The sequence below is a fragment of the Oculatella sp. FACHB-28 genome (assembly GCF_014696015.1).
Lineage (GTDB): Bacteria > Cyanobacteriota > Cyanobacteriia > Elainellales > Elainellaceae > JAAUTN01.
In genome coordinates this window covers 57,672-115,342 of the sequence record NZ_JACJPJ010000092.1, presented here as the reverse complement: position 1 = coordinate 115,342, position 57,671 = coordinate 57,672, and the positions used below count along the sequence as shown (strand labels likewise).

Annotated in this window: 46 protein-coding genes (2 of these 46 cut by a window edge); 21 read left to right on the top strand and 25 right to left on the bottom strand. The window is 48.5% G+C overall.

Annotation, left to right across the window (positions count from 1 at the left end; all coding sequences use genetic code 11):
- Nucleotides 1-464 carry the 5' portion of a hypothetical protein gene (locus tag H6F88_RS32820; RefSeq protein ID WP_199333784.1) on the bottom strand. Its footprint begins 463 nt before the window's first position, so the window shows 464 of its 927 coding nt (coding positions 1-464); its start codon is at nucleotides 462-464; its stop codon lies beyond the left edge, outside the window.
- A gap of 224 nt (nucleotides 465-688) precedes the next feature.
- On the opposite strand from H6F88_RS32820, the gene H6F88_RS24975 reads away from it, so the two are divergent.
- Nucleotides 689-1,132 (top strand): DUF4385 domain-containing protein, encoded by a 444-nt coding sequence (locus tag H6F88_RS24975; protein WP_190645508.1) that lies wholly within the window; start codon nucleotides 689-691, stop codon nucleotides 1,130-1,132.
- Between the two features lie 134 nt (nucleotides 1,133-1,266).
- Here H6F88_RS24975 and H6F88_RS24970 read toward each other — a convergent pair whose 3' ends face one another.
- The 6 genes from H6F88_RS24970 to hppD are packed head-to-tail and all read right to left on the bottom strand — an operon-like array spanning nucleotide 1,267 to nucleotide 8,660.
- Nucleotides 1,267-3,408 carry an AMP-binding protein gene (locus H6F88_RS24970; protein WP_190645507.1) on the bottom strand — a complete coding sequence of 714 codons (2,142 nt, stop codon included), beginning with the start codon at nucleotides 3,406-3,408 and terminating at the stop codon, nucleotides 1,267-1,269.
- A 2-nt stretch (nucleotides 3,409-3,410) separates the two neighbouring features.
- Complete coding sequence (locus H6F88_RS24965; RefSeq protein ID WP_190645505.1) at nucleotides 3,411-4,676, bottom strand: cysteine desulfurase-like protein; 1,266 nt, start codon at nucleotides 4,674-4,676, stop codon at nucleotides 3,411-3,413.
- Between the two features lie 40 nt (nucleotides 4,677-4,716).
- On the bottom strand, nucleotides 4,717-5,394 hold the full coding sequence (locus H6F88_RS24960; RefSeq protein ID WP_190645503.1) for a 2OG-Fe dioxygenase family protein: 678 nt from the start codon (nucleotides 5,392-5,394) through the stop codon (nucleotides 4,717-4,719).
- Nucleotides 5,395-5,442: 48 nt separating this feature from the next.
- Nucleotides 5,443-6,360 (bottom strand): hypothetical protein, encoded by a 918-nt coding sequence (locus H6F88_RS24955; protein WP_190645501.1) that lies wholly within the window; start codon nucleotides 6,358-6,360, stop codon nucleotides 5,443-5,445.
- 3 nt (nucleotides 6,361-6,363) lie between these two features.
- Nucleotides 6,364-7,536 (bottom strand): homogentisate 1,2-dioxygenase, encoded by a 1,173-nt coding sequence (locus H6F88_RS24950; protein ID WP_190645500.1) that lies wholly within the window; start codon nucleotides 7,534-7,536, stop codon nucleotides 6,364-6,366.
- Between the two features lie 32 nt (nucleotides 7,537-7,568).
- Nucleotides 7,569-8,660 carry a 4-hydroxyphenylpyruvate dioxygenase gene (hppD, locus tag H6F88_RS24945; RefSeq protein ID WP_190645498.1) on the bottom strand — a complete coding sequence of 364 codons (1,092 nt, stop codon included), beginning with the start codon at nucleotides 8,658-8,660 and terminating at the stop codon, nucleotides 7,569-7,571.
- A 621-nt stretch (nucleotides 8,661-9,281) separates the two neighbouring features.
- On the opposite strand from hppD, the gene H6F88_RS24940 reads away from it, so the two are divergent.
- Nucleotides 9,282-10,172, top strand: coding sequence for a hypothetical protein (locus tag H6F88_RS24940; protein WP_190645496.1), 891 nt, complete (start codon nucleotides 9,282-9,284; stop codon nucleotides 10,170-10,172).
- On the top strand, nucleotides 10,169-11,479 hold the full coding sequence (gene fahA / locus H6F88_RS24935) for a fumarylacetoacetase (RefSeq protein WP_190645495.1): 1,311 nt from the start codon (nucleotides 10,169-10,171) through the stop codon (nucleotides 11,477-11,479). Before H6F88_RS24940 ends, fahA begins: the two co-directional genes overlap by 4 nt.
- A gap of 44 nt (nucleotides 11,480-11,523) precedes the next feature.
- Here fahA and H6F88_RS24930 read toward each other — a convergent pair whose 3' ends face one another.
- Nucleotides 11,524-11,922 (bottom strand): tetratricopeptide repeat protein, encoded by a 399-nt coding sequence (locus H6F88_RS24930; protein WP_190645493.1) that lies wholly within the window; start codon nucleotides 11,920-11,922, stop codon nucleotides 11,524-11,526.
- Between the two features lie 520 nt (nucleotides 11,923-12,442).
- Nucleotides 12,443-16,285, bottom strand: a complete 3,843-nt coding sequence (locus H6F88_RS24925) for an AAA-like domain-containing protein (protein WP_190645491.1) — start codon at nucleotides 16,283-16,285, stop codon at nucleotides 12,443-12,445.
- 218 nt (nucleotides 16,286-16,503) lie between these two features.
- Here H6F88_RS24925 and H6F88_RS24920 point away from each other — a divergent pair, with 218 nt between their 5' ends.
- Nucleotides 16,504-18,300: an AAA-like domain-containing protein gene (locus H6F88_RS24920; RefSeq protein ID WP_190645489.1), complete on the top strand. Its 1,797-nt coding sequence runs from the start codon at nucleotides 16,504-16,506 to the stop codon at nucleotides 18,298-18,300.
- Between the two features lie 288 nt (nucleotides 18,301-18,588).
- Here H6F88_RS24920 and tnpA read toward each other — a convergent pair whose 3' ends face one another.
- The 3 genes from tnpA to H6F88_RS24905 all read right to left on the bottom strand — a co-directional run bounded on the left by tnpA (nucleotide 18,589) and on the right by H6F88_RS24905 (nucleotide 21,186).
- On the bottom strand, nucleotides 18,589-18,987 hold the full coding sequence (gene tnpA / locus H6F88_RS24915; protein ID WP_190645487.1) for an IS200/IS605 family transposase: 399 nt from the start codon (nucleotides 18,985-18,987) through the stop codon (nucleotides 18,589-18,591).
- 412 nt (nucleotides 18,988-19,399) lie between these two features.
- A complete protein-coding gene (locus H6F88_RS24910) occupies nucleotides 19,400-20,080 on the bottom strand; it encodes a response regulator transcription factor (protein WP_190645485.1) in 681 nt (226 codons plus the stop codon).
- A 5-nt stretch (nucleotides 20,081-20,085) separates the two neighbouring features.
- Entirely contained in the window at nucleotides 20,086-21,186 is a 1,101-nt protein-coding gene (locus H6F88_RS24905; RefSeq protein ID WP_190645483.1) for a response regulator, read from the bottom strand.
- A gap of 403 nt (nucleotides 21,187-21,589) precedes the next feature.
- Here H6F88_RS24905 and H6F88_RS24900 point away from each other — a divergent pair, with 403 nt between their 5' ends.
- Both H6F88_RS24900 and H6F88_RS24895 read left to right on the top strand, forming a co-directional pair.
- Entirely contained in the window at nucleotides 21,590-23,029 is a 1,440-nt protein-coding gene (locus H6F88_RS24900) for an ABC transporter substrate-binding protein (RefSeq protein WP_190645481.1), read from the top strand.
- A 58-nt stretch (nucleotides 23,030-23,087) separates the two neighbouring features.
- On the top strand, nucleotides 23,088-25,547 hold the full coding sequence (locus tag H6F88_RS24895) for a hybrid sensor histidine kinase/response regulator (RefSeq protein ID WP_190645479.1): 2,460 nt from the start codon (nucleotides 23,088-23,090) through the stop codon (nucleotides 25,545-25,547).
- A gap of 666 nt (nucleotides 25,548-26,213) precedes the next feature.
- Here H6F88_RS24895 and H6F88_RS24890 read toward each other — a convergent pair.
- The 3 genes from H6F88_RS24890 to H6F88_RS24880 all read right to left on the bottom strand — a co-directional run bounded on the left by H6F88_RS24890 (nucleotide 26,214) and on the right by H6F88_RS24880 (nucleotide 30,849).
- The gene (locus H6F88_RS24890; protein ID WP_190645478.1) at nucleotides 26,214-27,401 is read right to left on the bottom strand and encodes a calcium-binding protein; all 1,188 of its coding nucleotides are present in this window, start codon (nucleotides 27,399-27,401) and stop codon (nucleotides 26,214-26,216) included.
- 355 nt (nucleotides 27,402-27,756) lie between these two features.
- Nucleotides 27,757-30,615 (bottom strand): TIGR02921 family PEP-CTERM protein, encoded by a 2,859-nt coding sequence (locus tag H6F88_RS24885; protein WP_199318457.1) that lies wholly within the window; start codon nucleotides 30,613-30,615, stop codon nucleotides 27,757-27,759.
- A 45-nt stretch (nucleotides 30,616-30,660) separates the two neighbouring features.
- A complete protein-coding gene (locus tag H6F88_RS24880) occupies nucleotides 30,661-30,849 on the bottom strand; it encodes a hypothetical protein (protein ID WP_190645475.1) in 189 nt (62 codons plus the stop codon).
- 11 nt (nucleotides 30,850-30,860) lie between these two features.
- Here H6F88_RS24880 and H6F88_RS24875 point away from each other — a divergent pair, with 11 nt between their 5' ends.
- Nucleotides 30,861-31,970, top strand: a complete 1,110-nt coding sequence (locus H6F88_RS24875; RefSeq protein WP_190645473.1) for an S-(hydroxymethyl)glutathione dehydrogenase/class III alcohol dehydrogenase — start codon at nucleotides 30,861-30,863, stop codon at nucleotides 31,968-31,970.
- A gap of 220 nt (nucleotides 31,971-32,190) precedes the next feature.
- Here H6F88_RS24875 and H6F88_RS24870 read toward each other — a convergent pair whose 3' ends face one another.
- Genes H6F88_RS24870 through H6F88_RS24860 form a run of 3 tightly spaced genes read right to left on the bottom strand, consistent with a single transcriptional unit; the run spans nucleotide 32,191 to nucleotide 34,249 of the window.
- Nucleotides 32,191-32,718, bottom strand: a complete 528-nt coding sequence (locus H6F88_RS24870) for an adenylate kinase (RefSeq protein ID WP_190645471.1) — start codon at nucleotides 32,716-32,718, stop codon at nucleotides 32,191-32,193.
- A 45-nt stretch (nucleotides 32,719-32,763) separates the two neighbouring features.
- Nucleotides 32,764-33,219, bottom strand: a complete 456-nt coding sequence (locus H6F88_RS24865; protein ID WP_347277740.1) for a GNAT family N-acetyltransferase — start codon at nucleotides 33,217-33,219, stop codon at nucleotides 32,764-32,766.
- A gap of 49 nt (nucleotides 33,220-33,268) precedes the next feature.
- A complete protein-coding gene (locus H6F88_RS24860; protein ID WP_190645469.1) occupies nucleotides 33,269-34,249 on the bottom strand; it encodes an NAD(P)/FAD-dependent oxidoreductase in 981 nt (326 codons plus the stop codon).
- 413 nt (nucleotides 34,250-34,662) lie between these two features.
- Here H6F88_RS24860 and H6F88_RS24855 point away from each other — a divergent pair, with 413 nt between their 5' ends.
- The 3 genes from H6F88_RS24855 (at nucleotide 34,663) to H6F88_RS24845 (ending at nucleotide 37,195) form a co-directional block, all read left to right on the top strand.
- Nucleotides 34,663-34,905: a hypothetical protein gene (locus H6F88_RS24855; protein WP_190645467.1), complete on the top strand. Its 243-nt coding sequence runs from the start codon at nucleotides 34,663-34,665 to the stop codon at nucleotides 34,903-34,905.
- Between the two features lie 227 nt (nucleotides 34,906-35,132).
- Nucleotides 35,133-35,765, top strand: a complete 633-nt coding sequence (locus tag H6F88_RS24850; RefSeq protein WP_190645466.1) for a hypothetical protein — start codon at nucleotides 35,133-35,135, stop codon at nucleotides 35,763-35,765.
- A gap of 317 nt (nucleotides 35,766-36,082) precedes the next feature.
- Entirely contained in the window at nucleotides 36,083-37,195 is a 1,113-nt protein-coding gene (locus H6F88_RS24845; RefSeq protein ID WP_190645464.1) for an aminotransferase class I/II-fold pyridoxal phosphate-dependent enzyme, read from the top strand.
- Nucleotides 37,196-37,482: 287 nt separating this feature from the next.
- On the opposite strand, the gene H6F88_RS24840 is transcribed toward H6F88_RS24845, so the two are convergent.
- Nucleotides 37,483-38,436 (bottom strand): SGNH/GDSL hydrolase family protein, encoded by a 954-nt coding sequence (locus H6F88_RS24840; RefSeq protein WP_190645462.1) that lies wholly within the window; start codon nucleotides 38,434-38,436, stop codon nucleotides 37,483-37,485.
- Nucleotides 38,437-38,676: 240 nt separating this feature from the next.
- Here H6F88_RS24840 and H6F88_RS24835 point away from each other — a divergent pair, with 240 nt between their 5' ends.
- Together H6F88_RS24835 and H6F88_RS24830 are read left to right on the top strand one after the other, a co-directional pair.
- Nucleotides 38,677-38,817, top strand: a complete 141-nt coding sequence (locus H6F88_RS24835) for a hypothetical protein (RefSeq protein WP_190645460.1) — start codon at nucleotides 38,677-38,679, stop codon at nucleotides 38,815-38,817.
- Nucleotides 38,818-38,997: 180 nt separating this feature from the next.
- A complete protein-coding gene (locus tag H6F88_RS24830) occupies nucleotides 38,998-40,815 on the top strand; it encodes an ABC transporter ATP-binding protein (protein ID WP_190645458.1) in 1,818 nt (605 codons plus the stop codon).
- A gap of 244 nt (nucleotides 40,816-41,059) precedes the next feature.
- On the opposite strand, the gene H6F88_RS24825 is transcribed toward H6F88_RS24830, so the two are convergent.
- From H6F88_RS24825 to mrdA, 3 genes are all read right to left on the bottom strand, one after another.
- Nucleotides 41,060-42,019 carry a HEAT repeat domain-containing protein gene (locus H6F88_RS24825; RefSeq protein WP_190645457.1) on the bottom strand — a complete coding sequence of 320 codons (960 nt, stop codon included), beginning with the start codon at nucleotides 42,017-42,019 and terminating at the stop codon, nucleotides 41,060-41,062.
- Between the two features lie 32 nt (nucleotides 42,020-42,051).
- Nucleotides 42,052-42,978, bottom strand: a complete 927-nt coding sequence (gene thrB, locus H6F88_RS24820) for a homoserine kinase (RefSeq protein WP_190645454.1) — start codon at nucleotides 42,976-42,978, stop codon at nucleotides 42,052-42,054.
- A 93-nt stretch (nucleotides 42,979-43,071) separates the two neighbouring features.
- Nucleotides 43,072-44,889: a penicillin-binding protein 2 gene (gene mrdA / locus H6F88_RS24815; protein WP_190645453.1), complete on the bottom strand. Its 1,818-nt coding sequence runs from the start codon at nucleotides 44,887-44,889 to the stop codon at nucleotides 43,072-43,074.
- 364 nt (nucleotides 44,890-45,253) lie between these two features.
- Between mrdA and H6F88_RS24810 the strand changes: the two genes are divergently transcribed.
- The 5 genes from H6F88_RS24810 to H6F88_RS24790 all read left to right on the top strand — a co-directional run bounded on the left by H6F88_RS24810 (nucleotide 45,254) and on the right by H6F88_RS24790 (nucleotide 50,958).
- On the top strand, nucleotides 45,254-46,393 hold the full coding sequence (locus H6F88_RS24810) for an ABC transporter ATP-binding protein (RefSeq protein WP_190645451.1): 1,140 nt from the start codon (nucleotides 45,254-45,256) through the stop codon (nucleotides 46,391-46,393).
- A 95-nt stretch (nucleotides 46,394-46,488) separates the two neighbouring features.
- Nucleotides 46,489-47,640, top strand: coding sequence for a spermidine/putrescine ABC transporter substrate-binding protein (locus H6F88_RS24805; RefSeq protein ID WP_190645449.1), 1,152 nt, complete (start codon nucleotides 46,489-46,491; stop codon nucleotides 47,638-47,640).
- Between the two features lie 61 nt (nucleotides 47,641-47,701).
- Entirely contained in the window at nucleotides 47,702-48,619 is a 918-nt protein-coding gene (locus H6F88_RS24800) for an ABC transporter permease (protein WP_190645447.1), read from the top strand.
- A 128-nt stretch (nucleotides 48,620-48,747) separates the two neighbouring features.
- On the top strand, nucleotides 48,748-49,485 hold the full coding sequence (locus H6F88_RS24795; protein ID WP_190645528.1) for an ABC transporter permease: 738 nt from the start codon (nucleotides 48,748-48,750) through the stop codon (nucleotides 49,483-49,485).
- Between the two features lie 186 nt (nucleotides 49,486-49,671).
- Nucleotides 49,672-50,958: a phospholipase D-like domain-containing protein gene (locus H6F88_RS24790; RefSeq protein ID WP_190645445.1), complete on the top strand. Its 1,287-nt coding sequence runs from the start codon at nucleotides 49,672-49,674 to the stop codon at nucleotides 50,956-50,958.
- A gap of 54 nt (nucleotides 50,959-51,012) precedes the next feature.
- Here the strand turns inward: H6F88_RS24790 and H6F88_RS24785 are convergent, their stop codons facing one another.
- Both H6F88_RS24785 and H6F88_RS24780 read right to left on the bottom strand, forming a co-directional pair.
- The gene (locus H6F88_RS24785) at nucleotides 51,013-52,806 is read right to left on the bottom strand and encodes a glycosyltransferase family 39 protein (RefSeq protein ID WP_190645443.1); all 1,794 of its coding nucleotides are present in this window, start codon (nucleotides 52,804-52,806) and stop codon (nucleotides 51,013-51,015) included.
- Between the two features lie 82 nt (nucleotides 52,807-52,888).
- Nucleotides 52,889-53,506, bottom strand: a complete 618-nt coding sequence (locus H6F88_RS24780) for a hypothetical protein (RefSeq protein WP_190645442.1) — start codon at nucleotides 53,504-53,506, stop codon at nucleotides 52,889-52,891.
- A 361-nt stretch (nucleotides 53,507-53,867) separates the two neighbouring features.
- On the opposite strand from H6F88_RS24780, the gene H6F88_RS24775 reads away from it, so the two are divergent.
- Nucleotides 53,868-54,221 carry a DUF565 domain-containing protein gene (locus H6F88_RS24775; protein ID WP_190645440.1) on the top strand — a complete coding sequence of 118 codons (354 nt, stop codon included), beginning with the start codon at nucleotides 53,868-53,870 and terminating at the stop codon, nucleotides 54,219-54,221.
- Between the two features lie 97 nt (nucleotides 54,222-54,318).
- A complete protein-coding gene (locus H6F88_RS24770) occupies nucleotides 54,319-54,819 on the top strand; it encodes an orange carotenoid protein N-terminal domain-containing protein (protein WP_190645439.1) in 501 nt (166 codons plus the stop codon).
- A 173-nt stretch (nucleotides 54,820-54,992) separates the two neighbouring features.
- On the opposite strand, the gene H6F88_RS24765 is transcribed toward H6F88_RS24770, so the two are convergent.
- On the bottom strand, nucleotides 54,993-55,226 hold the full coding sequence (locus H6F88_RS24765) for a hypothetical protein (protein ID WP_190645437.1): 234 nt from the start codon (nucleotides 55,224-55,226) through the stop codon (nucleotides 54,993-54,995).
- A gap of 474 nt (nucleotides 55,227-55,700) precedes the next feature.
- On the opposite strand from H6F88_RS24765, the gene H6F88_RS24760 reads away from it, so the two are divergent.
- Nucleotides 55,701-56,570, top strand: coding sequence for an inositol monophosphatase family protein (locus H6F88_RS24760; protein WP_190645435.1), 870 nt, complete (start codon nucleotides 55,701-55,703; stop codon nucleotides 56,568-56,570).
- 248 nt (nucleotides 56,571-56,818) lie between these two features.
- Nucleotides 56,819-57,671, top strand: the 5' portion of a protein-coding gene (locus H6F88_RS24755) for a saccharopine dehydrogenase NADP-binding domain-containing protein (RefSeq protein ID WP_190645526.1). 254 nt of this gene lie beyond the right edge of the window; 853 of the gene's 1,107 nt are visible here — the first part of the coding sequence; the start codon lies at nucleotides 56,819-56,821; its stop codon lies off the right edge, out of view.

Genomic DNA, 57,671 nt, shown 5'->3' with positions numbered 1-57,671 from the left:
TAGTGAGTACACCAAACGGCAAATTTTCCTTTTCTGCCTGATATCAATAGTTGATTCTGGTTTTGCTGAGAAACGAGTGGAGTGTTGGAGGGGTTGTCTAACACCAGGAAAAGATAGTAAGGAAATCTGGTAAAGCAGAGTGGCGATCGCCTCAAATACTGATGTTCCCTTTGAGTGAGGCACTCTTTAAACTGTTGTTTGAGGTCGTGACGATACCGAGCTAAAGTATCTGCGGATAGGCGATCGCGTCGTCTATAAACAGCAAAAGCGCGCAACAACAGTCGTTTTATTTGAGGTGCAACCTGTTCATCCAGTTTTTCCTCTGCCCACAGCGCTATCTGCAGCGTGTTTTGCTGTCGCTTTGAGAGGGGATTTGCATTGAGCTGATGCTGTTGTGAAGCAGCAGGGTGTTTGGTGGAAACTAAGCATTGATTTAAACAGTGATGAGAAAGGTAGCCAATCATGCTGGATTCAAAACTCTACTAACTTTCTCTCAGGAGAAACGCTGTTTTTTGGGTGATAGCTTAAGTCCAAGACCTAAATACGGGTATGTTTAGCAAACGCGAGTCGATGTTCTAACTAGACTGGCGGTAACTATATCAGTAGGGCGATTTCATCAGCAATGAATTTGGTCAAAATAAGGAAACTGGATCAAGATTAGTTGTTTTGGGTTAGTGAACTTCTGTAGATGAAGGAATTTGATTACTCGCTCGATTTCAAGGCGATCGACTTTCGCCAGCATCCAGAACTGTACCGGATCGGTCGAGGCGAACAGGGCGTTTTGCTAGTTGAACCCTACAAGAGCGAGATTTTGCCCTACTGGAGATTCAAAACCCCAGATATTGCCCGTCAATCTGCTGACAAAATCTACAGCCTATTTCTCCAATACAAGGCGGAGGGCGATTTCGTTGGTATGGACATGGCACGAAAGTTTTTGCAGATGGGGTATACCAGAGCGCGTCGCTATGCCAACCACAAGTCAGGACGCAAGTATGCAGCAGGTTCCAAAACGGTTCTACCCCGTGAAGAAGATCCAATCAAAGCTGAATCTGCCAAGATTTTCTATGAAAAGTGGCAATTGGTGAAGGCAGATCCAGAGTATTTACGATTAGCTACATACCACCGCGACTAGTATGAACGCCCTTGACAGTTTTTGCGACACAACCGCCCAGCTTGCCAGTCGCGAAGGTGGTTTCATACAGCAACTGATGTAGCGGAAATGGATGACTGGGTTGCAGTAGCTGGTGCGTCCAGTGATGTTCTCACTTAGTGCTGCCGATCGCGCTCTAGCCCATCCCAAAAGACGGCGATCGTGTTATAACGCTCCCGCAACACCCGACGCAGGACTTTCTGGGAGGCGGTGCGAGGTAAGGACTCCACGATGACGAGATCGCGCACTTTAAACAACGGATTAAGCTGCTGGGCGATCGCCTGCTGGCACTGCGTCTGTAAGGCTGCTGACGTTAGCTCAGTCCCTAGTCGTACAACGGCATAGATAACCAGTTGGCTTGGTCCCCCTGCCGGAGGCGAGACCGCGATCGCTGCCGTTTCCTGAATCTCCTCTAGCTGATTGAGCACCCGTTCAATCTCAGCCGAACTGACCTTAATGCCGCTTAAGTTCATTGTGTCATCTACTCGACCACAGACGCGGTAGTAGCCGTTTTCAAAGCGTTCTAGATAATCACCGTGTCGCCGCAGGGGAGTTATGGATGCAGCAGCAGCAGCTGGTAAATTGCCCCTGGATGGGTCGTTCGGCAATCCCTTCCACCGGGGAGTGTCAGCAAAATATACGTGATGGTGGTCTTGGTTGAGCAGGGTTGTGGAAAGTCCTATCGCAGGGGGCACAATAAACGCTTCTCCTTTGTCAGTAGGTTGACCGTTTTCATCGAGCAGCACTACACCCAGACCCAAGGCGGGAGTGGTAAAGGTTGCTGGCGCACAGGGTTGAACCAGCGTCCCAGTGATGTAACCACCGCCAATTTCAGTGCCGCCGCAGTACTCGACAATGGGACGATAGCCAGCCAGCGACATTAAATACAGCATGTCCTGTGGATTTGCACATTCTCCAGTCGAGCTAAACGCTTTGATGGCGCTCCAGTCTAGTCCCTCCATGCAGTGAGTCGTTCTCCAGACATTGACCAAACTGGGGACAACTCCCAGCATCGTCACCCGCGCTGCTTGAATAAATTCGCCGTAGCCGCGAGTGGTGGGTGCACCATCGTACAGCGCGATCGTCGCTCGGTTAATCAAGCTGGCGTAGATCAGCCACGGTCCCATCATCCAGCCTAAACTGGTTGACCAAGCCACCACATCTCCTGGATACAGGTCGTGATGCAAATGACCATCCGCAGCACACTTAATTGGGGTGATTTGCGTCCAGGGAATCGCTTTCGGGTCGCCAGTTGTACCCGAGGAGAACAAAATATTGGTGGGGTCCATAGCCAATCTTGGCACCGCGTTAAAGGTGTCGTTCTCGCTGAGAAAATTGCGCCAGGTCAAATCTCCTGGGCGGACCACTACAGGATCAGCACATTCAGAAAGCACGATCGCCAGGGGCGCGTTGGCTGCTATCACTTTGTGGTAAAGCGGCAAGCACTTGCCCCCCCAGTACATCACATCTTGGGTAAAAATTGCCCTGGTGTGGGCGATTCGCAGCCGTGCGGCGATTTCTGCTGGTGCAAAGCTATCGGCGATCGACACGACGATACAACCTGCTTGGACAATGCCCAGGTAAATTGCCACGGACTCAGGCGTCATCGGCAGATCAATGGCAATCGCCTCCCCCGGTTGCACTCCCAAATCCACCAAACCATGAGCAACACGGTTGGCAAGGCAGTGTAACTCCTGATAAGTCCACATCCTCAGTGACTCACTGCGGGATTGCCGTTCTGAGCTAAAGATAATCGCTGGTGCAGTGGCAGAGGCTTGAAAACAGCTTTCGACAATATTGAGGCGAGCATCAACCAACCATTGCGGAGATTCCACACCCTGAGATAAATCGACAATCTGGCTGTAGGGCTGCTGTAGGCGAATGCCGAGCCGTTGCACCATCCGGTCCCAGAATTTAGCCCGGTTCTCAATAGACCAGGTGTGCAGTTGCGAGTAAGTCTTCAGTTGTAATGCCTGCATCAAGGCAACAATGTTGGTAGACTGAGCTTGCATTTGCGTCGGAAACCAAGCCGGGGGCATTCCCTGGGTTACATCCCAATCACAGAAAGCTGTTTTGTACAACAATTCGTGTAGGGAAAACGGGTGTTTGGGTGTTAGCAAATGCTGAGTCAGATCCTGCCAGCAGGCGATCGCAGGTAGCGTTGCGAGGGATTGGTTAATGTGGGGCAGGATTTCAGTAGCGGTCTCTGCTGTCACATCGCAGGCGATGATCTGCTCCAGAGAAAGTTGCTTTGCCATCGCTACCCCCTGTTAAGGTGAAAGTGTGACGTAGTAATCTCATTCAGAGCTTTCAGCAAACGATTCACTTCAGCCTCGGTGTTGTAGTGGACGAGTCCAATACGCACAAAGCCACCGCTTGCTTCAAGCTCTAGCCGTTGCGTCAGTCCTAACGCATAGAAGTTGCCATGCCAGACAAAAATTCCCCGATCGCCCAATTCTTTTGCAACCGCGTAGGGAGTCTGCCCCTTCAAACGCAGGGCAACGGTGGGAGTGCGCCAGCTAAAGCGACTCGGTTCCGTAATGCCGTAAATGGTCAGATCTGGAATTTGTAACAATCCCGGAATCAACAGTCGGGCTAACTTCCGTTCATAGTGCTGGATTGCTTCCATCGCTTGTATCAGGGCAGCCCGATTCCCCAACTGGGGTGAAATCCGATGACCGAGTTCGGTCAGATAATGCAATGTTGCAATCAGCCCTGCCATGCCTTCATGGTTCTGGGTGCCTGTCTCCCAGCGACCAGGAACATCGTCGGGGGTGGGTCGCACCTTATAAGGAAGAAGCCGCGCCAGATGTCTCCGTTTGCCGTATAGAATGCCAATGTGAGGACCAAAAAACTTATAGGCAGAACAAGTGAGAAAATCACAATCCAATGTCTGCACATCGATCGGTCCGTGGGGCACATAGTGAACCGCATCAACAAAAACTAAAGCTCCCACCGCATGGGCAACGCGCACCACGGTAGCTATATCATTGATAGTGCCGACGGCATTAGAGGCATAGCCGATCGCCACCACCCGTGTCCGCTCATTCACCATTTGTTCCAGACTATCCATGTCCAGCGTACAATCCTGGGAATTAATATCGACCACACGAAGGACTACGCCCTCTGCTGCCAAGGTAGACCAGGGTGTGACATTGGCATCATGATCCAGGCGGGTAACAATGATTTCATCTCCCGGTTGCAGCTCTCGTCCGATCGCCCGACTGATGGCAAAGGTCAGGGTTGTCATGTTCGCCCCAAACACGACTTCGTCTGCATCGCAACCCAGCAGACTTGCGACAGCCGAACGGGCAGAGGCAATCAGACCATCGGTCTGGGCACTGGTCAGAAAGGCTCCGTGGGCATTGGCGTTGGAATGCAACAGGTAGTCGCCCATTGCTGCGATCGACGTTCGTGGCACCTGAGTCCCACCGGGACCATCAAAGAAAACAATGGGTTGACCGTTGAGTTCCTGCTGAAGTGCCGGAAATTGCTCACGAATCCAGTCCAGATCGAGAGAAGTCATAACGATCTCCTAATATAGAATTGCCTCGTGCTGCCAACCATTAGTTTTTTCCAGGCATTAATCCAGGGCAGGTGAAAACAAAGACATCCCGAATGCCCTGTTTAATGGAGCTGGTTTTGATTTCAGAAGTGAAATGGAAAAATTGTCGATCGCTGAATACCAGCAGTTCATCCGGATTGAGAATTTTGTCAAAAATTGGCTGCTCCTGCCTGGATCGATAAAGATGAGTTTCTCCACCTTCAACACCTCTCCGTTGGACGCAGAAAATTCCCACCAGATCGACCCCATCCCGGTGAACTCCTTCAGGAGCTGGACTTCCCATGTGCTGGCTGGAACTGGTAATGCGAATCTGGTGAACGCCAATCTCGTTGGCTGTTGAGCAAAGTTTGCAGAATTCAAAGAACTCTAAAACCGTTTTTTGAAAATCCTCCAGCTCAATCAGGGCATCCACTAACTCTGGATACTCTCTGACAACATTACCCAGCAAGGAATTGTAATCTTTTGTCTGAAAAAAGAGTCTATGCGGTAAATGAACCAGACGATCGGCTTCAACTCTAAAGTGAGATAAACGCCGGAAACGATAACTGCCTTTCAGATAAGGATCAACAGGAAGATCATCAAAGAATGGCTTCAGTTTATCTATGTCAACAGTAGTCAGCGCTTCTAATGCATAACTGGTAAAAGAGTTAACATTCTGGTTCTTCAATGACAAAAGCATTCTTTCAGCCTCCTGGCTCAATGATTTCATTGCACTGACAGTTCAAAATCAGGCGTAAATGGCGTTTAGCCGATCGCGCTCTAGCCCATCCCAAAAGACGGCAATCGCATCCAAGATCTCCTGACCGCCCTGGATAAACTTGGTTCGAGCAAATCCTGGTTGGAAATAGACCGCTTCCAGTTCTTCCAGGGTGTGTCCGGCATGTTGGGCTTCTACACGGTTATGCCAGGTGAAGAATGCTAGTCGCAGTTGGGGATGACGCAGTTGTTTAATCTGCATCAAGCCATCTTCTAACTCTTGCCAGAAGCCTGCTGCCGCCCAATTTTCCACAGCAAAACTGGCACCCTCGGCAATATTGGCATCGTCGCTGCCGTAAAGGCGTTGCAGTTCATCACAGAAGTACAGTGTAGTGGCGCTCCCGTGCTTCCGTTGACCAATGTCCTCATAGTGCAGCCCCAGCCCCTCGGCTACGGCAGTCAGCCACTCAAAATGAGCCGCCCGGAAGCGACAGATGCCGCCATCCACCGTTCCTTCGGTGCTGACAAATTCCGGGTCGCCTCCTCGATCTTTTTCCTCGTCTGTTTGAGTTGTCTGGGTATTCGCTGTACCGCTCAACTTGCGATAAATTACGCCCAATTCATTCAGCAAAATCTCTCGACTGGCGCGAGACTGTTGCAGGGTGGGCGAGTTAATCACCTTCAACAGAGCCGCAACTAAAAATTGATTGGAAAAGACAGAAAACTGCTGGATGAAATACCGCAATTCCTCATCGGTCGCGTTGCCTGCTTGGAACCAGCGCGTGTAGGCATTGTCGGTGAGGATGCGGTGCTGAAAAATGACCCGATCGACCTGATTGAGAAAGTCTTGAAACTCATTCACCCGCGATCGGGTTAGCTCTCCGTTCTGTAACCGCGTTTGGATTCTGGGAGAGATCGTCAGTGAATGAGCATTAGGGGTAACGACCATAAATCAACTGCTCCTTCGATCAACTGTCCAACTGTAGGCATACTGCGAGTCCTCGAGGTCGATCGCCTGGCGGGTGAACTGCAACGGGCGAAACGTATCGATCATCACCGCCACTTCGTCCGTTCGCTCCTGACCAATTGAGGCTGCATACTTTCCGGGATGGGGACCATGAGGTAATCCGCTGGGATGCACCGTGAGAGACGATCGCTCTATGCCGTTGCGGGATAGAAAGTTCCCTTCCACGTAATACAGCACTTCATCTGAATCGACATTCGAGTGGTTGTAGGGAGCGGGAATTGCCAACGGATGATAATCCAAAAGCCGTGGCACAAACGAGCAGATCACAAATCCCGGTGCTTCAAAGGTTTGATGAACGGGTGGCGGCTGGTGAACCCGTCCAGTAATCGGTTCAAAGTCAGCAATGTTGAAGGCGTAAGGATAGAGATGACCATCCCAGCCCACCACGTCCATTGGATGATGGTGATAGGTGTAGGCTGTGATGCGATCGCGCGCTTTCACGCGGACTTCAAACTCACCCACCTCATCGCGAGGAACTAATGCTTCGGGTGGTCGCAAATCCCGCTCCCCGTAAGGTGAGTGTTCTAAAAACTGTCCCTCACGATTGAGGTAGCGGGTCGGTGGGGTAACGTGTCCCTGGGCTTCAATCACCAGCAGCCGTTGGAGAACACCCACATTGGGTAGGAGACGCCAAAACACACCTGTGGGAATCACCAAGTAATCCCCAGGACGATAGTGCAGTAAGCCGTATTGGCTCTCCAACACACCGCTGCCGTCATGGACAAACATCACCTCATCCCCATGGGCAAAGCGATACCAATAGGGCATGGGTTCTGTCGGTTGCGCCACCGAGATACAGACATCCGCATTTGCCAGCAGGGGAATGCGAGATGAAATTGCATCGCCTGTACTCATGCTTTGGGCAGTGCGTAAATGGCGAGGCTGTAAAGCGCCAGGCTGCTCAAATTCCAGGGCGATCGTTTGCACTAGCCGCACGGCATCTACCTGAGTAGGTGGGTGCAGATGATAGAGCAGCGATTGAATTCCCGTAAAGCCATGTATTCCCATCAGCTCTTCGTGGTACAACGAGCCATCCGGTTGACGGAATTGCGTATGGCGCTTCTTAGGAATCGTACCGAGACGGTAATAGTACGTCATGGTTTTGTACCGATTTGCTCAACTGCTGCCCCTCATAAATTGCCGCGCAACGCCTGTTCTCGCTCGATCGCCTCAAACAGTGATTTGAAATTGCCTTCGCCAAAGCTTTGCGCTCCGTGCCGTTCAATGATTTCAAAAAATAGGGTGGGCCGGTCTTCAACGGGTTGCGTAAATATTTGCAGAAGATACCCCTCCTGATCGCGATCGACCAGAATTCCTAGATCTGCCAGTTGGTCGATCGGTTCATTAATGTCGCCCACGCGGGTGGTTAAATTGTCGTAATACGTTGTGGGAATCCGAAGAAATTCAACACCAGCCTCTCGCAACTGAGTGACGGTTTGAATGATATTGGCAGTTGAGCAGGCAATGTGCTGCACTCCCGGTCCTTGATGGTATTCCAGGTATTCTGCAATTTGGGATTTTCGCTTGCCTGGAGCAGGCTCATTGATCGGTAGTTTGATTTTGCCAGAGCCGTCCTGCACCACTTTAGACATCAGCGCGGAGTATTCAGTCGAGATCGCTTTGTCGTCGAAATGCACCAGTAGCTCAAAGCCCATCGTGTCCGCAAAGAATTTAACCCAGCGCTCCATAGCACCGAGTTCAACATTGCCAACAACATGATCAATGGTTTGTAGTCCAGCTGTGTGGTTATGAGGCCGGGTGGGTTGCGGCTGAAATTCTGGGGCAAAAATGCCGTGATACTCGGTGCGATCGACAAACTTGATCAGCACATCGCCATAGGCACGGATAGCGGCGTAACGCAATAAGCCATGCTCATCCTCAGCAGTGGTAGGGGGAATAACGCCGACCGCCCCGTGTGCCGTCACGTGCTTATAAGCGGCGATCGCATCGGGTACCGCCAGGGCAATCACTGCCACATGATCACCATGTTTCAGCACGCTATGAGCCATCAGGTGGTCAGGACCGACTGCTGTACTGAAGACAAAGCGAATATCGCCTTGCTCCATTACATAAGAGGCAACTTTACGGCTACCGGTTTCTAACCCGCAATGAGCGGTATTGGTAAACCCAAATAATGTTTCATAAAACTTGGCGGCTTGCCACGCATTGCCTACATAAAACTCAAGGTGATCGAAGCCAAGGACAGGAAAAAAATCAGTCATGTGATTCCTCCCTCTATTAGGAAGAATTGATTATTTGTAGCGATTGAGGACAAATGTTAAAGAACAGATTACAGACATTGCACATAAAACTTGCGCGAGGCGATCGCGACTAATTTCAACAAAAAATACTCAACAAATTTCGATTCAAAAATTGTTAAGTCAATCACCGAGTTCAAAACACTAGAAAGCTTGCAAACTCTCTATCATTCTTTGAGGCGAGTGGCTTAACTTAAACTGAGAGTCCATAAGTAAATTATAGATTTATTGTCTAGGTTCGCCCAGTTGAAGTAACTAATTATTAAGGCTATCTTGACATCTATCACTAATAGAATAGCTATAATTCCTGTCTGTTTTATACGTCTACAGAAGCAAGTTTTTCAATTGGTTCAGTGCGACAAAAAGTTAATCACATTGTTAATAGAAATTTGATCAGAATGTCGAATTTCTGTTGCAAAACTGTACAAATTATTTGCAAACTTTTTTATCCAAAACGCCTAACCTCTCTAGCGCTAGATGGAGTTAAGCAAAAACTCGACTATGATTAGATTCTCATTGGTAGCAACACTCACTCTTCACTACTCTTTCCTGCTGCCTGATGTTTGAAAAGAGGAGATACATCGCGTGTTACTCTCCCTTAAACAACTGCTCTCGGCGGTCGTAGATTATGCTGGATTGTTTCCTCCTGCCCAGTTGAGTCTACCCGAAGCGCTAGCAACCTACGATCGCGCTTGGTCTTCTCCCCATCACTGGATGCTTGGTCACTTTGTGGTACCAGCCTCACGATTACCTGAACTAATTCAACTTTTGCCAGGCTTGCCTAGTCGGAGCAGTTCCTCTCAGCCCTGGACACTGAGCGTCATTCTTTCGTCAAACTGGGTAGCCGAACTTGAGCAGATTCACCAGCTCAGCCATGCCACTAGCCAAATTTTGATTCGCGCCTTGGAGGTTGCACCGTTACCACCAGACAAGATCCAGCAGGTTTACCAGCATTTACCGACAGAAGTAACCGCTTTCTTTGAAATTCCGTTTGGTGTGGATTTGGCACCTTACCTGAAAATTTTGCAGCAGCCCGGTACTGCTGCAAAACTGCGCACAGGCGGACTCACCCACGATGCCTTTCCTGACGGCAAACAGCTTGCTCAGCGAATACTATCTCTAGCCGAAGCTCAGATTCCCTTGAAAGCTACAGCGGGATTACATCATCCTTTGCGAGGTCAGTACTGCTTAACCTCTCAAGCTGACAGTGCCCCCGCCACCATGCATGGTTTTTTAAACGTACTGTTGCTGGCAGCTTTGGCTTATCAAGGCAGTATTAGTGGTGATGAAGCAGTGGCAATTTTGGAGGAGCGATCGCACCACTCGTTCCAGTTCACCGATACGACTATCCATTGGCGGAAACACTCCCTTACCTTGTCTGAAATTGAACGCTCCCGGCAGCAGTTCTTCCACTCGTTTGGTTCCTGTTCGATTCAGGAGCCGATTGCCGATCTTGATCATCTGGAACTCCTATGATTTGTGCTATTGATGCCACTCACGATCGAAACCTACGAAGCTGGGTTGAGTCAGCAAACACAGCCGACACGGAGTTCCCCATTCAAAATTTACCGTTTGGGGTATTTCAAAGATCGGGCAGCAGTGATGCACCGCGAATTGGGGTGGCGATCGGCGATCAGATTTTAGATTTGGCTGCATGTTGCACCCTTGGGCTATTGGCAGCCCTGCCTGAGTCTCTACAAGTCGCCTGTGCAGCGCCAACTTTAAATGCTCTGATGGCGATGGGGAAAACAGCCTCATTCCCGTTACGCCATCATCTAAGTCAATTACTGCGGACGGGTCAGGAACCATTAGCCGCTAGCCAAATCCTCATTCCCAGAACAGACGTGCAGATGCAGTTGCCTGCCACGATTGGGGACTACACAGATTTCTATGCCTCGATTTTTCACGCTACGAATGTTGGCAAGCTGTTTCGTCCTGACAATCCACTATTACCGAACTACCAACATGTGCCGATCGCTTACCACGGGCGAGCCTCGTCCATTGTACCCAGCGGTACTCCGATTCAGCGCCCCTCTGGTCAACAGAAACGCCCTGAGGATAAAGCTCCCAACTTTGGTCCCTCCCAAATGTTGGACTACGAGCTGGAAGTGGGATGCTTTGTCGGGATGGGGAATGTCTTAGGAGAAGCGATCGCCCTGACTCAAGCCGAAGACCATCTGTTTGGACTTTGTCTGGTGAATGACTGGTCAGCGCGAGATATTCAAGCCTGGGAGTATCAACCCCTTGGACCCTTTTTAGGTAAGAGCTTTGCCACAACGATTTCTCCCTGGGTAGTGACGATGGAGGCGCTTGCACCCTTTCGCGGCTCTGCCTTTACCAGAACCTCTGATGCCCCAGAAACCTTACCCTACCTCACAGACTCGGTCAATCAAGCGCAAGGTGGCATAGCTCTGACCTTGGAGGTGTTCCTGACTTCTGCTCAGATGCGTCAAGCAGGAATTGCCCCTTTGTGCCTGAGCCGTAGTCCGTTTCAACAGATGTATTGGACCGTGGCGCAAATGCTCACCCATCACACCAGCAACGGCTGCAATCTTCGTCCTGGAGATTTGTTAGCCAGTGGCACTGTTTCGGGCGCTGACGCTGGTACTCAGGGGTGCTTATTAGAAATCACCCAGCGCGGCAAGCAACTCCTGACGCTACCCACTGGTGAAGTGCGATCGTTCCTTCAAACGGGGGATGAAATAACATTTCGGGGGTATTGTGACCGGCAGGGTTATCCCCGAATCGGATTTGGTGAGTGCCGGGGACAGGTGATCAGTTAGCTTCATCGTTCATCATTATCCTCTGCCAAAAACAACTCACAAGTTTAAGCATAAACAAAAGGAATCAGCTTTTGTTTGAGCCAAACGTCGTCCCAAGCATGCAAATAAAGTGGATCAGGATGAAGCGCAATAGCACGATCGTAGGCTTCCAAAGCAGAACCTTGCGCCCCCATCTCTGCTAGCAAAAGTCCTCGGTTAAACCAAGCTTGATGGTAGGTCGGATTAAGTGCGATCGCCCTATCGTAACAACTGAGTGCCTCAGCTTGACGCTGCAACGCACTTAACGCATTAGCACGATAATTCCAGGTTTGACAGTTCTTGGGTTCAAGGCTTAAGGCACGATCAAATGCAGCGATCGCTGCTTGATATTGTTCCGCCCCACAAAGAGCACAACCCTGTGCTTGCCAGTCAGACGGAGAATAGATATCTTGTACAGAATTCATAGTTTATACCTTTGGTGACTCTCTGATGACTCTGCTTGGGACAATGCGGTTTGAGTGGGCGATCGCTGAATTGTACCTTCTCCGTATCCTAAGTCGTACTGGCCGAATTGCTCTGGATCATCTCTAGTGAATCCTTAGAGCGACTACAGCAACTATCCTCTTTGCCACGACTAACCCAATCCTCCTCACCTATCCTGGGAACGTTGCTCACTCTTCCTATTCTCGGCACTGCAAACAATTAATTTGGGTCTATAGTTTGAGCACTCTCTCTTGTTTTAGCGCGCTTGCTGATCAGTTGGCTCAACCATTAGACAGTTTTAGCCGAACAGCCCAGACTACTGTATAAACAGAGTGGAAGTGTCACACTTGTTAAGACGACAAACAAGATGTTACTCGACACAAGAATTATCGTGCTTATTCTTCAATTTCTCCGATTAAGTTGACAATACCTCGCTTAGTGGTGCAGAAAACTTTTTGAGGACTCATGAATGAAATGTTGCATAGCTTTACCACAGAGTATTTATTCGGGAGAGCAGTTCAGCCTACTACGCAATTCTGGATGCTGAGTGAAGTAGGGGCTTAGCCAGGAGCAACCTTGTTCTAGGAGAGTTGATAATTTTGGAATCTGCCACTGATACACCCTATTGCTATTGCCAACGCTGAAAATCGATTGTCCATCATCACTAAAGCTGACATTCTGAATGGACTGTGGCAGTGTGATGTCGCTCATCAATTGCCCGTCTACTGTCCATAGCCTCAATGTGTTGCCGGCAACAGTGATAAAGCTATAGCTATCGGGACTAAACATAACGCGGTAAATGGAGTCTGTATGTGCTGTAAAGTCATTTAATAAATGCCCTTGGCGATCCCAGAGTTTAATATTGCCGTTTATCCCAGTAACTGCAAAATACTCTCCATTTGGGCTAAATTCAATCGCGTAAGCTTCGGGTTGAGATTGATCCAGCGTTTTGACTAGCTTTCCTTGAGCAGTCCAAATTTTTACAGATCCGTCATAGCCTGTGGTAATCAAGTGTTGCTCATCGGGGCTAAACTGCATGGCGATAATGCTCGACTCGTGAGCTTTCACAGTTGCCAAAACGTCTCCACTTGCAGACCATAACCTCAGGTTTCCGTCCGTTTGACCTACTGCAAAATAATTGCCGTTGGGGCTAAGACTTGAAGTACTGATAGATGTTTGGGACGACAAGTGAGTTTGCAATAGTTGCTCTCCTTGACGATTCCAAAGGACAATCTGGTTGTTGTTGGCAATACCTGCGATATAGCTACCATCATGGCTGAGGGCAAGGGAACTAGTGTAGGGGAGGCTACCTGTTAACTCCTGAAGGAGTTGACCTTCTGAATTCCATAGGCGGATTAACCCCTCTTCTCCGGCGATCGCCACTACCTGACCATTCTGACTAAATTGAGCATGAGGATGAGATTGCCCAGATACATCTAGCGTTGCTACTTGCCGCCCTGCCATATCCCACAGCTGAGCCTTGCCTGCCGTATCGATACCAATCACGCGATTAGTTTGCTCGTTTAGATCTGCTATTGGCATCAAGCCAGACGTAGCCCCTTGTAGCGGATACTGGTTTGGGCTTTGCAGGTTCCATGTTTGAATCGTGCCAGCAGTTGAAAAGGTGAGCAGGCGATGCGAAGCAGTTCCCCCTTCGGGGTCATCGCCCTCTGGAGCAAACCAGGCATTGAGAATTCGACCTTGTCCTCGCACAATTGAAACGCTTGGCTGAGATGATTTGACTTGTTGCCGCAGGTAAATATTGCCAGAGTAATCGCTAAAGATGAGATGATCACCTTGCGGACTGACCTGCAAGTTTGGCTGCATTGGAGTGATTTGTGAATCAGGACGGACGTTAGGCACCTTTGGAGAGTGTTGTTCTCCAGTAGGTGTCCAATGGCTCACCTCACCATTGACGGTAATTACAACGATTTCATCGCTGGATATAAACTGAGCATCAGCAATTGATTTGTATAAACCATTGCCGTCATCCGGAAACCTAATCTCGCCAAGGCGATCGCCATCCAGCGTCCACACTTGAGCGATGCCATCCATGCCGACGGTAAGTAAATGCTGATTATTAGGACTCCAGTGCATCTTCTCGTGAGGAGAGGCTTTGAAACTGGCTAGAGTTTGACCGTCGCGTGACACAATTTTTACATTGCCTCGCTCGTCAATTGCCGCCAGATGTTGTCCATCCGGACTGAAGTGAACTGCATGAAGATTGCCCTCAAAGCCCTCCACTTTGAACTGGTAGCGTCCTTGAGATGACCAGATATCGATGGCTCCAACGCTAGCTACGGCTAGCCATTTACTATCGGAACTAAATGCTAGAGCCCACACTGAACGGTTTTCAGGCTGTTGAAATTCTTGCAGGCGATCGCCCTGTCGATTCCACAGTCGGATCTTGCCATCATATCCAGCAGTGGCAAACATTTGACCATCAGGGCTAAACTGCATTGCTAACTCACTTCCACCATGATTTCCTAAATCAGCAATCAAGGTTCCTTGAGTCGTCCACAGTTGGGCTTTAGGTGGTTTCCCAGTAGAGTCAGAAGCAGAAGCCGTTAGCACCAATTCTCCATCGGGGCTAAATTGGGCTGCACCTAGATCAGACGGAAAGCCTGTCACTCGATTTTGTTCATGAATCTGGTTTAGAACAGTGTGCAAAGCCAGAACGGGACTGGTCGCCGGATATTCAGATAGGGAATGATTGCCTTTCACCAGTTGATTAAGTTCTGCTCCTGCCTCCATTGCCGCCACCAAAGCATCCAGTTGAGAGGTCTCAAACTGTCGCAGAACGCTCATTCCCTGTTGCTCTAAACGTGTGCCTGTTAAAGCAATTTGCTGTTTTTGTAGGGCAATACTGGCAAATGTCCCTGCGATCGCGGCTCCTATCACAGAGACAGCCAGCACCAGTGAACCAATTTGAATTCGGCGCTTTGCCTTGTGGTTAGCGATCGTCAAAATTTGATTCGCTTTGGCGATCGCTTCCTTTTCCTGCTTTTCAATGTCCCAGCCAATTTGAACCTCTAACTTCTCTAGTTGAATGGTGCGATTTTCAGCGTCCTGACTTGCCGCCAAAAATTGGTAATCCTCATTGCTCAAGCTTTTGCCTGCCGACCAATTCAGCGCTTCTCGTAGCGATTGTCCTCGCAGTAAGCGAGAACTGTCTTCGCGGTTAGAAGCGATCCAGGCGGCGATCACATCGTTGTAAATCCGCAGATTACCCAACTGCTCACTCACCCAATCGGCATCAAACACCGTTTCATAAATCCGGTTAGCGACCCACACTTTGCCCTGGCGCTGCACCACCAAACCCGACAGTTTCAGCGCCATTTGCTCCGCCGAATCATCCGCCAGAATGGAGCGGTCGGGAGCCAACAAGATCTGTTGATAAAGCCCCAATAGTCGCCCTGCTCGTTGCTCATTGCGGAGGAGGCGATCGCGTATGGTTTTCAAATGTTCTGGATAGTCCTGCGCTTCCCAATTGGTGAGAAGATGAGTTTGAATCAGACGATCGACATCACTTTCTCGCTCTTTTACTAATAGCTGACACACCTTTTGAGTAAGGAATGGCTGTCCACCCGTCCAGCCCAGGATGGTACGCAACGCGGCTTGAGGATCATCAACAGCTTCTGTTAAACCATCTGCTAAGAGTTGTGCCTCATGCTCTGCAAACCCATATAAATCGATCGCTCGACCAATGTTGAAAGGAGTGCGTTTGGTATCGCTGATCAAATCACTAGGGGTAGCAACTCCCAACAAGGCAAACGTGAGACGACGATAGGCTGGATGATGGGCTCGTTTGTTGTAGCAGGCGCGGATCAGCACAAAGAAATCGTCTAGTGAGTCCCGAAAACTGAGAACACTGTCGATCTCATCAATAAAGATGACAATCGGTTGAGACTGCTTGAGTAAAATCTCTTCGAGCAGTTGGCTGAACCGCTGAACGGGTGAAAGGGAGCCGCGATCGCTCCACCAGGTCATAAACTCTCTGGAGCTAAACACGTTCAGGTTGCTCACGAGCTTATAGGCAACGCCGCCATACCACTGCTCTAGTGATACTTGATTGCCAATATCGGAAATGTCGATCGTGACACAAGCAATTCCCTCTGCCTGTAACCGATTCATCACCTGCACCTGAAGGCTCGATTTACCCATCTGGCGCGAATTCAACACATAGCAAAACTCTCCTGCCTTCAGCCCCTCATAAAGGTCAAGGTCAGCCTGCCGCTGAACATAGGTAGGAGCATTTTCAGGTAATGTGCCGCCCGCCTGATAGTAGGAAGCGATCGCTCCTTCAGAGAAACCGTTTTGTATCGCCTTGTTGTGTGCCGTCATAGTGTTGAGACGCTAAGTGAGAGAAATAGATTCTGGTGTAAACCTGTCTTCTCCTATGAAACTAGGGCAGTTGATGAGTTCAAGCAGGAGAACTTTGCGCTGCGATTGACTTGCTATCGACTTTATCGACATACTATCGGGTTTATCTCATTGGTCATAATTGAAATTGCCAGTACAAAATTCTGGATTGCCAGGTTCATTCCCCCTACCTCCTGCCCATGCCGCGATCGCTTAAACTCCGTCAATCCTGCATCTCCCACGTTAAGCTGTCTCTGTTGCGAAATGGCTTTCCCAGTCAACGACTGCTAGCAGATCAGCTTGAGATTGCTCAATCAACAGTTAGCCATTTCCTCAATGGTAAACCTGTCGATTTTGTCAATTTTGTAGAACTCTGTCAGACGTTGGGACAAGACTGGCGTGATCTGGCAGATTTAGGAACAGAACCGCAAGGAGAACAGCAGGAAGCGAACAGACAGGATGCTGTAACTGTTTTAATCAGTGGAGACGCGAGTTGTGCCGAGTTAATCACGCAGCTCCAGCAGGCTTTTACTCAGACACAGCATCGAGTAACGATCGCCCCAAGAGGGGAACAGCTTCGCTTTGCCCCCACCCCTCTTCTATCCGTCGAAAACGTTCAATCCTCCGACTATTGGCTGCTACTGTTAACAGAACAATCTGCTGTTAGTGAAGCAACGCTGGCAAACATTCAGCTTGCTCAGGAGTTACAGAAGACGCAACAGCCCACAATTTTACCAATCCTGATCGATTTACCCTGGATGCAGCAGTTGCCGTTTGACCTGTTGGGCTATTTGCAAGACAAACAGCCCTGGCAATGGCAGACAACCGATGCTTCCACACGATTAGCAGCAGCACTGTTGGAAGTTTGGGATCAGCGCCGCAAGTCACTTCCTGTTAACCCTGAATTTGCTATCTCCTGGACAAAGATTACAGATTCCAGTTCTCATGTGCCTGTTCCACCCTTACCCAGTGCGGCTCCTGAAATTCCTGGTGGGCAGATGGACCTTGCATCGCGGTTTTACATTGAGCGGTCACCCATTGAATCACTTTGTTATGAAGCGATCGCCCAACCGGGTGCATTAATTCGGATTAAAGCTCCCCGTCAGATGGGCAAAACCTCACTCATGGCTCGCATTCTGCATCAGGCAAAACAGCAAGGATCGCGAGTTGTACCGCTCAGCTTTCAGCTTGCCAATCAGCGTAGTCTCACCAACTCAGATACATTTCTCCAATGGTTTTGCGCCAGTGTGAGTTTAGAACTGGGGCTCCTCGATCCAGATCAACTCACCAAACATTGGCAACTTGCCGACCTGATTGGCAGCAACCAATGCTGCAAAGCTTACTTTGAACAGTATTTGCTGCCCAGCCTTTCGGCTCCCCTAACGTTGGGGCTGGATGAAGTCGATCGCGTATTTGCGAACCTTGAAATTGCTGATGATTTTTTTGGCTTGCTGCGTGCCCTGCATGAAGAAGCAAAACGGCGAGAGATCTGGAAAAACATTCGTTTGATCGTGGTACATTCCACCGAAGTTTACATCCCGCTAGATGTAAACAAATCTCCGTTTAATGTCGGACTACCGACTGAGTTACCGGAGTTCACACTGCCTCAGGTTGAGGAACTGGTGCAGCGACATGGTCTTTCCTGCCGCTCCAAAGATATTCAAGCTCTAACGGAGGTGATCGGGGGACATCCATTCCTGGTGCGATTGGCACTGTATGCGATCGTCCATCAATCTTTGAGTTTTGAGCAGCTACAAGATACATCTACGACAGACCGCATCTATGCAGACCATCTTCATCGCCACCTCAGCAATCTCGAACGCAACCCCGCTTTAATGCAAGCATTTCGGGAGGTTGTCCTACACGATAGAACCGTGCGGCTCCCCTCCGAACAAGCCTTCAAACTGGACAGTATGGGTCTTGTCAAATTAACAGGTAATGATGTGGTGGTTAGATATCAGCTCTATCGCGATTACTTCCATCGTTGCCTAAATTAGCACATTATCATAAGCTCTGCTTCAAGGCATACCCTAGAAGTGTTGGCTCTTTTTGTGTTGCTCCTTCAATGTCAGCTGCATATCTAACTCCACCAGAATGCTGAATTGCTGACTGTAAGCGGGTTGCATTTTGTTGATAGGACTTGTGACTTAACACTTGCTGAATGACTCCTCGCAATTTTTGGGCAGTCAGATACCCCCAGTAAAGCTGGTGGCTTGATGAGTGTGACCGCCTGGCGGGTGTCCTCGCTGAGGGCTTATCTGTTCAACCGTTAGAATTGCCCGCCTTCATCGGCAATCTTCTTGTTCGCGGATGCAGTGACGTAATGCTTCTAGTTCAAACCCAACCGTTGACACAGCGTATCCTCGTGCCCAGAAATTTTCACCATTGAAATTGCGTTGCTTGCCACTGAATTGACGCGCAATCGCATTCTTGCCTTTGAAAAACTCAACTACCGATGCTACTGCATACTTTGGTGGAATTTCAAGGCACATATGAACAGGGTCTGGCATCAGATGTCCCTCGATGATGCGACACTCCTTTTGCCGCGCTAGCTCATGAAAAATCGGACCGAGAAATTTACGAATCTCTCCGAATATCGTTGTAAGGCAATGTTCGGGTGTGAATACGATGTGATACTTGCAGTCCCACTCGGAATGGGAAAGGCTTTGATACAATTGCGACATGATATTCTCTCCTACGGTTTTGCTTCACCAAGCCACCGTGGGTGTTACTTTACTGCTGCAATGCTCAAAGCTGGTCGAGTCGCACTGGTCGAACCAGTGGCTTACTTCAAGAATTCAGTTAGTTGTTTATTCTTCACTAGTTTCTGCGACAGAGCCCTCTTACCCCACCACTGGCCTATTTTTGCGACACTCCCCTCAATCTGTAGATTAGCGTTACTTATTTGAAAAGCGCGCCAGTTTCAGGAGCATCTAAACCAGTCAGGAGAGTTTCATCGCCAACGCAATAACCTTAGAGTATTTGAATATAAACCCTGACCACATGGCATAAATGCCATTTTTCAACCGTGACATTTGTCATGTGCCCATAGGGGGCTATTGTTGTGAATAGATTATAGGACAGTGTGTGGAGAGCCTAGTTCTCAGAATCTTCAAGCCAGGTCAGGTGAGAATTGGCAAGAATCGCTGCTTGGGTGCGATCGCGTAAGTTCAATCGACCTAAGATGTGAGTGATGTGATTTCTAACGGTTCCTTCCGAGAGGTGAAGGGATTGAGCGATTTCTCGATTGCTAGAACCTACTGCAATCAGTCGCAAGATTTCTCGCTCTCTCGGGGTCAGCTCTGTCAGCCCTGGCGGTAGTTCTGGTTGCTCAGGCTCCTCTGTTAAAGGTGCCTGGGAGATTAAATTCTCCAAGATTCCGGGTCCAAATTGGGTGTAACCTTTGTAGATTGACCGAATTGCCTCTGCCAGCTCCTCTGAAGGCATATCTTTTAACAGGTATCCCTTTGCTCCAAATCTCAATGCCTCCGCGACATATCGAGTATCATCAAAGGTTGTCAACACCAAAATCTTTGTTCCTACAAACGTTTGACAAATCATTTGAGTCGCTGTTACCCCATCCATGATGGGCATTCGGATGTCCATCAGAACAACATCTGGCTGATCAGACGAAGCCCACAGGGTTTTCAACTGCTGAATGGCTTCCTGTCCATTACTGGCTTCTCCTACGATCCGAAGATCGGGCTTAGTCTCTAAAAGAGTCTTTAAGCCCCGTCGAACAATCTCTTGATCTTCTACAAGCAGTACTTTAATCATAAGTCTTAAGCAGTTGGGAAAAATGCACTAATGTGGCAGCCTCTGTTTAATTCACTGATGATCTCTAGGTGACCTCCTAGTGCCACGGTTCGCTCACGCATTCCTTGAAGCCCAAAGCCAGTTCTATTCTCCCTGACTCGAAACCCTTTGCCGTTGTCTTGAAGCGACAGCGACAAACCGGAAGCGTTGGTATGAATTTGGATTTGCACAGCGGTTGCCTCCGCGTGCTTACAAATGTTTGTCAGCCCTTCTTGCACAATGCGATATACAGCAGTATTAATTTGAATGGATAAGGGATGAGACAAGTTAATATGACATTCTGGTAAGACTCCAGTGGTGCGGTGAAATTCTTGAGTCAGGGTGGCGATCGCTGCCTCTAACAATTGTCCCTTAAGCGGGTCTGATCGCATATCAGATACTGATTGTCGCACTGCTTTGAGCGCTTCTGAACCTAGCTGTTTTGCCTCCTTAAGAAACGTGTAAGCCCTATCTGGAGCTTCTTGCCATAATGTTAGAGCTGTTTCCATCTGAATATTTAGCGCCACGAGTGCGTGCCCTAGTGAATCATGAATATCGCGGGCAATTCGGTTTCGCTCCTCTAGAGTTGCCATCTCTTTTATTCGCTGGTTCAAGGTTTGCTCGTGTTCTAGCGATCGCCGCAGATTTGCCTCTGTTTGCTGTAAGCAAATGTTTTGAGCTTGAAGCTGTGTTTGCAGTCTGCGGAGTGTAAGCTGGTTCTCGATTCGAGCAAGCACTTCTTCTACTTGAAATGGCTTTGTGACATAATCCACTGCCCCCAATGAAAAGGCCCTTACCTTATCCAAAGTTTCGTTCAAGGCGCTGATGAAAATAATTGGGATTTCTTGAGTGCTAGGGTTGTTCTTTAAGTGCTGACAAACCTCATATCCATCCATTCCTGGCATATAGATATCAAGCAAAACCAAATCAGGAGGCTGGGCTGATGCACCCATCAACGCGGTTGAGCCGTTTGTTACGCTCCGGACCTCGTACCCCTGCTCCAGAAGTAGGGTCGATAAAAAACGTAGATTATCTAGCGTATCATCGACGATGAGAAGATCTCCCTTAGAAGATGAAGTGTGGTTCATAGTCTGCGCCTACTTGTAGCTCATGAGGGATTGAGATAATTCAGCAGTAGAAATACTGGCTTGAATCTGTAATTTTCGTTACAAAATACAATACTTTTTGAAACAGGTGATATTTAAGATCAGTAATTTGTGAGACTATGCCTATTTCCAAAAACTCATCACCAGCTAATTTACATTCTTAGTGAACGCTGTGGCTGAGAATTAAAACAATTTAAACACTCGCTCTCACGTGTTTATTCTACAACTGTGATCGCGATCGCCATCCAACAGAGCTTTGCCTAATCAAGCAAATTTTTTATACCAAAACTTGATTACAACCCAACTCACTTAATTTACCTCTTTTTTCAAGCATTGTCGAATAGAAGAGATTATGCACATAGGGATAACATACACGTATAACAGTATGAATAGCCAAGCTGCTAGCGTTAGTAAGTTTCTGCGTAGAAAGACCAGTCGTCGGCTGAGGCGATTTTATCAATTCACGCTCATAGCATTGGTATTGAGTGTTATCATCGCTGCCTGCACTAACAGCGAACCAGGCGCTATAGTCACCGATCCGCCTGACCACAACGCAGCTCTAACAATCTGGTGGGATAAGGGCTTTAATCTAGAAGAAGATGAAGCCATTCAGCAGGTTGTGAACGATTGGAGTAAGCAACACAACGCGCCTGTTGAGCTTTCCTTTTACACAGCAGATGATTTGTCACAAAAAGCGCAGAGAGCACTGCAAGCGGGCAATCCACCAGACATTATGATGAGCAATAGTGCTGGCAAGGCCCTGATCCCTCGTCTTGCATGGCAAGGAGAACTGGCTGATGTTTCTGATGTCATTGAACCAGTCCAGCAGCTATATCCAGCTTCAGTTCTAGACTCTGTCGCTCTCTACAATAATACGAACCAAAAACGTAGTTATTACACAGTGCCGATTTCTCAGTCAAACATTTATATCTTTTACTGGCGAGATCTCATTCAACAAGCAGGCTTTCAGGAAAGCGATATTCCTCAAGACTGGGACACCTTTTGGGCATTCTGGCAGCAAGTGCAGGATAACCTCCAGAATCAGCCAAACCAAACTATTCATGGATTAGGTTTTTCCTACTCAGTTGCATCTGGTGATACTTACTCCATGTTTGAGCATATTTTAGAGGCACACGATGTGCAACTATTAACTCCTAATGGAGATCTTTTGATTGAAAACCCCCAAACACGTCAGGGTATCATTGATAGTTTGAGGTGGTATACACAATTTTATCAGCAAAGGTACGTTCCATTAGGGTCTGAAGATTGGAGAAATTCTGATAACAACACTAATTTGCTCAATCGTACTGTGGTAATGACCCCAAATGCATCGCTTTCAATTCCTGCTACTGTCCGTCAAGATACTGACACCTATCAAAACAAACTTGGCATCCTGGAATTTCCTAATAAACCCAGCGGGCAACCGATGCGGTACTTGGATGATATTAGGCAAGCTATAGTATTTGCAGATTCTGAAAATCAGAAAGCAGCGAAAGAATTTCTCTCATACTTAATTCAACCTGAGGCAATTGAGAACTATCTCAAAGCGGCGGGAGGGCGAAATTTACCCGTTATGACTTCTATTTTAGAAAATTCATTTTGGACAAACCCTGCTGATCCCCATCTCTCAACAGCAACCAAAATCCTACTTGAAAAACAATCTCGTCCATTCTATTCGATTTATCACCCTGCCTACAGTTTGGTTGTTCAAGAGAACGTTTGGGGTCAAGCTATTAATCGCATCGTGGTCGATCGTGTCTCTCCAGGGCAGGCTGCCGATGACGCAATTCAGCAAATCCAGCAGATTTTCGCTCAGTGGCAATGAGCCAAGGAAGAGGTTGAAGAATATTTTTCACATGCTTTAAAATTTTAGGAGAGCTGCGATGAGATTCTGGAACCAAAACATTACCAATAGAGTCTCTAGCTCCTTTTTACTGCTTTCTCTTGTAACGGTCGGTGTTGTTGGAGGAGTTGCTTTTACCAGAGCCAAAGAAGCATTAAAGCAAGCAACCTTTAACCAGCTTAATGTTACAGCCAACTCAAAAGAAGAAGAAATGTCTCGTTGGTTTGAGGACCAACAAAGGGATGTTTTGTTGATGACCCAGGTTCCCAATATTCAGGATGATCTAGGAATACTTCTTTCTGAGCGTTCTGACGCAAATTACACTGCAGCTCATGAGGAACTTTCAGACTACTTAACAAAATTCGTTCAGCTCAAACCTAGTCTATTAGAAGTCTCCATTTTGGATTCTAGCAATCGTATTGTTTTATCAACGAATAGAAGCCGTGAGGGTAGATATGAGGTTCTAGCTAGTGTTACTTATCTTGATCACGTTGAGCCAGGAAACACTTTTGATCCAATCTTTTATGTTTCATCAACTACAGGAAAACCATCTGTTACATTAGCAGCGCCATTGCGCGATGAATTAGGCACTCGTCGGGGGTTAATTTTGGCTCACCTAAATCTAGATCGAATTGATCAAATTGTGCGAGAACGTACTGGTTTAGGTAGAAGTGGTGAAACCTATTTGGTCGGCTCATTCAGCAGTGAGACGATGTTCATTTCTAGAGAACAGTCGCGATCGCAAACCGTTCTACCAGAAATCAGCAGCCACGGAATTGACGCAGCAATGCACGGGATTAGTGGCTCTGGGCTTTATTCAAACTATGCAGGTGTGTCTGTAATTGGAGTATATCGCTGGCTCAACGACCGTGACATTGCTCTGCTAGTGGAAATGGAGCAAAACGAGGCATTTGCTCCTGCTCGTCAGTTAGCAGGAACAATCATGTTGGTAGGATTAGCGTCAGCGGGAATTTTGGCGATCGGGGTTTATTGGCTGGCGCAACAGCTCCAAATTTCTCGCAAGCAGCTAGAAAATTATAGCCGTCAGTTAGAGCAAAAAGCTCAGGAAGCAGATACCGCGAACCATGCCAAAAGCCAGTTTCTTTCTAACATGAGTCATGAGTTTAGAACGCCACTCAACGTCATTCTAGGCTTTACTCAACTCATGGCTCGCAGTACCTCTCTCAATCCAAAGCAGCAAAACTATCTCAACACCATCAGCCGTAGCGGTGAACACCTGCTCAACTTGATTAATGATGTGTTAGAAATGTCTAAGATTGAGGCAGGCAGAGTTGTTTTAAGTGAGAGTAATTTTAACCTTTATGATCTGCTAAATTCGCTTCAGCAGATGTTTCACTTCAAAGCAGAGTCTAAAGGCTTACAGCTCGTTTTTGAACTGGACCCAGATCTACCTCAACATATTCGTACCGATGAGAGCAAACTGCGTCAGGTCCTAATGAATTTGCTGAGCAACGCAATTAAGTTTACCCAAACGGGACGTGTAATACTCCGGGTGAAACAAGTTGAAGAGCCAGAAAAAGATGTAGAGCATTCTCAGCGCTCAACTACTACATCTTTGCAGTTTGAGGTCGAAGACACTGGACCTGGCATCTCCCCTGAAGCAATAAAAATCCTCTTTGAGCCCTTTGTGCAGAGCGAGACGGGGCGCGATTCACAAGAAGGAACTGGACTTGGCTTATCTATTAGCCAGAAGTTTGTACGCCTGCTGGGAGGTAGAATTTCAGTCACCAGTCGCGTAGGTGCAGGATCAGCTTTTGGATTTGTAATTCAAGTTTGCCAGGTTGAACCGGAGCAAATTCAGATTCAAGTGCCCAATCGTCAAGTGATTGGCTTAGAAGCCGGACAGCTCAACTACCGCATCTTAGTAGTAGAAGACAACTTGAGTAATCGTCAGCTGCTTGTAGAGTTGTTAACCCCAATTGGTTTTGAGGTCAAAGAAGCAACTAATGGAGAGGAGGCGATCGCCTTATCCAAAAGCTGGTTACCTCATCTAATTTGGATGGATATGCGAATGCCAATTGTAAACGGGTACAAAGCAACCCAACAGATTAAAGCAGCAGGTACACCAGCACCAATAGTCATTGCGTTAACAGGCAGTGCATTTGAAGAAGAACGCATCGTTGCCTTATCCATTGGTTGCGATGATTTTGTTCGCAAACCCGTACGGGAGGAGATTATTTTTGAGAAGATGGCGCAATATTTGGATGTGCGCTATGTCTACGCTACCGAACTGCAAAATCAAACAGTACAACCTTATCTTCAGGCTCTCACTCCTTCAGATCTAACAGTAATGCCACCCGAGTGGATAGAGCAATTACATCAGGCTGCGACTAAAGTGAATGCAAAACAAGTCATTGCCCTGATACAACAAGTTCCTGCTAAGAATGCTAACTTAGCCACTCACTTAACCTATCTGGTCAACAACTTTAGGTTTGAAGAGATTATTAGTTTATGTTGTGTTGGACAAGCTAAAAGTTGAGAATCATCATACTGATTCCGATGAGCTACCTCAATCTTTGCCTGATAATTGCAGTCATCCTGAGTGTAGTAACGCTGTTTAAGCCACACTAAAGCGTCCTGTTTAGAGTGGAAGTGCCAATATATCTCCGTAGTTGGGTCGTACACTTCAAGGTATAAGTTGCGTTGGCGATCGCATTTACAAACAAGTTGAGACTCGTCATTTATGCCAACTGTATTGGCAAAAACTCTATAAAGACTTGAGCAAACTTGTAAGAAACGCTCGCCCTTTAAAGAGCGCCAGAATTTTGATGCTTTTGATCTGTAAGATCGTGAGTTTGGATTAGAGGAATTTGTGTTAGAAGAGATGGAATGGTGAAGCGACATGAAATTTTCCTTTGCTGCTTAGCCTAGAGAAGGCATGAAAGTTTGGTCTGTTGTGAAATTCTCAAGTTAGAACCCAGTGACACACTAGCTTGCCGTTGATAACGTGCCATTGGACCGTCAGACGAGATCGAGTAGGTTGAGGAGTTAATGAGTCACGGTTAGTGGTCGTTGCTTTTGTTAGTTCTATTAATGTGTGAGGTATGGGAAGTACCTAGGAAAAATTTTTGTGTAGGGTGTGTTTAACTTTCATAGAAGTGTTAGCTCCATGATTAAGGCTAATTCACACCCTACAAATCATCAATTAACCGAAGACAAAACTGAAGGAATTGCTGTCTAAGCTGAGAGTATTAGCGGCAACATTTTGCACTACGCCAATCAACTCATTTGTGACAAACTGGCTGTTGCTCTTAATGTAGATTCCAGTGCCAGAAATATTATTGAGTGAAACATTAGCGAGTAGATAGTCAGACTTAGAGCCTACTAACTGAATCTTGTCCTCTGCCGCCTTGAAATCAGTAATTAGCGCGTAATCTGTCTGTCCAGAGGTGTTGCGTTGTCCGTCGTCATAGAAGCGCACCATGTAAGGAAATTCGCCACTCTTTGCTGCACCTAGTGCGAAGTAATCAACTCCAGTTCCACCCGTAAGCCTGTCAGTTTCGCCCTTACCCGCGTTATCGAGCCAAGTTCCAACCAAGGTGTCATTTCCTGTTCCTCCTAACAGTCTGTCGTTGCCATCTCCGGCACTAAGGTAATCATTTCCTCCTGAACCGCTCAGCTTGTTGTGGCCCACACCGCTGTAGATCTGGTTGTTAAGGTCATTGCCTAAGCCGTTAACGTTACCCGCGCTGTCAAGAAATAATTGTTCAACACCACTGCTGAGACCGAAGCTAACGGTAGAGATTACCTTGTCGTAGCCATTGTCAGTGTCCAACTCATTAACTATATCTGCTGCATTGTCAACGTAATATGTATCACTGCCGTTGCTGCCAAACATCGCATCAGCACCGATGCCACCAAAGAGTCTGTCGTTGCCTGTGCCACCAAACAAAGTGTCAACGCCACCAGCACCACTGAGTGAGTCATCGCCCCTCCCTCCAAGCAGTTTGTTGTTGTTGCCGTTGCCCAAAATATAGTTGTTTAAAGCATTGCCTAGACCATTAGCAGCATTGCCAAGCAGTGTTAGATTCTCAACATTTGTTTTGCCGCCTGAGGAGAGGGAGAAAGAAACTGAGGATTTAACTGTATCAATGCCTTCATTGGCTGCTTCAAAAACTTGGTCGGTGGAGATATCAACAATGTAGGTGTCGTTGCCTTGACCACCTATCATTTTGTCAGCGCCTAAACCACCATTAAGCAGGTCGTTACCGCCAAATCCATTCAGCCAATCATTACCTGCAAATCCGAAGATTGAATCGTCGAAGTTGGTGCCGTTGAGTTTGTTTTTTTGGCTACCGTTATCATTGAATTGTGTACCCGTGATAATTGCCATTTGAGTGTTCCCAGATAAATTAGATTAAGCAAGAGAAATCACGTCATGCAGCAGCGAGCTTTGCTACTCGACTGAAGTAGTCAAAACTGATTTGGTTCAATCGCCAATTTGACAACCTTGAAGTGAAAACGATTTGCGATCGCCTCATCGCAAATCATTGATCTTCTCTTCGAGAAGCTGCTGAGCAATTGCGCTCTCTTGTGATGTTTCTAAGTTAATGGGTGAACAACTCCACTCACATCGAATAAATGTCACTTCCTTAGCGTGACATCTGTCATGCTGAAATCGTTTTTGCTCGAAAGCTGTTGGTTGTGTCGCAAAAAGGTTGTGTCGCAAAAACAGGTCAGTGGCGACGCTATGGTGAATTGTAGGAACGGGGTTGTCTGTGGGAGCGAGGTCTTTTTTTCGTAGATAGAAGTAGGACGATCGCCACCACTCCCATTCCAACTATGTTTCCAGGCTCAGGAACAGTCGCTACATTGAGTGGGTTATTGGGTTGAGTCAGTTCGTCTAACCCGTCCTCGACTTCGCGCTCAAAGCGATCGCTACTCACTTCTGCCTGGGCCAATAGTTCTCGCTGGCGATCGTTGACTAGTACCAGCATGGAGGAGTAAGGAGTGACAATCTCAGTACCTTTTGCCAGAGTGTGAATCGCATCCAGTTCGGCTAGCTGAGTCATGTCTTTTTCGCGACTCAATTTGAGAATGAGTTGTCGAGCCGCGAGTGGTGTGAAGTCGGCTTCTGTCGATGCACTGACTATAGGTTCAACTTCTGAAGTATCAGCTTGGGGTGATTCTACTCTCCAGATATAGCCGTCTGTAACGCTGGCAACGGAGTGTCCTAGTTTTTCCTCAGTTGCGATGCGCTGCATTACTTCTGCCACATTGGTTGCAACTCCGCCTCTGGTTTTTTGAATGGTTTCCAGGGTGGCATCATCGTAAGCAGGAGGTAATTCACCCAAATGGACAGCCCAAAGTGGGGAGGCGCTCGCCGGAAGTTCAGCCTCGTCAACCGTTAGCTCATAATTTCCCTCATCGGTGATTACCAGCACTGCATCATAAGCTGTCTCACCGTGCAACTGCCCAAACTGTTGCAGCATGGTGTGAATTGGTAGGTTGCCGTAGAAAGTAGTTTTGCTAGAGTCAAACTCACGAATATCATCCAGACGTTCCGGCTCGGCTCCAGCAGATGCGGTGAGATACAGATCCAGGTCGTTGTTGGCACTGTGTTGAGCTAGCCAGCGGAAGGTTTTGGTTAACTCGTTAGAATGAGTTGCCATGCTGCGAGAGCGGTCTAACACCAGTGCAAACCGTTTGGACTGGGGCAAAGCGGATGAACTGTGGCTCAGGGGTTCTGCCACAACCTGATAACCTCCTGGCAGCGTCACCTGATGAGTTTGAGGCGCGTGTTGTCGAGCGGGTAGCGATGTTTCTAGCCATTCTTCTGCTGGCAGTTGAGCAGCTCTGCCATTGCGACGACGTACGGTGTCTTCTGTCCAAAAGACATTGCGCTTTTCTGCCAGATGAGGCATCGGCCAGCCTTGCTCCTGTCGCATTGCCTGATAGGTCATCCACAGATGCAGTTCTCCCGGTTCACCATTCTGCTGCTGCATTGGAATGGGAAATACGCGCAGACGATATTGCCGTGGCCCAACTTGCTCTAGCAATGCCGGATCTTCTGCCACAAAGTTAGTGCTGCGGGCAACCTCTCCGGTGTAGACCTGTTGGGCAGCTCCACGCGGCGATACGACAAACGGAAAGCGAGTGGCTCGACTCATGCTGTCGCCCAGCCATACCCCCGTGAGAACAGCACTTTCGGGTAATGAGAAAGAGTAAAAGATCTCCTGATCCTGCCAGGTGGGGTTCTGATAACGCTCATACAGCTCAATCTCTGCCCAGTCTCCATGTTCATGCACATTCACTCGCTGCTGGGCTAGCCAGACAATCTGCTGGTTGATGTTGAGCAATCCTGCCTGAGTTTCGTCCCGGTTCGAGGTAGATTGCAGCGCGTTTTGAATTGCCTCCCGTTCTGCCTTTTGAATCGGGGCATCAAAAAATTCTGCATACAGGTTGGCGGCTCTATCTGCATCAGCACGCGAACCGTTATATAAGAATGGGGAAAGAATATGGTTGTGTAAATCCTGCCAAAATTGAGCTTTTTCTGGAGTCAGATTAAATACGTTGCGGTAAGTTTCGCTCAGGCTGTTGCTTTCTTCCCAGGGGCTAATGTAGCGGTAAGAGTTGAGATAAGCGTTGACCAGCCCTGTCCGAATCAGATCTGACTTAGCTAGAAGTTCTTGGCGATCGCCCTCCGTTGGAGCAGGCTGTGAAAGCAGCTTAAAGGCTTCGATCTGGGGCTGTTGTTGTAGAGCGGTGAAAATGAGTAACCAGGCAACTGCTACCCCTGCTGTCCCTGCTACGGCTTTGAGTTGTCCGTAGCGATCGCCAAACGCTGCTGCCACTCGCCACCAAGAGCGCAAGTAGAAATTTGTCATCACAAACGGCATGGCAAAAAACAGCGAACAGCTAAACCCGAATAGGAAGAGGAAAACGGGTACCCACCAGATTGTGCGTAGCGGACTGTGAGTGAGTGTATCCCGCAGGACGGGTATCCACTCAAGCTGGAAGAATTGGATAATCCATGTGAAGACTGCAAATAGGGATACACACAGAGCAGGCACCGCATAAAATGTCAGTAGTACTCCGGTGTACACTCCAACAATCAACATTAAGCTGTGGCTTGCTAGCTGTAGCCATGCCAAAGTGCGTTTGCGCGCCGCAAACCCACACAGCAACTCAACCGCAAATGCCCCAATGCAAAACAGCGCTGTACTCAAGATCTGTGAGCTTGCCGGAGTGAGTTCTCGGATCAGGAATAGGCGCAGCAAACATAGCGCCACCAGTGGCGCTTCGACCCCATAAAACAAACGCATCAGCAAAACAGGCTGTTTGCGTAATCGGAACCAACCCACCAGGGTGCAGACCGTCGGCACCAGGAGTAAACCCATCAAGCTTGCAACCAGCGTCGCGGGAATGGCCACACCTGCCCAAACGTCTTCAGAAAAGGCAAAGCCGATTTGCGGTAGAACGACTCCATAAGCTAGAAGCAAAAATGTACAGTTCCACAGCCAAAAGATGGAACCATAAGAGAAGTGAACTAGTTTTTTCATGGTGAAGCTGAGGTAAGGTTGTGGCTCCAGTTTGGAAGGGGTCATTTGCTATTTGCCTCTTGTGAGCAGCCCGTAATTGATGACTGATAATTAAATGACTATCCCTGATTGCGTTCCTAGTATTTCCTCAGTCGAGATCGGCTCGATTTTGGGAATAGTTTTGTAAAGTTTTGATAAATGCGATCGCAACTCCAGAAAGTAGCCAAGCTTAAGACTGAGGCAACCCGACAGCGGACGTGAGATAGTCATTAAGCTGTAAAAATCGGAATTGCTGATCATAGGAGCGCGTTATGGATGTCAAAGCCGCAGTTGCCCTCGCCGCAGGAGAGCCACTGAGCATTGAGACAGTTCAGCTTGAAGGGCCACAAGACGGGGAGGTGATGGTAGAAATCAAAGCGACCGGAGTTTGCCACACCGACGCTTATACCCTCTCTGGCTCTGACCCAGAAGGACTCTTTCCCGCTATCTTGGGGCACGAAGGCGCTGGAGTCGTCGTTGAAGTGGGAGCCGGAGTAAAATCTTTAAAACCTGGCGATCATGTCATTCCGCTTTACACGCCAGAGTGTCGTAACTGCGAGTACTGCCTGAGCCAAAAAACAAACCTGTGCCAAGCTATTCGTAGCACCCAAGGGCGTGGTCTAATGCCCGATGGAACCAGTCGCTTTTCTAAAGATGGCATGATGCTCCATCACTATATGGGTACGTCCACATTTGCCAACTATACTGTGCTACCTGAAATTGCCGTTGCCAAAATTCGCGAAGATGCTCCCTTTGACAAAGTGTGCTACATCGGCTGTGGAGTCACAACTGGAATTGGAGCCGTAGTTAACACCGCCAAAGTTGAACCCGGAGCGAATGTCGTTGTATTTGGACTGGGCGGCATTGGCTTGAATGTAATTCAAGGGGCGCGTCTGGTTGGGGCAAACATGATTGTGGGTGTTGACATCAACCCCAGCAAACGTGCTCTGGCAGAGAAGCTGGGCATGACTCACTTTGTCAATCCCAAAGAGGTAGAAGGAGATTTAGTTCCTTATCTGGTCGATTTGACAAAAGGTGGAGCGGACTACAGCTTTGAATGTATTGGTAATGTGAATGTGATGCGTCAGGCGTTGGAGTGCTGTCACAAAGGTTGGGGAGTGAGTGTGATCATTGGCGTTGCAGGAGCCGGACAAGAAATTAGCACTCGCCCTTTTCAACTGGTAACCGGACGAGTATGGAAAGGAAGTGCATTTGGTGGTGCAAGAGGACGTACTGATGTCCCTAAAATTGTGGACTGGTATATGGATGGCAAGATTAACATTGACGATCTGATTACTCAGGTGATGCCCCTTGAGCAAATCAACGAGGCATTTGACATCATGCACAAAGGAGAAGGAATTCGCACAGTTATCACTTTTTAGTGCTTAGCGTAAAGCATACAGCAATATTCCAGTGGGTAAGCCTTAGAGTAGGGGCGGTTCGCGAACCGCCCCTACAGGGATTTGTTGTTTATGCAAATGGAAATTGCTGTAAGTCTTCGTAGGGGTGGGTTTAGTAGACAAACCCTGATAGTAGCTGAGGTTCAACAGCAAAACCCACCCCTACAATATTGGGATTATCTAGTGTGGTTATCTAGCAGGGTTAAATATTAGCCCCATTCTCAATAGATTGGAAGAATTGAGCAATCTGCTCAGTAGATTGAATGTGATAAACACTTTTAGTGTTCTTTGCTTGCTCAACATACTGGCGATATTTGGGAGTCAAATATTTGTGGCATAACCAGAGCACACGGTAACTGTTCATCGAACTCTTTAAGATGGGGCTCTTATCAGGCCAGCCTGCGGGCGGATTAGAGTAACCTGTGACGAATCGTTTAGTGACCCACCAGCAATGTACGTAGAGGGGCAGATCTACAAAAATCAGACTATCTGCCTCATCAAGTCGCGGCCAAAGGGTTTCCAGAGAACCAAATCCGTCAATGATCCACTGATCGCTGGTCAAAATTTTCTGATGGATGGATTTGTATTCCTCATCTGGAACCTCAATGCCTCCTGGTTGATATTTAACCTTGTCCAGGATGTAGAGTGGCAGTCCAGTGATCTCTGATAGCTTTCTGCTTAGAGTTGATTTACCACCTCCAGCATTGCCAAACACTGCTACTTTTTTCATACTGATTCCTGTTTGAGACACTGATTCCTGTTTGAGATACAGAGCTTAGAGTTTTTTCGTCATAAACACACTATTGGGATCATCAATATATCCAGCAAAGGGCCCTCGGTACTCAAACCCATACCGTGTGTATAAGGCTCGTGCTGGGGCGAATTCTGCGAAAGATCCTGTTTCTAAATTGAGGCAATTATAACCGCGTCGTTCAGCTTCTTTGATCATGTGTTCTAGAATTTTTGCGGCAACTCCTTTGCGTCGATGAGCATTAGCGGTACGCATTGATTTGACCTCACCAGTTTTTGGATCTAGTTCTTTTAGTGCGCCGCATCCGAGCAGTTCATCACCTTCCCAGGCTGTCCAGAACGTGATGTCGGGCGATCGCAATGCCTCTAAATCGAGTGCATGGGCACTTTCGGGTGGGGTAATCTCATACATATTTTCGAGATGTTCCCGGAGAAGGTCAGCGATCTGTTGACCGGTCAGGTCATCTTCGCGAATTTCCAAGTCACTCATCTTTTTAGTTGGCTCTGTAGACATTATGGTAGGAAGCAGCTTAAGACAGCTTTGCCTGATGTTTGGCACCAGGAATTCGCCGCAAGTCTCGCCAGATTTGAGTAGCAGCCAATGCTCCATCTGCTGCCGCAACGACCACTTGATTTAAGCCGACTTTGAGATCACCGATCGCAAAGATTCGAGGATGGGAAGTACGCGCCATTTTATCCGTCACTAGATTCTCACCCTGCTTTTCTAGATTAAACTTCTCTAGATAGTCGGCATGGTACTTTGACCCCATTGAAATCAGTCCAGCCTCTAGTGGAATGGTCCTGCCGTCTTCCAGTTCAACTCCATTCATCTGATGGTCTTCACCCAGGAATTGCTTGATTGGAGTTTCGATCAGTTGATAGTCATGCTCCTGTAGTTTCTGTCGCAATTCGCCAACTTCAAACAGTCCTTGCGTAAACACGGTAATGTGTGGCGTAAACCAGCCCAAAGGAAACGCAACTTCTGCATTGCTGGCACTGTTAGCCAATACGCCCACTGTTTTGTCTACCATTTCGTAGCCATCGCAAATGAGGCAGACGTGCAGATTGTATCCAGCATAGTCATACACGTTTCGCATGGTGTCTAAATTAGGTAAGTAATCAATGATGCCGCTGGCGGCAATCAGGTACTTGGTGCGAAAGGTCTGATAGAGGCTGCCCTGCCGGCCAATTTTGACTTTGACGGCAAAGGTTTCGCCTTCATCTTCAATGTCTTCTACAAAACCATCGAGCATATCACCACCCACGGAGAGGTATTGCTCTTTGCCTTGCCGCAGCAGCGATCGCCCTGGTGAGTCTGGTGGCAATCCGAGATAGTTGTGCAGTTCTTGTATCCAAAAGGAGCGGGCTTTGCCTTTGTCGATGATCAAACTAGAAAGCAGGTAGCGTTGCAAATAAACGCCAGCCGATAAGCCACCTGCGCCACCCCCAACCACAATCACGTCATATACATGATCAATACGTTCTGAGAGATTCTGTTTGGTTAATTTCATAACACCTTCCAAGATGCGATCGCCTGTTCCTCATTCTCTCAAAAATTTCCGTAGCCTAACATCTTGACGAAGAGTCACCATCCCAGATATGCTCTCACGTTAAGGTTGTCAATTTTACTGGAGACAACCCGACCACACCCAAAGATCTAGCGCTACCCAAGGCTGTTGGCAGCAGCCCTGAGCAGCTAACCCCCAAACTGGTATCGGCAGTCTGGCGGCTAATGGTGGATTTTAACATTCCCTTAGCCACCCCGACTTGTCATGTCAAAAAAGCGTTGCGAATTCTCCAGGACACAAAAGTGAAAATAAACTCACTTTTAGTTCTTTCACTGGGTTTGTGCAACGTGTGAATTAGTGCGGGGTGGCTAGGTTTTTGGGGTTTCCTCGTAAACCCTAAATCGGAGTCACAACTCATGTCTCAATGCTTTTTGGAATCTTCCAACGTACCCACTGTTGAGAGAGAAGTCTCTGCACTTCAAAATGCTGATCGCGATCGCTTACGAATCCTGGTCATTGGCTCTCGTGATGGTGTGATTGAAACGATTCACGACCTGTATCGACGCGGCTTTGCTGAACCTAGCGCCTGGAGTCCGCTTTTACCTGCACCTAGTTCTGGTGAGGTAATGAGTATTTTGACGCGCGATCGGAGAAGGTAAGAGAAGAGAGGGGGGAGGGGACGATCGCTCCCTCCCCCTTTATCCATCCAACAACCTTCTTACTCCATGCCCACTCCGATTAAGCTTGAGCAGATCTACAACAAAGCTCTGTAGAATAAATTGTTAGCTGTCAACTATTACACTCACAACGATCGTCCGATTATAGAACTACCTGTGCTTTGAAGCTTTTTCTCTCAGCCCTCGCCCAAGTTCCATTAGAGGTTTTGATGAATACGACAAATCTATCGAAAAAATTGGGTAAACCACTTTACGTCCAAGTGGGTTTTGACGGGGTATGGGAGACTGCACTGCATCTGCCTATGTTCACCCCACTGCAGGCTGAGGATAAGGCTGCTTTATATGCCTACCAAGGAACCGATGTAGCATTTGAAGTGTTTTTCGAACACCCCTATGGTGAAGCCTTCGTAGGAATTCGACCTCAAATCAAGGCTTACGAACCTTTACCTGTGGAGCAGCTTGTGATAGCTCTTACCCATCATCCACAACTCGACCTGTTAGTGGTCGCCAAACTCTTTAGTGAATATTTAGGTATTGAACAACCGCTCTTTGTCGGTCTACCTGCACATATTGAAATGGGATTGGTCAATCTATGGAATTCCTTCGGACAAGTTATACTATGGCATGGAAAAGCCGATGCCTATCCCATTGAGCACCTAGCTAGCAATGACGCAAATCGCTACTTACAACTGCAGGAAAAGCCGATTGGAATCGAGTTTGCTTTCGCCCATCCGCACCATTGGTTAGCTGTGCCCGTCTCAAAGCAGACTCAGGATGGGCTACACCAGCTTGATTTAGAACGCTTGTCGCAAATTTTTGTAGCCTTTGCAGAGTATTCCTAAATAAGTTATTCAGGATCTACAGGAGGCATAAGATCCATCAAAGTATCTAGAGGCGATCGTTTAGGATACTAGTGAGAGCCGCTTAGTGGGCATAAGAAGTTGAGTTGGTGGGAGCAATCGGTAACGAGATACAGCTAACATGTCATAGCAGCAGATTGACGAAAGCTACCTGTGACTAGTTCCAGGTTATCTACAACCGCTGCGTTTTGCCGTTATCCCTCTCAACTTTTGATAAAAACAGCGGTTTATAAACTTTCTGTTACTATCCAGAGTGAAACTGATTTAGGTTATTGAGTCGTTGAGTCCCGTGAATCGTTATGAAATTACCTGCATTCAAGCTCGAACGATTCTTTGCTAAATACGAGTTCAAAGCACCCTATCTGCTTTCCTCTTCTGATTGTGAAGCAATGACAATCGAAGAGTTGTTGAGCTTAGAGCCAGGTGCAACACAGAAATTCCATCAGACTTGGCTTGGCTATACAGAAACACAAGGAAGCGTAGAACTACGGCAGGCGATCGCACAAACTTATCAAACAATTGGAATTGAAGAAATTTTGGTTCATGCAGGGGCAGAAGAAGCAATATTCATTTTTATGAATGTTGCTCTTGAACCGGGAGACCACATCATTGTCCACTTTCCTTGCTATCAGTCCCATAGCTCAATTGCTCAGTCTATTGGTTGTGAAGTGAGTGGGTGGATGAGTCATGAAACGGACAACTGGGAGCTAGATTTAGATTGGCTCAGAGAGGCAATTCAACCCAATACAAAGGCGATCGCAATTAATTGTCCTCATAATCCAACAGGCTACGTGATGAGCCGAGCCAAGCTAGAGGAATTGATTGCAATCTGTAGACAGCACAACATTCTTCTATTCTCTGATGAGGTCTACCGATTTTTGGAATATCGAGATGAGGATACTTTGCCAGCTGCTTGTGACCTATATGAAAATGCAATTTCTTTGGGGGTAATGTCAAAAACTTACGGGTTAGCTGGCTTGCGGATTGGGTGGATTGCAACTCACAATCAAGAGATTTATCAAGCGATGGCAGAGTTCAAGGACTTTACCTCAATCTGTAGCAGTGCTCCTAGTGAGTTTTTATCAACATTAGCACTTCGTAACCGAGACAAAATCATTCAGCGCAATCGAGCAATCATTGCAGCGAATATTGAAACATGCGATCGCTTCTTTGCGAGCCATGCCGATTTCTTTAATTGGACAGCACCCAAGGGAGGATCGACCGCCTTTCCAAGTTTGAAGCAGGCAGGGGATGTGGAAGAGTTTTGCGTTGATTTAGTTAATCAGCAAGGAGTTCTACTTTTACCCAGTACCTATTTTGATTATGGGAGGCAAAACTTTCGGATTGGATTAGGACGTAGAAATTTGCCAGAGTGCATTGAGAAATTAGATGATTACTTAGCGACAAACTAACTTGATATAAGTCCGCAGATAAAAGCGATCGCCAAAAATGGTAGAGGAGATTTGCTTGATGATACGCTCTATCAAGATGGCTCTTGCCCAAACCCTCATTCCTATTTTGGTTCTATGTTGACTATTGCAATGCCAAAGGTCTTGTAGGGTGCGTTCCTTAATGCAATTCTTGCTACTCCACCAATAGATTTCTGGGAACGCACCATGCTCATGCTTGAATTAAGCGATCGCAGTCTAACAACATGCCCATGCACGCCGACCACTAAGAGTTAATAAAAAACATTTACTCATTTTCCTGCTTGAATATCTTGCAGAACTTTGAGCAAGTTTTCACTCACGACTTGATTCCCTTGGGGGCTGAGGTGAATGTGATCGCGATAAAGTGCTTTGGGTGACTCTACATTGTTGAAAATGGGCAGAAAGTCCAGATAGAGAATTTGGGTTTCTTCGGTAAAGTCTTTTAACCGCTGACGGGCTTTAATTTCGTAATCGCGCGAGCCAGGAGTGCCAATTTCTCGGAGTAAAGGAGTCATGGCTAAAATCAGCCGTCCGTTAGATTGGCTAACCAGTTCGTTGATTTGCTGAATCGCTTCCAGGTTAAAGCCAACGCGATCGCCCCCTTCTGACATCACCTCATCCATTCCGGGGATGGGCTGCTGTTTAATCAGATAGCGGTTCACCAGTTCTGATAAGGCAAAGGGAGGTTTGTGGTCAGGGTAGTTGCGATCGCGCCCCACGGGGAGAGAAGTCGGAGCCGTACCAAACAAATCGTCTGTGTTGATTAGCAGTATCACAACCTGAGCTTCAAAGCTGCTAAACCGCCGCAGATAGGCTAACTCATTGCGCGGACTCCAGGAGTTTGCCGAAGCATTCAGGACTTCTAGCTGCTCAAATTCAGTCTGATTAAGAGAAGGCTGTAGCTGCTGCTGTAGCATGGCTGAAATCGTCTCATTTTGGTCTGTCCACCAGCCACCATTCGCGACAGAATCTCCTAACAATAGCAGGCGCAGGGTTGTTTGGGGTCGAGATGTTGTAACTTCGGGACTCCGCATCGAATACTGATTAATGGTGATTCGGTTGCCAAATCGACGCACTTTTTGGTTGGGTGCCAGCAAATAGCCAATTTGCTCATCAGCGATATAAATCAGCGGATTGCCAAAGCCAAACAAAATTCGCAAGCCCACTTCGGTGAGTAAAACCAGTCCGACGATCACCGCCACGACGATCAAAGCAACCTTCATCTAACTTCCTCATTCATAGTGCGTAGTTCTAGCTCAGCCCAAAGTTTTGCTTTACCAAACTTCAAGACAGATTTAAGCTTTTAGCCCTCAATTTGACCTCAGAAGCTCTAAGGTCTGGATAAAATCGAGGCAGATTCGGCTCTAGCAATTTTCTCAACCCTGTTCTTCAGTCCAATCTTTTTCAAGCCAGTCCATTCTGTCTTTAACCCTGAAAATTTCCAAGAGGAGGACACTGCATTTATGACAGATTTCAACCGGGGGATCATGAAATTCAAGGGAGCAGATAGCCCAGTGGCGATCGCCCTTTTTTCTACCCTGCTATTAGGTTCGATTGCTTTGCTGATTTTGTGGGCGTTGCAGTCTGCTTACGTGCTTAATTAAACCCACAAACCAATACTCCAAAATTTTTAGGCGGAGGTGCAGTCTAGCGGCACCTCCGCCTAAAAATTTTGGATTAATAAATTATTTGTAATACGTATATGCTACAATCTGTAATCTTGACGAATTTGGGGGCTACTCGACTGCTTCTACCGATTTGGGGTGGCAGTGAGGTTAAATATCATGGCAAAGTTTTCCGACATCCTCCGTTACTACAAACCGTATGCGGCGATCGCTGCCTTCAGCATCGCAGCCAGTAGCCTTTTTGAAATTATTGATCTGGTGGTGCCCTACGCGATTGGGCAAATTCTGAATGTGTTGTCTAATCAGCCTGTTGATGCGTTGCTTCAACGCAGCGTTGACGTGCTAGCAGGTTTGGCTAATCTACCGTCCAATCGAGGATTGGCGATCGCCGTCTTACTGGGTTTAATCTTTCTAACAACCGTTGTGCGTGCGCCAATTCAGCCCTGGATAGGGTCTTGGTTTCACTGGGACGTTGCTCTGCGTTCCCGTCGAGATCACGCCAAGCAGGTGTTACGCAAAATTCTCACCTTGCCGCTAGAGTTTTACGACGAAAACAACCCAGGACGAATTGCCGGACGAGTTGCCAGAGGGCTATCAAACCATACCTGGACTTATCCTGAAATTGCAGGACAGCTGATTCCCAAGCTGGCACGGGTGCTGGGTATTTTCATCATAATCTGGTTCATTGAATGGCGGATTGCGATCGCCTTTCTAATCTCGTTTATCTTCATTCTCACGCTCAGCCTGTACAAGCTAAAGCAACTGATTGCTCAAGAACGGGCGATCGAAAAACACGAGGAAAATACTGAGAGCCGTACCTCGGAAATCATTACCAACATCAAAACGGTCAAAGCTTTTGCCACCGAATCTCACGAGCTAAAGCGCCAAAGCACTCGGTTTAACCGTGAGTTTATGGTGATTGATTACCGGATTCATCGCGGCTACATCAAGCTTGGCATGATGCAGCGCACAATTGTGCAAATCTGTGTATTCCTGGTGCTGGCGTTCACTCTGATTGCGACGCTACGGGGGCAAATTTCCCTGGGTCATTTTGTCACCGTTCTGACGATTTCTAGCATGGCTTACTCTGAGCTAGACCCCATTGGTCAGCTCGCCGAGATTTTTGCTCGTCGCTATGCCTCAATGGTCAGCTTGCATGAGTTTATGCAACTGCCGACGGGGTCTGATGCTGCCAGTCTGGTGAAAGACCCTAATGCTGTGCAGCACTACCAGTTCACCGGAAAGGTTGATTTTTCCCATGTCACCTTTGGCTATGACCCAAATCGTCCGGTGCTGAAAGACATCAACCTGCTGATTGAGCCCTATCAAACGGTGGCGCTAGTCGGACGTTCCGGTTCCGGCAAGTCTACTTTGGTGAAAATGCTGTTCCGCTATTTTGAGCCACAGCAGGGTCAAATTTTGATCGACGGGCAAGACATTCGCAGGCTAGATGTGGCGGGCTATCGCAAACGACTGGCGATCGTTCACCAGGAAGTGGATGTGTTTAACGGCACGCTGCTCGATAACCTCACCTACGGCAACCCCAATGCTTCCTTTGAGGAAGTAGAGTTTGCCTGTCGGGTTGCGCGAGTAGACGAATTTATTCACTTGTTTCCCCAGCGCTATCACACCATTGTGGGCGAACGTGGGGTGCGACTTTCTGGCGGACAACGGCAGCGACTGGGAATTGCCCGTGCCTTGCTGATGAATCCCGATGTGTTGGTCTTTGACGAAGCGACTTCGAGCCTGGACTACGAATCGGAGCGATCGATTCAACTGGCAATGCGAAGCATTCTCGGTACTCGCACCACGATTATCATTGCTCACCGTCTCAGCACTGTGCGCGAGGCGGACAAGATTGTAGTCTTAGACAAGGGTGAAATTGTTGAAGTCGGCAATCATGACGAGCTATTGCAGCACGGCGGCATCTATCACCGTCTCCATGCTTTGCAAGAAACAGGTGAACTGCTGGTCTAAACTCATACGGAATCGTTTCGTAAAGAAGCACTATTGGGTGTACGGGCGAAGCATTCGGCAAAAGAATTGTGCTTCAGTTGCAAAGATTGTAACCGAAGGCTTCGCCCCTAGCGATACCGCTACTCTACAGGTGGATTTGGTATCAGGACAAATTTAGGACTTACCGAAATAGACTGTAAGCCCTCTGTGTGAATCGTTGCGCAGCTCAGCCACACAACGATTTATGCTTCTTACTCCGGAGGCGCTACCGAAATTCTCCTAAAATAATCTTTGCGGCTGCGCCTCGTGTTTCAGCAGCTTGAAGTACCCGTTGCCACAGTACCGTTTCAGATTGGTAAAGACTCAAGGCAGCTACAGCATCTTTTGCATCGGCACTTTTACCTTCTGCAACCAGTGACAGCAGAAATTCTAGCGGTTCGTCTTGCCGCAGCATGGCGATCGCCAACAGTCCTGTTTTCCGCAATTCTTTGTGTGTTGTCTGTAACCACCAGTGCTTAAGCTGCTCAAATGCTGCGTTACTGCGGGATTCGCCTAGTGCCAGAGCAGCCATCTCACAGGCTTGAGGATTGGCATCGTCTAGAAAACTGGCAACTAGCGGCAGAGAATCAGGAGAAAGATTGATCAGCGCTGTGAAACAATCCGAAAGCACCTGAGGTTCGTCGCCCAGCTTGACCCGCAAACGCAGCAGCGGAACTCCCTGTTTGCTGCCGCTGTAGGCGATCGCCCTGGCTGCTGCCGCCCGCGCCAGTGGAATGGGGTCAGCCAATAGGTCAGCCAGTTCGCTCATCACGTCAGGATAGTTCATTCGCACCAAGCCGAGGGCACACACTCCGCGCAGACTGGGTGCGGTGTCTTCTTGTCCACCCCAGACTGGCTCCATCTGCCGATGCCGGATGCCCCGCAAGAACAGGTCTGCTTCACTGCGCCCCATTTTATAAAGCGCTTCGGCAATCCTGAATTTGCCTGTGCAGCCGATGTCTCGCTCAATTGGTTTCTCCATCAGTCGGTCAAAGGCAGTGACCAGATCAGGCGTTAGCTCACTAATGGCAGCTTCCCCAATGAGCTTGGCGGCAGAGGCGATCGCCACTGAGTATTTGCTCTGAAGAATCTGCCGCAGCCCCTCCAGAGATGCTTCCGCAGTCGGGTCTTTCCGAAACTGATTGACCTGCTCAATCAGTTCTTCCAGCTTGCGTGATTTTGCCATTTTCAGAGGTCAGCTTTTTGAATTTTGGAACCTCAAAACCGTTCAACCCAGGCTCCTCGCTCGTCAAGTTTTAATTCCTTGACCTGAACGGTAATTCCTACTGATTTCCAGGTGGTGGCGATCGCCTCCTCTACTGCTTCTGCCTGACTCAAGTTAGTTAAAGCGAGTAGCGTTGGACCTGCTCCGCTGATCACTAACCCATAGGCACCTGCGGCGATCGCTGCCGTTTGAACTTGGTCAAAACCAGCAATCAGGGTTTGGCGATAGGGTTGGTGAATTCGGTCTTGCAGGGCAGTACGCAGCCAGTCTGGTTTTGCGGTTTCCAGTCCGCGCAGCAGCAAGCCCAGATGCGCCACGTTGAAAATCGCATCGGCTCGGCTGTAGCTGGTCGGCAAAACTCGACGGGCTTCACTCGTAGAAAGCTCAAAGTCAGGAATTGCCAGGACGGGAATAATGTCGCTGTGCCAGGGAATATCGCAAATCGTCCAGTTGCCATCTGCGTTTGAGGCAGATAGCCGACAGCCGCCCAGCAACGCCGGAACTACGTTGTCGGGATGCCCTTCCAGGGCGATCGCCAATTCCATCACCTTTTCCTGAGAAAGCGGAGTTCCTGCTAACTCGTTTGCACCCAGCAGCCCACCTACGATCGCAGTCGCAGAACTGCCCAGTCCTCTAGCGAGTGGCACACCCAGATCGATCTCGATTTGCACGGGTGGAACGGGTTGCTCCAAATGGTGATAGAGCTTGGCAAAGGCTTGATAAGCCAGGTTGCTGTTGTCGGTTTTGACTTGTTCAGCGTCTAAGCCAGTGACGGCGATCGCCAACTCACCTTGAGAAGTGGGGCTTAATCGGGAAAAGCGAAACTGGTTATACAGGCTCAACGCTGCCCCGATGCAGTCAAAGCCGGGACCAAGATTTGCGGTTGTAGCCGGAACAGTAACAGTAACAGAGTTGGTCATGGTGAAAACCTGATTTACTGTGACAGGCATCTTGCCTGCTTGCTTCGGACGGGCAAGATGCCCATCTCACAAAGGAGTGAAATTGCACAACGCCTAATCTGAGACAACGGATTCCTGGCTCGCTGCTCCGGTTGGCTGTGTCCCCTTGAAGTAGGCTTCTAAAACCTGACGCACCATTGGCGCAGCCAGGGAACCGCCACCGCCACCAGAATTTTCACCAAAGGCGACTACGACAATTTCAGGATTCGTTTCGGGTCCATACGCGCCAAACCAGGTGTGAGACTCACGGGGCGGATCTTCAGCAGTGCCGCTCTTTCCAGCAAGCGGAGGCAGTCCCGGCGCATTGACAGCTTTTCCGGTGCCACTGGTGACGACTTGCCGCAACCCTCGCTGCAAAATTCGTAGCGTTTCAGGCTGCAAGTTGAGCGACTGCCGCCACTGCCTTTCCGCCTCATTGTCTTTGAGCAAATGTGGTCTAACCAGATACCCGCCATTCGCTGGGACTGAAAACATCACTGCAACTTGCAGAGGTGAAGCCTGCAAATAGCCTTGCCCAATTGACATATTAATCGTGTCGCCCTGATACCAGGGTTCTTCCAGTTCTGACAGTTTCCATTCCTCGTCGGGCACCAAGCCAGCCGCTTCCTCGTCAGTAATTTCAATCCCAGTTTTGCGCCCAAAGCCATAGCGCTGAGTCCACTCGATCAGCGGCACTTCACCCATTCTCATCGCGGTTTGATAGAAGAAGGTATCGCTACTCCAAGCCATCGCCCCCGGAAAGCTGAGCGGGCCAAAGCCAGCCCGATTCCAGTCCCAAAACTCGATGCCGCCAGCTCGAATGAACGGATAGGTTGGCAAAACGGTGTCGGGTGAAAACTCTCCTGACTCGATCGCCGCTGTCGTGGTAACGATCTTGAAGGTGCTGGCAGGTGGATAGCCCTGCAACGCCCGATTTACAAACGGAAAGTCCATGCCCTGAAGCTGCTGCCACTGGGCATCAGTAATGTAAGTCGAGAAGAGGTTGGGGTCAAAGGCAGGACGGCTGACCATTGCCAGCACAGCGCCATTGCGAGGATCGATCGCCACGATCGCCCCTTTCCTTTCTCCCAGAGCAGTTTCAGCCGCCTGCTGCAAGTCTAAGTCCAGCGTCAACTGCACGTCTCGCCCAGCCATTGCAGGTTTTTCGCCCAGCACTCGTAGGACGCGGCCCATGCCGTCTACTTCTACCTGCTGCCCACCCCATTCGCCTCGTAGCCGTTGCTCAAAGGCTGACTCAACGCCCATCTGACCAATCACATCGCCTAGGCGGTAGCCTTCATCTTCATGCTCCGTGAGTTCGTCGTCGGTCATTTCCCCGGTATAGCCAATCACGTGCGCTGCCAGGTCACCATAGGGGTAGTTCCGTACGGCTTCAGCCTGCACCTGAACGCCCTTCAGTTCATGACTAAACTCGGCAAGTGCGGTTACCTGAGCCGGACTGATGCCCCGCGCAATTCGCACCAAAAACGGAGAGGTGTAGCCTGCCTGAGTTAAGCGAGACTGAATCTGGTCAGCCGGAATGTTTAAAACTTCTGAGAGGCGCTGTGAAATTCTGTTCCATTCAGCTTGTTGATTAGCGATCGGCCAGAGAAACACCGCATAGGACAGGCGACTACCCGCCAAAATTCTGCCTTCCCGGTCTAGAATTTTGCCGCGCTCTGGCTGCCTTGGAATCAGACGAATGCGGTTGTTGTCAGCAAGCTGGCGGTTGCGATCGCCCTGCACCAACTGCAAATAAGTTAAACGACTTCCGATGCCCCCTAGCAGCGTCAGAGTGACCAGCAGCATCACCACCAAAGACTGATACTGTTTCCCAACGCTGCGCGCATTGGGCTGCTGAGTCGTAGCAGACGGGTGTTTGGTTAGAGTCATCGGCACGACAAATTAAGCCTCGACGATTTCCATCTGAAAAAAACCTTTCCTAGTCTACCGCTACTCTCTACAAAGCAGTACCGTAGCTGATCCCCAAGGTTGTGTTCAACTTTAGCCCATTCTCAGGTAAGCAATGCCAATTTTCTCTTTTAGTATCTTGTATCCTAGTTGATGCAATAAAGTATTGGTGCAATTAGAGCTAAATTCTACGGGAGGCAGCTTAATGCAGCGGTCGGCTAGGCTGACCAGCCAAAACAAGCTGTATCACAGGTAACTATCAATTTTTAATGGCTGCCTAAAGATAGGCTTAGCTAACATCAATGATTCACCACGTAACTGGGAACTATTGCGGAGAGTTGCAACAATGTCTCAGACTGCTATGCAAAATCGACCCGTCGCCGAGACCAATACGCGGTTCGATGTCGAACTCCGCAAAGTATTCAAGGTATTTAACGGCGAAACCGTCGTTCGAGGAATTGATCTCAATATTCGACAAGGTGAATTTTTTAGCATTTTAGGTCCATCGGGCTGCGGCAAGACGACTACGCTCAGGTTAATTGCCGGATTTGAAGAACCTTCAGCCGGGGAAGTATTAATTCGAGGCAGGTCCATGTCTGGGGTGCCAGCCTATCGTCGCCCCGTTAATACTGTCTTTCAGAGCTATGCCCTATTTGGCCATCTCTCGGTTTGGGAGAACATTGCATTTGGTCTGCGGATTAAGCGTCAGAGTAAGGCAGAAATTCAAAAGCGAGTGCAGGAAGCGCTGCGTTTGGTCAAGATGGAGCAGTTTGCCCGGCGTTATCCAGCACAGCTATCGGGAGGTCAACAGCAGCGAGTTGCTTTAGCCAGGGCACTGGTTAATCAGCCGACGGTTGTGCTATTAGATGAGCCCTTGGGCGCGCTGGACTTAAAACTCCGGAAGGAGATGCAGGTTGAGCTTTCGACACTGCACAAAAACTTGGGCGTGACGTTTGTAATGGTGACTCACGACCAGGAAGAAGCTTTAAGCCTCTCTGACCGAATTGCAGTGATGCACGATGGCAAGCTAGAGCAAATTGGCACCCCAAATCAGATTTACGATTATCCTCAAACGCCCTTTGTGGCTGATTTTATTGGGGATACAAATTTGTTTAAGGGGCAAATAGAAACGACAGACTATGGCATGTGGCAGGTGAGAACAGAGCGAGGGTTGCGAATTTTGGTTAAGCCAACTGAATCCTTAAATGGCTCTACAAATAGCTCTATGCCCAATCAGGTGGTTGTGAGTGTGCGTCCCGAGAAAATTCAACTGAGTCTAGAAAAGCCCAGCAGTCCAATCAACTGTTTTGAAGGGCGGCTGATGCATATGATGTACTTGGGTACTCATGTCCATTACTTGGTGGAGTTGCTGTCGGGCGATCGCCTCACCGTTCTACAGCCCAATCGAGCTAAACTTGCTGCTGAACCAGATTCCCCTCTCTATATTTATTGGGCAGAAACTGATTGTCTAGCGCTAACAGCGTAGGATAGTTGAAATCTCGTCTCGCATTGGCGTACAAAATTGTCATCGTGTTTGATATTCCCCTGTTGTATTAGGTCAAGGAGAGCGTTTTACTTCTAATGAACACCCGAAAGCCCCGATTTTACCCAGGGCGATCGCCCCGGATCGCCAGCACCAGACGCGGTTTTCTACAACTGTCAGCCGCCGCCCTCTCGGGTGCCGTTTTGTCAAACTGTGCCCGTAACCTGGCAGACGTTAGCTCTGAAGAGCCAGCAGCTAGCAGTGCTGCTTCTGATGGCGGCACTCTGCATGTCTACAGTTGGGCAAACTATACGGATCAGGAGTTGCTAGACAGCTTTAAGGCAAAAACGGGCGTTGAAGTCGTTGTAGATACCTACGACTCCAATGAAACCATGCTGGCGAAGATGCAGGCCGGTGGCGGTAGCGCCTACAGCATCATCTTCCCATCTGACTATATGGTGAGTGAGATGATCGGGTTGGATATGCTGACTCCCCTCGATAAATCTCGTCTGGTCGGACTAGACAACCTGCGACCGCAGTGGCAAGACCCCGTTTATGACCCGGGCAGTGCCCACAGTATTGCCGCAACTTGGGGCACGACAGGTTTTATCTACAATCCCGCTAACCTAGGTGCGACCCTGACAGGCTGGGATTACTTCTGGGAAAACGGGGGGTCGTTAGAGCGGAAAATCACCTTGTTGAACGACGTGCGGGAAGTCATGGGCGGAGTGTTGCATTCGCTCGGCTATTCCTACAACTCCGAAGATCCGGCTGAGCTTGAGGAAGCCTATGACCGATTAGTAGAGCTAAAACCAGCGATCGCCAGCTTCATCACCAACGGTTGGGAAGACCAGGTTGCCAGCGGTGACCTACTTGTGTCAATGGCTTACTCCGTTGATGCAATTGCCTTAATCGAGGAGAATCCCGACCTGGAGTACGTTATTCCAGAAACGGGTTCCTCTCTCTGGACGGACACGATGGTTATTCCTAAGTCGGCACCCAACCTGGATGCAGCCTATGAATGGCTAAACTTCCTACTGGTGCCAGAAAACGCTGCCAGTTTAGTAGAGCGACTTAAATTTGCAACGCCCAATAAAACTGCCTACGAGCAACTGTCTGCGGAAACTAAAGCTGATACGAAGTTGTTCCCACCTCAAGATTTGCTCGATCGATGCGAGGGAATTGCACCCGTCTCGGAAGAAGCAACAGAGCTGTATGACCAGTACTGGACACAGCTAACCAGTAGCTAATTGACTTGGGTAGGGGCGCAAACTTTGCGCCCCTGTATTTTTTTCTCCTCGTTATGCGTCTATGTCAACTTCAACCCCAACGCCTTCTGTAGTTCCTAAAGCCAAGGTGAGTCCGAGGTGGCAGCAAAAACTCAGTCACCTGGTTGGACCACTGGTGTTGCTGGGGCCACCAGGAGTTTGGCTGTTGCTGCTGCTGGTCATCCCAACGCTGCTAATTTTTCAACTCAGCTTGATTCCTGGGATTCGTCCCGGACAGCCAATGGATGGCTTTGGCTTAGGAAATTACCTGAACATTTTGCAGCCCATTTATCTTCAGGTAATCTGGCGATCGGTCTTTTTTGCCCTCGGCAGTACGGTCTTGACGCTGCTGTTGGGGTTTCCGGTTGCTTACTGGATTGCGCTGATGGCTCCCAAACGCTGGCAAAACCTGCTGCTGGTTGGTTTTGTGTTGCCCTTGTGGACTTCCTCTCTGCTCAGAGCCTATGCCTGGATCACGATTTTGCGACCCACAGGTGTACTGAACTCATTTCTCAGCACCTTTGGGCTACCCACGCTGGATCTACTCAACCGCAGTTCAGCCGTGTTTATTGGCATGAGCTACAGCTTTTTGCCCTACATGGTGCTGGTTCTCTATGCTTCTTTAGAAAAGCTCGACAAACGCTTGCTAGAAGCAGCAGCAGACCTGGGTGCTAGCGCCCCACAAACCTTTTGGAAAGTGACGGTACCACAGACGCTACCTGGCATTGCAGCAGGCTGTTTGCTGGTGTTTATTGCTGGTCTGGGAGATTTTGTAGTGCCAGAACTGTTGGGCGGCGCGTCTAGCATGACCGTTTCGCGGTTAATTTATAACCAGTTTCTTGGTGCAACTCGCAACTGGGGCTTAGGTTCTGGTCTCAGTATGGTGCTGATCTTGGCAGTGAGCATTGCGATCGCTCTGTTAATCAAGTATGGCGATCGCGACCCCGAAAGCTTCTCATAACTCATCCCCAATCCCTAACCTTTAATCCCCTCCTCTGCGGCGTGAACTCCCCTAAACCCACTTCCAAACCCACCTTTCCAATCCGGGCATCCTGGCAGGCAGTCATTTCGCTGGCGGTGTTTGTGTTCATGTACCTGCCGATTCTGATTTTGGCGTTCTATAGCTTTAACGCTTCACGCTTTAGCGCCACCTGGGAAGGGTTTAGTTTGAAGTGGTACGAGATCCTATTCAACGACTCGCGAATTTTTGCCGCACTGCAAGACAGTCTAGCGATCGCCATTTGTGCCGTCGGCGTGTCGGCTGTGTTGGGAACGTTGATGGCAGTAGGCTTAGCGCGATACCAGTTTTGGGGGAAAGGGCTTTATCGGGGGGCTTCCTATTTGCCGCTGATTATTCCTGATATTGCGATCGCCGTTGCAACCCTGGTTTTTCTCGCCTCATTTGCGATCCCCCTCAGCCTGTGGACGATTGTGGCATCCCACATTGTTTTTTGTCTGGCTTACGTAGCAGTAGTGGTTTCCACTCGCCTGTCTGGCTTAAACCCGCATTTAGAAGAAGCGGCTCTGGATTTAGGCGCAACTCCCACTCAGGCATTCCTCAAAGTTTTACTGCCTGAATTGATGCCTGCGATCGTATCTGGCTGTCTGCTAGCTTTTGTGTTGAGCATGGATGACTTGTTGATCTCTAGCTTCACAGCAGGCGGCGGTGCGAACACGTTACCCATGGAAATCTTCAGCCGCGTTCGCACAGGTGTTAAACCTGACATCAACGCGCTTAGCGTCGTGCTAATTCTGGCATCTGGCGTACTGGCATTTGTGGCAGAATATATTCGCTATCGCGGTGATCAAAGGCGATCGACTAATTAGATTTGGTATATCGGTTGGAAGCGGAAACAAACAACATTGACATTCATACCCATGCAGGCTGACTTGTGGGTGCAATGGACTGCTCCTATAGGAATATCTGGCTTTTGATAGTAGCGAGAAATCGATTCATCCCTCTAAACTCCTGAATGTCATTCGAGGGCTTAGAGCCAGAACCTGGAAAAAATTATGGAACCAGAAGGAATTTTAGGCTGGATCATTACTGTTCTCCTGGTTCTGCTTGCTGCTACGCTACTAATCCTTTACTTCCGAGGCAGCTTTCGTCGCAAGATCAGTTACCCGCTGCGGAATGTTCCGAGGGTGGATGAGCCTAGTTTTTTCCTGGCGATCGCCGGATTTGCCTCTAGTCTGCCCACCCATGCCTGTCCCATCGGATTTTTTGTTGAAGCTGATGAGATCTATGCAGCACGGCTCCAGGCAATTCAAAGCGCTCAAAAGACAATTCATTTTGAAACTTTTTACATGACACCAGGGCGACGGGCAGATGATTTTGCGATCGCCCTGAGTGAACGTGCCCAGGCTGGAGTTGCAGTGCAGCTTGTAGTTGACTGTCATGGGGCAAGCTCTATGCCCAAAAAATACTGGAAGTCGCTCAAAGCCGCAGGTGTAGAAGTACACTTCTTCAGCCCGTTTAGCTGGAAAGCGCCCCTTGACTACAACACCCGCACCCACCGCAAACTATTGCTGATCGACGGCAAAGTTGCTCTGATTGGTGGCGCAGGTGTTTCAGACGAGTGGGACGGTAAAAGCGATACAGGTGGCACTGCACCCTGGCGAGATTTTGAAGTGCGCTACGAGGGATCAATCTTGAGCACCCTGGAAGGGGTGTTTATGGAAAACTGGACAACCGTTGGCGGCATTGGTGACTTGAGTTCAGAAGTGTTTCAACCTTGCCCACCCAAAGGACACACTGCCTTCGTGACAATGGGCACTTTCTCTCCTGAAAACTCTGCGCTGCACATCCTGTTTCAGACAAGCATTCAGGCAGCACGACAGCGACTCTGGATTAGCAGCCCCTATCTTGTACCCGATAAACATACCCAAAACGTGCTGGTAAAGGCTAGCAAAGCGGGCGTAGATGTACGAATTCTCACAATGGGGGTTCGCAACGATAAGCCTTATGTTTACTACACGGCGCGGGAACTGTACGGGGATTTGCTCAAAGCTGGCGTAAAAATTTATGAGTATGTACCTAACATGCTCCATGCCAAAGTTGTGCTGGTCGATGATACCTGGGTCAGTCATGGCAGCACTAATATGGATGAGCGCAGCTTCTTCTTAAATGATGAGATGAATGTGTCAGTGAGCGATCGCCACCTGGCTCAACAGACCGAGAATTTTCTGCTAGACTCTTTCGCCAAAAGTGCTCTAATTTCTCTAGAAGATTGGCAAAAACGCTCGTTCTTGGAAAAATTTCGAGGCAAATTTGGACTGATATTCCGACAGTTGCTCTAGCCTATTCACTCATGACGGATGGCAAATGCCAACCATTCAATTCAGCGACAATTGCTAATTCTCCTTGAGCGGTAGCTGAATCCGAATTAGCTGGTAGGCTCCTGCTTGTTCAACTAACTGATATTGTTCAGGCTCCAGGTCTGCTTCTCTCAGTTTGTGGGGAAAGGCTACCATCAGCACCGAAGGGGTATTTTGCTCAAAGAGCTGCTCGAGCTGATCTTCCAAGTCATCGGGATCAGAGATGAACAGAATAGGGCGTTCTGTGTAAAATACCAAGCTAGGTTTCTGAAACCCAAGCATCGTCAGTATTTCTTGCGGTTGTTGAGCTTGCAGCATGGTCGCTGAAAGCTGTCGCAAAGGGAGTTGTCTCAGACCATCCACAACTGAGAAAGCGGGCATGACAGCAAACACGATGAAAGCAAAGAACCCCATGAAATTGACTAGCCAAAGCCAGCGTCCCCGGCGGCGCAGCAGCAAAACCAACATGACGATCGCCGCGATCGCCCAACTCGCTGCTCCCCAGGGCAAAAGTCCGGATTGGCGGATTACTTCCGGCAGGTTTCGCATCGTGGGATCATCGCCCAGCCAGTTTGGGCTGTAAAGCACTGCCCCGGCCAGCGCTGCTAGAAAAATAGTATTGACAATGCCCGTAATCAAAACGCTACGACTGATTTGCGGACGAGTGATTTGTTCGCTCCACAGCAGCGCCACCAGAATGGCTGCGGCAGGCATCAGCGGCAGGACGTAGCTGGGAAGCTTTGTGACCGCAATGGTGAAAAAACTGAAGATTATCAACAGCCAGCTTGAGACGAACAGACCCAGGTGTGTAGCGCGGGGTTGCTGTTGCCAGTGGGTGCGCTGCCAGATGCGAAGACGGGCGATCGCCACGGGCAGATATAGCGACCAGGGCGCAAACCCAACTAAAACAGCAAAGAAGTAAAAATACCAGGGCGCATCGTGACGGTTGACGACCTCGGTAAACCGCTCAAAGTTGTGGTAGCCAAAGAAGCTGTCGATATATTCCTGCCCGTTTGCCTGAATGACCAGGATATACCAGGGGACGGCGATCGCCAAAAAGATCAGCCCACCGCGCAGCAGTCGCATCTCACGCAGCACTGTCCAGCCGTTGCCGACATACAGCAAAAATGCGCCGATAATCAGCACGGGCAGCACGATCCCCACGGGACCTTTGGTTAACACAGCCAATGCAGACAGCACATAAAAAGCTAGATACCAGCGGGCCTGCACCTGGGGTCGCGCAGGCTGAGCATAGCCACAAAAGAAAGCAAGTAATGCGATTCCCATACAGCCGCTTAGCAGCATGTCTGAAACACCTGTTCTAGCCCAGACAATCGTGTGCGTATTAAGCGCCATCATGGCTGCACCGATCCAGGCAGCTAGCCAGCGTTGACGACTGGTTTTGTGAGGTAAGTTTGGGACTGCTGCCGTTTCAGCCGCAGCAGGGGAAGGAAAGCCAAACTGTTTAAGGGTGTAGAATCCCATTGTGGTGAGGGCGATCGCCGCCAGTGCTGAGGGCAGCCGCACAGCCCACTCGTTAACCCCAATGGTTTGGTAGGCGATCGCCATCAGCCAATAGATCAGGGGTGGCTTATCAAATCGAGTTGCCCCGTTAAAGTAAGGCGTAATCCAATCCCCCGTTTCAGTCATTTGGCGGGCGGCTTCGGCAAATAGTGGCTCGGTTTCGTCAACTAAGCCGATGCTGCCTAGATGCCAGATAAAAGCCACAAAGCTGATTAGGAAAATCCAAATGATTGAAAGTGTCCAGGCTGGAACGGGCTGTTCCCAGTGTTGGAAAAGTTTGCTGGGGCGATCGATCCCAAATTTCATGTAGAGCTATCAGATACTTAAGAGGGTTTAAGGTCTGACAGATAGTCTGCCAGACCTTACTTTAACTGGAAAACTGACTTTTCTATTGGACGATCAACTGCCATTCTCCGGTTCCGCTGCTCCAGGTCGGTCCTGTCGTTTTGCCGACCACGTATGGACCCCAATATTGCCGCGAACCATCCTGAGCAAAAACGACCAAAACATCTCCGTTTTGCAGTTGAAGCTCACCCTCTGGTAGAGAAAGCAGCAGACCAGTAGCGCTGCCCTCTCCCGGTGCAAAGTCCCAATGAACAGGTTCCTTATAAGCGTCTGCGCTGTTTTCAGTGACTGAGGCATCTGAGGCAGAGGTAGCATTACCTGGAACTTGCGACAAAAGCGCAACTCGTACAGGATGCTCAGTTTGATTGCTGACTCGGAGATTGCCAGATTGGGCGATCGCCGGATTTGCATCTGGAGGCGCAGGTGGAGCCGCTGGAGCCGCTGGAGCCGCTGGACTAACCACGACTGGGGGCGAAGTGACGCTAGGAGAAGGCACCGTTTCTCTAGGAATTTCTTCAGCAATAGGAGGCGCAGAATCCAGCCCAATTTCTTCGGGTGGGATGGGTTCCATTAAAATGCTGATATCGAATCGCCCAATCAATAAGACAATGATGCCTACGCCTAAAACTCCGATAACTGCGGGGTAAAGTTTTAGCTTCATATCTTTGGTCACTTCACCCTGCCCCCTGCAAACTCGCGAAATTGAATTAATGGAAAAAACGACGGCTTTTCAATAAACCGCTAATAGCCTACCGCTGACAGCCTATGGTATGTATCACATCCTATGGCATGAGCTGGAGATGCTCTTTGGGTTGGCATCCTATACTCAAGTGGACCTGCAATTCTTGCTTCCTTTAGTCTAGTCCAGGACTTACATTACTTCCTCCCGATACTGATGCGATCCGCAATTTTAGAATTATGCAGCGGCGACTTCATCCTATCCCTGTTCTGATGGTTTAATTCTGATAGTTTGATGCGTTAACCCGATTGCTGTTGCCTAGTTTCTGGAGAACCCCGCGGTCATGCAAAACACTCGTCTCAACAGTTTGGTTGATACCTTGCTCGGACGGCTTGATCGGTGGTTACAAAACCCTTGGCGACGGTTTTCGCTGCTAATCATTAGTCTCTTGTTTGGCAACCTGCTGGCAACAGTGGTCGCAACAACCGCCGGACAAAACGCAGAGCTAGATTCCATCGTTGCTTTGCTACTGGTTGCCTCCACAGAATTAACTAATTGGGTTGTAACCAGGGGCGATCGCCTTCGCAGGTCAGCCGAAGGCCCTTTTAAGCGCCCCTTGTTCACAGAAATGTTGAACGGCGTCAAGATTGGTTTGATCTACGGAATGTTTGTGGAAGCTTTCAAAATCGGCAGTTAAGCTATGTCTTGAGAGGGGTTATGAGCCTCTGCCTTTAGCAGGTTTAAGCGATCGCAGCGGTCTTGATAGCGTCAGAGAGACGATTTATGAGACTCTCATGACATATACGACTTCAAACCCCTCCAGCGAACTGGTCCAAAACTTTCGTAGTCTGGACGTAGACCAGCAGCTAGCCCTATTTTGGTTTGTCTACAAAGAAATGGGCAAATCAGTTACGCCTGCGGCACCCGGAGCTAGCACCGTTTCTACAGAAGTTGCAGAGGGGCTATTTAATCAGGTTAAAGATATGTCTCATGAACAGCAGTTGCAGATTCAGCGAGACTTGATTTCTGGAAATAATAATCTGATTAGCCGGGAGTACGGCGCACTAGGCGATACCACCAAACTGCTGTTTTGGTATCTGCTGGCTCAGGGTATGGACAGTGCCACAATCATCCCTATGCCACCCAACTATCAGCTTGCCTCTGAAGCAGAAGGTTTGCTCAATCAAATCAAAGGGCTAGAGTTTCAACAGCAAATTACCCTCTTCCGGGATATCGTTTCCCCCATGGGAGTTGATCCCACTACGGCAGAGCATGACGAAGCTACTGGACTCTAGTGCCAACTCTGAAAATTAGCAGACGTTGCTCGCTATTTCATTGAACTACATACAAACAAAACAACGGGATGTGTAGAGCGCATCCCGTTGTTTTGCATAAAAAGATTGACAAGAGTCTGCCCGATTTCGCCCTAAAGTGCTTTACGACAAATTAGAACACCTGATGGCAGTGCTTAATCCGCAGGAGGTGGGCTGCTCAATCCATAAGCTGTCGGTTGAAACTTAGCTTCCATGAGGTCGCTATCCCCGTCGCTATTCTCCACATCATCAATTACATTAGTTTCTTTGCCCTGCTCTTTGGCAAGCGTTTCATGAACTTCATCCCTACTCGCTTGAGACTGAAGATGAACCGGATCAGGGGTAGGAAAGGGAGGATTTGGATTGTTTGAAGGCTTCTGGGTTGACATAATTTTGAATTCTTAAATGAGCTACAAACTTTACTTTGGTGGTGAACTATATGGCAATCCTAATGGGTTATGAGAGGCATACCTCTGAGGAATGTTCTTCTCATAACCGCTCTTTTTACAGGTGATTGAAGATTGCTACATTTGCCAGTATTAAATTTCTCTAAACCGATTGCGTCCACCTAAGGAAGCAAGAATACAAACCCAACTAGCTGATAGAATTATACTCTTTGAATTAGGTTAACAACATACTGTTATAGCGTTTAACAAACGTTAAATGTATCCTCGCTCCTTTTCCCAGTTTAACCCTGTGGAAAGTAGGATTTGAACAAACTTAGGGAGTTGTAAGTTGACAGCTTTCAAGCAAATTTCCCTATTGAAATCTGAACAAACTAATTTGTTTCGCTAAGCATAAAGCTTCGTTGAGCTTAAGGGGTAAGATTGTTGCCATGCTGCTGATAGTGAGAGCCAAATCAGATGTCGCCAACTCCCCGTTTAATTCTGGAAACGCTGTTTCCCTATCTCAAGATCGCTGCTGCTTACGCGGTTGAAGTTCAGCCCAAGATTGCGGCGCGTCCTTCTAAAGAGTCAGATAGTTTCTTTGGAGCAGCGCTGAGTGATGCTGACCTGTCGATTCAAACGCTGGTAGAAGTGGCACTGGTGGGTGCTTTTCCTGACATTCGCTTTTATGGGGAAGAGTATGAGCAGTCTTACAATACAAAGTATTTTCGAGCTATTACTTTAGGCGAAAAAGATGATTATCTGGTGACGCTTGATCCGATTGACGGCACCCAGTTTTACCTGGACGGGCATTCAAATTATCAAATTATTGTGGGTGTGCTGAATTGGGATGAGTTTGAGGCGGTGATCGCCATCACTCCCGCACAAAACACCTACTGTTTTGCCTTTCGGGGGCAAGGCTGCTGGCAAGGCACTTTAGATGCGGGTTTGGCAAGCGGTCAGCCTTTGAAAATTGCTAAAACCAGTCCAACAATTCTGCTGGGATGGGGCATGGAGGCACTCGCGCCAAAGCTAAAAGACCATTACACTGTGATTGACGTTGCTACTTCTTACTCCGATGAAGTCCAGATCCCTAACGTGAATGGCATGTTAAGTGGAGATTTAGCAGGAGCAGTCACTCGTGCAGGCAAATTTATTGATAGTGCTGCATTGGCATTTTTAGCACAAGAAGCGGGCTGCATTGTCACGACTCACACTGGAGCACCCCTTCCACCACTGCACGACTGCGAAGATTATTCTCGTCCCGGTTTGGTCATTGCGGCTAATGTTATAGTACACCAGCATCTTTTGGAGGCGATCGCCTCTCTATCACAAGCATCGACCTGAAGATAAATTAGATCTCTTGCGTGAATAGTGGTGCGGCTTCGCCGCACCACTATTCACGCTTCAAAAAATGATTCATGCAGGAAATATATTAGAAGATGCGTGTTTGCTATGAGTCAGAAGCACTGAAGCATAAGCACTCACAGCGCTTATGCCCATAGGGACAAAATACCGCTCACAGATTCTTGCTTTATGCCGATGTAAACCCGTTCTAAAAGTGGTGAACTGAGGTTGGTGTTGAATAATACTGACTGATGACACAGGTTTTAGTTATAGGTGGACAGGGGCGAATCGGCAGCAGTGTTGCGGCCGACCTGATCGATCACACTCAGGCAGAGGTTATCGTCACGGGTAGAAGTGATACCCTCAAAGACGAATCGGGCAGCCAGCAGCTTGGTTCACGGGTACGATTTTTGCAGCTAGACCTCGCGGACCAAGAAAAGTTGAGGCAGGCGATCGCCCAGTCTGATGTGGTCGTTCACTGTGCTGGGCCCTTTCACTACCGTGACACCAGCGTCCTGAAGTTTTGTATCGAGCAGGGTGTGGACTACGTTGATGTCAGCGATACACGCGGCTTTACCGAGAAAGCTCTGTCTTATCAGGTAGAGGCGGAGGCAGCTGGAGTAACTGCTGTTGTTAACTCTGGTGTATTTCCGGGTATTTCTAACAGCATGGTGCGACAGGGCGTAGAGCAACTTGACCAGGCAGAAGAGATTCGCCTTTACTACGTGGTGAGCGGCTCCGGTGGAGCAGGCGTAACCGTAATGCGAACAACATTTCTGGGATTGCTCAAGCCATTTGAAGCCTGGATAGATGGGCAATGGCGAAAAATCAAGCCTTACACCGAACGCCAAAAGATTCACCTCCCTGCTCCCTATGGTACGGTTCACACCTACTGGTATGAGATGCCGGAGACGTTCACTCTAGTGAATTCTTTTCCGGTAAAAACCGTTGTGACCAAGTTTGGTTCAGTGCCCGATTTCTACAATCACCTGACCTGGATTGCTGCCAATGTATTTCCTAAATCGTGGCTGCAAAACCCCAATGGCGTCGAGTTTCTATCTCACGTGAGTTATCGCATGACTTCTGTCACCGATTTGTTTA

Coding starts and splice junctions, on each gene's coding strand:
- H6F88_RS24975 (WP_190645508.1), top strand. CDS start 689: ATGAAGGAATTTGATTACTCGCTCGATTTCAAGGCGATCGACTTTCGC.
- H6F88_RS24970 (WP_190645507.1), bottom strand. CDS start 3,408: ATGGCAAAGCAACTTTCTCTGGAGCAGATCATCGCCTGCGATGTGACA.
- H6F88_RS24965 (WP_190645505.1), bottom strand. CDS start 4,676: ATGACTTCTCTCGATCTGGACTGGATTCGTGAGCAATTTCCGGCACTT.
- H6F88_RS24960 (WP_190645503.1), bottom strand. CDS start 5,394: ATGCTTTTGTCATTGAAGAACCAGAATGTTAACTCTTTTACCAGTTAT.
- H6F88_RS24955 (WP_190645501.1), bottom strand. CDS start 6,360: ATGGTCGTTACCCCTAATGCTCATTCACTGACGATCTCTCCCAGAATC.
- H6F88_RS24950 (WP_190645500.1), bottom strand. CDS start 7,536: ATGACGTACTATTACCGTCTCGGTACGATTCCTAAGAAGCGCCATACG.
- hppD (WP_190645498.1), bottom strand. CDS start 8,660: ATGACTGATTTTTTTCCTGTCCTTGGCTTCGATCACCTTGAGTTTTAT.
- fahA (WP_190645495.1), top strand. CDS start 10,169: ATGATTTGTGCTATTGATGCCACTCACGATCGAAACCTACGAAGCTGG.
- H6F88_RS24930 (WP_190645493.1), bottom strand. CDS start 11,922: ATGAATTCTGTACAAGATATCTATTCTCCGTCTGACTGGCAAGCACAG.
- H6F88_RS24925 (WP_190645491.1), bottom strand. CDS start 16,285: ATGACGGCACACAACAAGGCGATACAAAACGGTTTCTCTGAAGGAGCG.
- H6F88_RS24920 (WP_190645489.1), top strand. CDS start 16,504: ATGCCGCGATCGCTTAAACTCCGTCAATCCTGCATCTCCCACGTTAAG.
- tnpA (WP_190645487.1), bottom strand. CDS start 18,987: ATGTCGCAATTGTATCAAAGCCTTTCCCATTCCGAGTGGGACTGCAAG.
- H6F88_RS24910 (WP_190645485.1), bottom strand. CDS start 20,080: ATGATTAAAGTACTGCTTGTAGAAGATCAAGAGATTGTTCGACGGGGC.
- H6F88_RS24905 (WP_190645483.1), bottom strand. CDS start 21,186: ATGAACCACACTTCATCTTCTAAGGGAGATCTTCTCATCGTCGATGAT.
- H6F88_RS24900 (WP_190645481.1), top strand. CDS start 21,590: ATGAATAGCCAAGCTGCTAGCGTTAGTAAGTTTCTGCGTAGAAAGACC.
- H6F88_RS24895 (WP_190645479.1), top strand. CDS start 23,088: ATGAGATTCTGGAACCAAAACATTACCAATAGAGTCTCTAGCTCCTTT.
- H6F88_RS24890 (WP_190645478.1), bottom strand. CDS start 27,401: ATGGCAATTATCACGGGTACACAATTCAATGATAACGGTAGCCAAAAA.
- H6F88_RS24885 (WP_199318457.1), bottom strand. CDS start 30,615: ATGACCCCTTCCAAACTGGAGCCACAACCTTACCTCAGCTTCACCATG.
- H6F88_RS24880 (WP_190645475.1), bottom strand. CDS start 30,849: ATGATCAGCAATTCCGATTTTTACAGCTTAATGACTATCTCACGTCCG.
- H6F88_RS24875 (WP_190645473.1), top strand. CDS start 30,861: ATGGATGTCAAAGCCGCAGTTGCCCTCGCCGCAGGAGAGCCACTGAGC.
- H6F88_RS24870 (WP_190645471.1), bottom strand. CDS start 32,718: ATGAAAAAAGTAGCAGTGTTTGGCAATGCTGGAGGTGGTAAATCAACT.
- H6F88_RS24860 (WP_190645469.1), bottom strand. CDS start 34,249: ATGAAATTAACCAAACAGAATCTCTCAGAACGTATTGATCATGTATAT.
- H6F88_RS24855 (WP_190645467.1), top strand. CDS start 34,663: ATGTCTCAATGCTTTTTGGAATCTTCCAACGTACCCACTGTTGAGAGA.
- H6F88_RS24850 (WP_190645466.1), top strand. CDS start 35,133: ATGAATACGACAAATCTATCGAAAAAATTGGGTAAACCACTTTACGTC.
- H6F88_RS24845 (WP_190645464.1), top strand. CDS start 36,083: ATGAAATTACCTGCATTCAAGCTCGAACGATTCTTTGCTAAATACGAG.
- H6F88_RS24840 (WP_190645462.1), bottom strand. CDS start 38,436: ATGAAGGTTGCTTTGATCGTCGTGGCGGTGATCGTCGGACTGGTTTTA.
- H6F88_RS24835 (WP_190645460.1), top strand. CDS start 38,677: ATGACAGATTTCAACCGGGGGATCATGAAATTCAAGGGAGCAGATAGC.
- H6F88_RS24830 (WP_190645458.1), top strand. CDS start 38,998: ATGGCAAAGTTTTCCGACATCCTCCGTTACTACAAACCGTATGCGGCG.
- H6F88_RS24825 (WP_190645457.1), bottom strand. CDS start 42,019: ATGGCAAAATCACGCAAGCTGGAAGAACTGATTGAGCAGGTCAATCAG.
- thrB (WP_190645454.1), bottom strand. CDS start 42,978: ATGACCAACTCTGTTACTGTTACTGTTCCGGCTACAACCGCAAATCTT.
- mrdA (WP_190645453.1), bottom strand. CDS start 44,889: ATGACTCTAACCAAACACCCGTCTGCTACGACTCAGCAGCCCAATGCG.
- H6F88_RS24810 (WP_190645451.1), top strand. CDS start 45,254: ATGTCTCAGACTGCTATGCAAAATCGACCCGTCGCCGAGACCAATACG.
- H6F88_RS24805 (WP_190645449.1), top strand. CDS start 46,489: ATGAACACCCGAAAGCCCCGATTTTACCCAGGGCGATCGCCCCGGATC.
- H6F88_RS24800 (WP_190645447.1), top strand. CDS start 47,702: ATGTCAACTTCAACCCCAACGCCTTCTGTAGTTCCTAAAGCCAAGGTG.
- H6F88_RS24795 (WP_190645528.1), top strand. CDS start 48,748: ATGTACCTGCCGATTCTGATTTTGGCGTTCTATAGCTTTAACGCTTCA.
- H6F88_RS24790 (WP_190645445.1), top strand. CDS start 49,672: ATGGAACCAGAAGGAATTTTAGGCTGGATCATTACTGTTCTCCTGGTT.
- H6F88_RS24785 (WP_190645443.1), bottom strand. CDS start 52,806: ATGAAATTTGGGATCGATCGCCCCAGCAAACTTTTCCAACACTGGGAA.
- H6F88_RS24780 (WP_190645442.1), bottom strand. CDS start 53,506: ATGAAGCTAAAACTTTACCCCGCAGTTATCGGAGTTTTAGGCGTAGGC.
- H6F88_RS24775 (WP_190645440.1), top strand. CDS start 53,868: ATGCAAAACACTCGTCTCAACAGTTTGGTTGATACCTTGCTCGGACGG.
- H6F88_RS24770 (WP_190645439.1), top strand. CDS start 54,319: ATGACATATACGACTTCAAACCCCTCCAGCGAACTGGTCCAAAACTTT.
- H6F88_RS24765 (WP_190645437.1), bottom strand. CDS start 55,226: ATGTCAACCCAGAAGCCTTCAAACAATCCAAATCCTCCCTTTCCTACC.
- H6F88_RS24760 (WP_190645435.1), top strand. CDS start 55,701: ATGTCGCCAACTCCCCGTTTAATTCTGGAAACGCTGTTTCCCTATCTC.